Below are 54,160 nucleotides of genomic sequence, written 5' to 3' on the forward strand. Positions count from 1 at the left end.
GAAAATGTATATCGTTGGCAGAAGAAATTATTTAGACCAGTTATCAAAAACTTCATTGATGACTTTATTCTCGATAAAAATCATCTGCTACCACAGAGAATCTATAAATAATAGTGCGTAAGTCCTAAAAGATATCGCTGTTGGAGCAATATTAGTATCAGCTGGGATTTTCCTGTTTCTTTTTGCCACTTTCTGGTGGAGCTTACCCAGTGTTGTGCTATCTGGCGTTTTAGGTGGAATCCTGCTTACCAGAAAAGCGACTTAAATTAGAGCTTCTAATAACAATGAGAAGTAAAAAGTCCCCCTATTAGAGGAGGACTTTTTTTAATGTAGATCAATTCTATGATTTTTTGATTTCTTTCCCATATTGATCGGCCATCACTTCGACCAACTGATCCAGCTTGATGTATTTTTTAATCACGGCATCAATGTCGGCTTTTGTCAGTTGGGCAATCGCCTGATCACGTTTTTCACGGTAAATCAGCTTACGATCTTTTTCCAGTTGAGGAACCAACATACTGTGAATACGGCGATCATCTTCCAGTGCATTGACACGTTTTTTCAAAATGCTGGCTTTGGCCGCTTCCACTTCCTGTTCAGTTACGCCACGTGTTAGCAGCTCATTGAGTACCTGATGCACCGTTTGAGAAACCTGTGCAGATTTACCTGCGGTATAATTGGCACCCAGTGCCAAAGCACCTGAATCGGCCCATTCATTAAACTGAACATGGGCACTAAAACCGTAGACCAGCGCATTTTTTTCACGTAATTCCTGAGCCAAACGGGAAGACAGTTGAGAGTCACCCAGAATATGACGGAAGACTTGTAAAGCAGGTACATCTGCATGGTCTGCCCCCACCGGGAAGGTTAGCAATGCCTGATAACTACCGAACTCACGTTGTTCAGACAAGGCATGAATTTTTTGGGCTGGATAGCTTCGATATTCTGATTTCAGGCGTGCATAAGGCTGTGCCGCTTTCCAGTCTGCGAAACTATTTTTCAGCATTTTCTGTATAGATTTTGGCTGAAATTCCCCAGTCACTGCAATGTGTGCATGATGCGTTTTAAAGAATTGCTGATACAAAGCGACCACTTGCTCACGAGTGGCTGCTTTAAACTGCCTGGTGGCCAGTTCAGGTTCAAAATGGAAACGAATGTCACCGGGCTGATAAACTTCGATGGTTCGCGCCATGGTGAGGCTCGACACTGTATCTGGCTCGGTATAAGGACGATCCAGACTGGATAAGGTCTGACCCTTGATCAAATCAAACTGGCTTTGCTCAAATGCAGGGTTTTTTAGTACATCAACCACATATTGGAAAAACTCTGCAAACTTCTCTTTTTTGGCACTGATCTGTATGTTCAGGCCATTACTCGATGGGCTGGCAGTCGCTGAACCGCCTACTTCGATAATTTTGTCAGCAATCTGCTGCAAGCTCTGGTTTTCCGATGAGCGCAGCATTAAATACGCGGTCAGATCCAGAATCTCGCCTTTATTCATCAGGCTTTGCGCAGTCCCAAAATCCAGAGAAATTGTGGCATACACCTTGTCATCGCGAATATTGGTTGGGAATAGCGCGTATTTAATGCCATTTTTTAACTTACCACGCTGAATCTGCTTGTCCTTGGCAGATAAATACTGCTTGGATTGCGCTACATACTGCTTCACTTCCGCCTGATAAACACTGACATCCTTTAAAGGCTCTTCTGTCTCAGCCTGTTGGTCCAGTGTTTTTTTCGGTGCTTCCGTCTGTGTCACTTCCTGCGCTTTTTTCTGATCTTCCGGTGTTGGCAGGATATTGCCAGAAATACGATATTCAGGTTTTAGAAAGCCTTTATAGACCTGATTAACCTGACTCACATTCAGGTTTTCAATCGCATTCAGATCTTTAAAATACTGGCTCCAGTCACCCGAATAAGCCACGGCATAATCACTTAAACGTGAACCTAAAGCAGTCGCGCTATTTTTAATATTATCAGCCTGATTGCGGGTCAGATTTTTAACTCGGTTTAATTCGGCCTCGGTAAATGGCTGGCTTTGCTCTACGCCTTGAATCAAACTTTGTTCCACAGTTTTTGGCTGATGATTGGGTGCATAGATCGCGCCCATAAACACCAGATTAAAGTCTTTATCTAACCAGGTGCTAGATTGCACCATGGTCGACTTTCCACTTTCCACCATGCTCTGATATAAATGCCCGCTCGGTTGCAAGGTATAGAGCGTCGGTGAAACAGCCAAAGCAGTCTTGATCTTTTCATCCGGGCCATTCAGGTAAATATTGAATTTGGCCAGATCACTGCCCTTTTGCACAGTAAATTCACGCTGTTGAATCTGCTCAGGTTTTAAAGCCGGAACTTTCACTTGCGCCGGTACACTTCGCGATTGAATCGGACTGAAATGGCTATCAATCTGCTTTAATACCTCTGCCTTATCAAACTTGCCTGAAATCACCATAAAGGCATTATTCGGTGCATACCAGCTCCGGTAAAACTGGTTCAATTCCTGCATATTGATGGATTGCAGCTCATTCAGATCACCAATCGGTAAACGGCCCAAATACTGATTGCCATAAACCGACTTAAACACCTGATCCATGAGTACTGAAAATGGCTGATCCAGACGAATTTCGCGTTCGCGCTTTACAATATCAATTTCGGTCGGTACATATTTTTCCTGAAGAACCAGCTGATCCATACGCTCGGCTTCAAGGAAAATTACTTCACTTAGCGCCGTTTTTTCAGGACGAATGACATTGGTATATTTGGTTGAATAATAATCGGTACTGGCATTGGTCATTAAGGTATATTGATCGAGCCGACGCTGAAATTCATCACCTTTGACATTTTTAGTGCCTTTAAAAGCCAAGTGTTCCAGCAGATGCGCCAGACCACCTTTTCCTTTAGGATCATTCAGTGAACCGGTCAAATACACCGTATTCATAAAAATTTTATTTTCTTTATCATTCGGTGCCAGGATAATTCGTAAACCATTATCAAGACGATATTCCTCCACATTCTGTTCAGTTTTCACCAAAACAGGTTGTGCAAAACTCAGCGCACTACAACCCGACAACAAAATCGCCAAGCTTAAATTCTTATAACGTACCAACATTATTCATCCAGATTTTCAATGTAAATTTTTATTCGCGCTCATTTTAGAGAATGATTCTTATTCTGAATAGTCTTTTCTAAATTGAATCATTAAAATAACATGCCGCCTTGCCTGACGACATGCATATCTATGTAATCAGAGATTAAAGATAAAGTTCAGCCTGCATATATAATTTGCCATAACCCGAAATTTCAATTCGTTCCTGATCTTGCAAAGCACAATAAAGTACACCACCGCGCGCTGATGCCTGATAAGCGACCAGTTCATTTTTACCCAGTTTGTCTGCCCAAAGTGGCGCAATTCCGGTGTGAATAGACCCTGTGACCGGGTCTTCATTGATTCCGTTACTCGGTGCAAAATAACGTGAAATACAATCATATTGTGTATCTTGCGAGGTAATCGCGACATCTAAAAAGCTATTCTGAGCAGTAATCGCGGTACGCTTGCCATTTAATTGTTTTAATAATTCAAAATCAGGTGATTCATCTAGCACATCCTGTACTGACTCATATTCGACAATATAACCTTGTGCATTCAGATAAACCTGCTTAAACGGTTTGCTCAATGCCTGTCTTAAGGCCTCAGGATATTCTGTGACGGCTACTGCGCGGCGAATTGGAAAGTTCATTCTGATCTTGCCATCTGTATCCTGATCAACCACAAAGATCCCCAGATCTTTCACATGAAACTGGATCGTTTTTGCCGTACCAAATTGATTGAATAATACAAAGCTGCTGGCCAAGGTTGCATGACCACAAAAATCCACCTCCTTGGTCGGGGTAAACCAGCGAATAGCATAATTTTCTGCATCAATTATTTTCACAAAAGCTGTTTCAGACAGATTATTTTCCAAGGCGATATTTTGCATCAGGCCATCTTCGAGCCAGTCCTCCAGCACAATCACCGCAGCTGGATTTCCTTTAAACAGTTCCGTGGTAAACGCATCGACCTGGTACATTTTCATTTTCTGAAGTCCTCAATATCACAATCTCTAGTTTAAAAGCTTTTTGCAAGAGTGAACTTGAATATGCTAATAATCTAACTAATCTAGCCACTTAAATACACCAATATAGTGAATGATGCGGTATGACCAACCCCCATCTTCAAAGTGTTCTCCTAGAAAAATCCTATCGGCTGGGTAGGCTGAGCCTGCATGATGTACCTGAAAAATTGGCACCATCTGGCCTAAGGTTATTTAAATTCTTTGGTTTTGATATTTCTCTGGGCAAGGCTGTGCTGCATAAATACTCTGCGAGCTGATTCCCGGGCCGCATAACCAGCAAATGCATGATCTGTTTATTGGCAAGCTGATTGCGGCCTATGCCGATGATCAGTCTTCCGCGACAGTCACTGGCATTATCATGTAGTGAGTGAAGAATGGAAAAGTACTCATCATGTGACTGGTGTACAATTTTATAGCATTGGCAAGGCGGTAAGCGTTGATGATTCGGACTTATGATTTTTTAAATGGGACATAAACAAAAATTATCCCGGATGAGCAGATAATATCTGCAAGCCCAGAGCATCTGAAATTATGCTACTTTATTCTCAATCTTCATTTGGTCTGATGCGCTATGATGCCTTTTAAAATTCACTGTATTGATGTCCAGAACTCGCTGCAAAATTATATCTGGTTGCTGGAACATACGGCTTCTCATCAGGTCGTAGTCATTGACCCGACCGAAGCAGGATTGGTGCAAGATTATTGTGCCGAACACGGTTTAATCTTAAGTCAAATCTGGTTAACGCACTGGCATAAAGACCATATTGGCGGTGTGCCCGGCTTAATTCAGGGACAAAATCTGCCTGTTTATGGCCCGCGTGCAGAACTCAGTAAAATTCCGTTTATCACGCATCCACTTGAGCATGAAGAACAGTTCAGCTTTCATGGGGCAGATGTTCAAGTGATCGCAGTACCAGGCCATACATTAGGCCATATCGTTTACTTCATTGATGCGATTGATGTGCTGTTCTGTGGCGATACTTTATTTGCCATGGGCTGTGGCCGGGTTTTTGAAGGTACTTATTCACAGATGTATCATTCACTGTCACGTCTGGCAGCCTTACCGCCGCGTACGCAGGTCTATTGCACGCATGAATATACCCTGTCGAATGCCCAGTTTGCCAAACACGTCGAACCGGACAATCAGGCAATTCTGGAACGCTTCGAGCATATCGAACGCTTGCGTATGTTAGGCCAGTGTACACTGCCAAGTAGCATTGAAGATGAATTACAAACCAATCCTTTCCTGCGTGCGGATAGTGTGGAAGAGTTTCAGCGCTTGAGAACCCTGAAAGATCAGTTCTAGAGTTAAAGATCCATGTTAAAGAATCTGGTGACTTTGCGCATAAGCATCCAGTTCGTCTTGAGTGACGACACGCACTGCCTGCATTTCGTCAACACGTACCAGCAGCAAACCAGCTAAGGCCGGTTGATAACGACGTGCACTACCAAACGGCGTATAGGCTACTTTCGATTGCACTGTAAAATTCAACCAGTCCTCATGTCCCAGCATCACAGCAACCGGATCTAAGCCCTGTTGCTGCATCCATTCAATTTTCTGATTCACATTGTGTTCAATCGTCAGTTCAGTCATGGCAATCGTATTTAATTCAAGAATTACATTTTTGATAGTATAGGGCATGCATCTCAAACGATAGCTCAGAAAACCAGCAGCTGCTAATGATCCGATTAAATAATCAATGCAAGCTTAATATGCCGATGCTTCGGCATTCCCTTATTCTTACATTTTATGGCGTTGATAAAGTTCAAATTTAGATCAATAGCAAAATAAGCCTTTGAAATTAAAGTATAATTAAGTTTATTTACATGCTATAAAAACTTAATATTTAGTTACAACCTATTCAATATGATAAAAATCATTTACTTAAGTCATAAACTGCTTCTTTAGCGAGCATACGATGTTCACTAAACATTCAAATTAGATTAAATTAATTAAATATGGGAATTTGCCCTTTAAAACAAAATTTCTCACCCTTATTTAAGATAGAACAATGATGAAGGAGTGATCTCGTGAAAAAAGTGGTTAAAGCTAAAAATCTGATTGCATTTCGACTATGGTTAGAAAAATTAGGATATTCCGTACGCACCCTGGCTGATGATCGTGGTTTCAGTTTCAGTTTCAAAAAAGAATACGGTCTGGTCACCTGTGATCTGGCCGGCAATGCACTCGCGATCCAGCTGGGTGAGGAATTTGAAGATCATTTAAAAGCCTGATTCAGGTTATTTTCAATCAGAAAAATAAATAAATTATTCCACTGATTCAGCAACTCTATTCTCCAATCTTTAGTCCGTTTCGACGGACTTTTCTTTTTATCTTGATTAAATAAATTTCAGGCAATAAAAAAGCAAGGCATCAGCCTTGCTTTAATATGATGGTGGGGACGGAGAGACTCGAACTCTCACACCTCGCGGCGCTGGAACCTAAATCCAGTGCGTCTACCAATTTCGCCACGTCCCCATCGGGGTACCAACTTAGCGTTGGATTTTTTCAAACTTTGGCAGAGGATCAAGGACTCGAACCTTGACGAACGGTTTTGGAGACCGTCATGCTACCATTACACCAATCCTCTACTCGGCCAGTTTACTCAATTGCTTAAGTAAATTGGTGGGGACGGAGAGACTCGAACTCTCACACCTCGCGGCGCTGGAACCTAAATCCAGTGCGTCTACCAATTTCGCCACGTCCCCAATGGCTGTGTATATTATAGAGATAGACCGTCATTGACAAGCGATTTTACAAGCAATCACATTCTATTCCGCTAGAAATTAAACAGTTAATTATATTTTTTTACTTTTGATAAAATTTATCAAGACAATTTGACTCTTTGAAGACGAAACCACAAATTCAGTATTTTAAAAGGTCTCAGCTTTATTTTGTGTCATAAAAACCAAAATGTATAAAAAACAAACTACAGATCAAGCCTTATATTGTATGGCCTCGGTATTCAAAATAATGCAACCATGCTTTTTATATAACTTCCGTCACACACGTTCTATCAAGCAAAATAAGGATTTAAGAATAAGATCAATGAAAATTGCTGTATAAAATTTCAGGCAATAAAAAAGCAAGGCATTAGCCTTGCTTCAATATAATGGTGGGGATAGAGAGCATATCGCCATTAAACTGAAACCCTTATCCTGTAAGGGTTTTTCTTTTAACCTTTGATTTTTAATAAATTAATGTTGTATTAGAATGTATTGTAATGTGATTTAATACATCATCTAATCATTTGATTTGCACCAATTCTGCACCACAACATTATGAAGATACCAAAGGCCATTCAGCGCGGTGATAGTTGGCGTATTTGCGTCAACCATCAGAACAAGCGCCACACCTCTACCCATGATACAGAAAAAGAAGCATTAGAGTGGGCAGCTCGTAAAATTATCGAACTCAAGGATGCGGCCAAGGCATCAAAAGGCGAATTGCCAAAACACACCTACCAAGAAGCTATTGAGTATTACCTGAAGAATGTCACACCTAAAAAGAAAGGTGCGCGCTGGGAAACTTTACGCTTAAGAAAGTTGATGCGTGACAATCCGCAGTTAGTGTCAAAAAATCTTACAGATCTCAAGTCTTTTGATTTTGTAAAGTATCGTGATGCCAGAATCAAAGATGTAACTGCTACGACTGTTTCAAGGGAAATGGAATTGCTTAGTGCTGTACTGCATTGTTGCATCCGTGAATTGGGTTGGTTGCACTCCTCTCCCCTGACTACAGTATCAAGACCAAAGCTGCCACCACCACGAAATAGACGTGCAGCAGACTATGAAATTGAAGCCATTTTAAATGCTTGTTCTTATGTTGAAGGTGAGCCAGTTAAAACCAAAGGTCAGGAGGTTGCATGGGCAATGTTGTTTGCGCTTGAAACTGCAATGCGGCTTGGTGAAATCACAGCAATGACCTGGAAGAATGTCCATATTGATAAGATGTATGTACACCTACCAGACACTAAAAATGGTCTTACTCGAAATATTCCATTGTCCGAGCGTGCTGAAGAATTGCTGCGACACATGCAAGGTGTAAATGGTCCACGCGTTTTAAGCATTGATTCAGATTCCCTATCCTCTCTATTTAGACGATACCGGGATAAGTGCAAGATTGAGGATTTACGATTCCATGACCTGCGACATGAGGCCACTACTCGCATGGCCCAGATTATCCAAAACCCTGCTGATCTAGCCAAGATTACCGGACATACGGATATTAATATTCTGGTGAATACCTACTACAATCCAACTGCTACCGAGGTTGCACAACGATTAAGAAATGGGCTTAGGGGATAATAATGAAAACATGGGAACAGCATCACATTGAGCATTGCATTAAATTTGCCGAGCCGTGGGGTAAAAGATTTGGCTGGGCTGTCTGGCATAGTTGTTTTGAATATTGGGATGGGTGTGCGAGTGAGTATGCTGTTTTAAGTAAAGTGAGAAGTTGAAGTAATTTTTAAATTACCCCAACACATATCCCCACATTCACATTCGTCGTAATTGAATGTGCTGTGCAGCCCTCACTTGAGGGCTTTTCAACATTAGAATTCTTCCACTGGTAATAAGTCAACTGTCTGACCAGCCAAGCTATGGTTACAATCTGATAAGAATTGAATTCTTCCATCGGTGATGAAAGAGTGACATTGACTTGGATGGCCCTGATTTACCATCAATGACGGTGTGAATGTTGGAGCATCCACATTTCCATTAAAACCCCACCGGATACGATGCTGCTCACCAACATGGATGGGATGTAAGGTTTTACATCCCGGACACTCAATGAAGTAAATGCCTTGTGATTCAAGTAATACTTCGCTTACTTTTTTAAACTCGCTCATTTGCTAGCCTCATAATCAATCAGAACTTTGGCCACAGCCTTAGCAGCCAGCCAGTAACGCGCATTGAATCGAGCAAGTTCATCTTCATTAGAAATAAAGCCAAGCTCCACAATTAAACCGCCAGCATTCACGTACGCCAGTCGACCACGCGCAGATTTAGACTGATCAATCCAGCCATTATCACCACGTAAACGACTGCCTAGTGCATCTGCCACAGCCTTAGATAAATCTTGAGCCAGTTTCTTGTCCTTTGGCAATGCAATCGTTTCAATGCCATTCGCCTGTTTTGATGCTGCTGCATTCATGTGGAATTCGACTGCCACACTTGAACCTTGAATTAATTTTACCGCAGCAGATAATGGGTCATTCTTGGTGCCAGTGCCATCGGTTTTGACTTGTAGCCCTGCCTCACGCAAATAATGAGTCACTGCATTTCGGAAATTGACGACCAGATCTGCTTCTTTGGTTTTGCCGTTTACTGCACCTGGATCGGTATTGCTATGGCCGGCTGTAACTGTGACAAAGCCTAAAGGCTGATTATGTAATTGTGGTTGTGCGATTTTACGACCTAACCAGCTTAGAGCTGGCAAGACTGTACCAATGATAAAAGGTGCATATTGTTCAGGGATAAAATTAAAGTCTAACGCCCACTGAATAACTAAAACTGCAAGCATTAAAAAAGCCCCCAGTAGTGGGAGCTTTACGGATAAATATTTCCAGACGTTTTCGGGGATGAATTTCATTTTAAGGTTTCCTCAAGTCTTGTGACTTTTTCTTTCATTAATGACTGTGTTTGATTAATTTGAATGATTGATGCGCCGACCCAAATGCATGCAGCTATAATGGTTCCCCCACAAAGCCCCAGTAACCCCTTTAAAAAACCAAGTCCGCCATCCTGAATTGCAGACTTGTTCTCAAGGTTTGAGACCTTTAGCTCGAGCGCATCAAGTTCTTTTTGAATTTTGGCAATTGCATTCTCATGGTGTTCGTTAATAAAGGTTTGTCGTGCCACATGCTCCAAAATCAATCGAATGTCTTTATGAATGGAGTCAATTTTCCCCTCCCATCCATTATTGTTGTACGGCCTATTTTCAGGCATACACCCCCCTATAAAGTTGACATTAAAAAAGAGCCCTTCGGCTCTGGTGGTGGGTCATTTGGCATTGCACCCCCTTAATTTAAGAAATAAAAAAAGCACCCCGAAGGGTGGCTATGCGAATGCGAATTGAAAACGATCACGCCGCCAACTCAGCAACGGCTGCTGTTGTGTCTGACATCGCATTAATTCTGCTCTATTCATTATGAAGATATCGATTGCATTTTATGTATATCAACATACTAATCAGTTACTAGCGGTGCTCGCTCTTTATATGGGTGGTCAACAGGAAGTTTGGCAACCAAATCATACTTCCAAGCCGCCCAACCCATTAATTTATCAATATCGCTTGAATCAACAGTCGAATTGAAACCAACAATCATCGCAGCTAAAGACCCGTTAAAACGGAATCCTCCCGTCATATTTGCGCCAAGCCTAATACCTAGTGAGTTTGTGTTATCTAAGTTCTTAACAGTAGCATTGAAATCTGACCTGTCTTCTGAACTTTGACCATTAATCACCATTTTTGCAGTATTCGCAACGAAATCAACTTGTGCAAACATTATAATCCACTCATCAATTCCACCGTGAGATGAAGATAATGAAGCAAGTTCGCCACTGTCTGAGTTTCTGACATATATATTTGGCTTTACAGGTAAAGAAGCTGCACCACCCTGAAACACAACCCTGCCTGTCGCTGTATTTGCTGATACATATAGGATTGATCTTGCACCTGTTGCTGCTGTGTCAAGCTTATAAACAAATAATCCCCAAGTAGCATTTGCGTTATTACTAACACTTAAGTCACTAGAAGATAAGAATGTTCCACTGTCAAATTTTACAGCTTGCTTACCGTTTATTAGTACAGGAGTCGGAGCTAAAGATGTCGATGATTGAGTAAAGTTTCTATTCGCCCCACTTCTATCTTTCCATTGCGTAATTCTACCTCCTGTAATAGTTTTTTCGCTGTCTGTGTCGAGCCAATACGTTTTTTGATTCAGTAAGTTAGATGGATTCCACTTAGCTGCGCCCCATTTAAATTCATGCACAAACTTCTGATAAGACGCCCAATCGTCTCGCACAGAGAATAATTCTAACTTGGCGTTCTCAGGCGCATTAAAACTAGATATTTCAGTTTCATTTAAGTCGATATCATCTTCTGTGTAAAAAAGAGTATTAGTGTCTGTATCGTATACATTTACGGTGTATGTTACGCCACCTTCTAGTGTAACGCTTGGCTCGTACCAACCAAGCGGAGCACCACCAGTCTGCTGTAATCGATTTCGATGTGCCCAAGATAGATTAATGTTTCCGCGCACTAAAGATGGCCAATACTCACCGTTAATTTTCACGTTAGCGGCTGGATATGGACGAATCATCAAGCCATTCAATGTAATTTGATGTTCTGTCGCAGCGTTCAGTGCAAGCGTATCTGAACCTGTATTGGTTAGAGCTTTCACATAAACCGTTTCACTGCTCAAATATTCATTTTGATCAAGCAAAATAAAGTCATCACAAAATAAAATTACAGCGTCTGCTGCATGAGTTTGTGGTGTAGTGCCATTCACTCCGCGCTTTACTGTAATTTCGGTATTTGAGATTGATACCACTGCAATTTTCTCATTACCCAATAACGCCCATTTATTGCTTTCAATTAGCTCAATATCCTGAACATTCTTGATTGCAAAAGTATCCTCCATATAGCCAATCGCACTAACGAGCTCTGCGCTAGGGCAGAATTCAAGTGTGCCTTGACTTACATAGGTAGACAGCTGCCTGGTCATGAGATCCGCATCAAATGCATTCCTCTGCGGCTTGCCCGCAACCACTGCAACACGAGAAAGCAATGGTTCTTCAAGCAGCGCATTATTAACATCGCTTTCCGACTCAAACTGCACTGCATCAAAATAATCCAGCTCAATGACACGCACAGTCGGGTTGTCTTGCGGTGGTAGCATGCCTGGATCAATATAAGGCGGAATATAAGGTGCAACCGAATTCATCGGGGTGCTGAATACATCCTCAATCGCCTCAATTCGTGCTGATTTGTTTTTGGCGTCACCATAGTCAATTGAAGATACGCGCATTACTGCGCCATCTACCCCATGCGCATTCCAATACCACTTGAATGCTGCGCCGGGCTGTAGGCCCTCTACAATGTCAGGATCAACATTGTCGAATGTCGCCACTTTTAGCGGGCTTGATAGCGCTTTAAGATCACGTTCAGCTGCACGATATGCGTTCTTTTCGTTTGTAAAGCCATCATAAGTGATGGATTTATTCACCACACCATGCATGGCAATACGCGCTGGATCGTGCGCGGATGTTGTTGCGTCTTTACCGGTTTCTTTATTCCAGTAAGTTACCGTGACATGATTAATCTGCTCTGCTGCAGTACGGATTTCATAGTTTGAAATAGAACCAACATTTGATTCATTTAATACAATCAAATCAGCTTCAGCATAGTCATCACGAATGAGCTTGAGCGTCCAAAGTCCAGTTTTTGGGTTTACCTGACATACAGCATCGATGTGTTCGCAGATCAGATCGATAATTTTCTGAGCCTGCCCCTCATTATCGAAGACAATACTCATGTACATGTCTTCTTCATTCAAGATGCGCCAAGCAGCCAAAAAGCTTTCTTTATCGCATGCTGACTCAGGCTCACCCAAGCCCCAAAAAGAATCTGTAATACAAAGCCAAAGCATGTCGGCTGGGTTCATGTCTGGCTCACCAGTACGAATACCGAACCAGACTTCCTCATTGATTGCAGCACTACCATCATCGCCGACAAAAAGTGTCGGGCAGACACGGAACTTTTCAAAATCCTCTCCCACACGGACAAACACATTATCTTCTGGTGTGTTATCCATTGCAGTGAGTGCTACGTGGTACGGAAGATCTGCATTGTTTGCATCGGCAATTCTGTTGGTGTAAATGCAGATATGTCTCACATTGCCAAAATTGCTTTGTGCTTGCGCGATATGCCCTGATGTTGTGTCTTGTCCATCAGCGATGATGACAAATGTATTTTTTGCGTCTGTATGGCTGTCAAAAAAAGAATAACCTTCATTCAACATTTCAGAAAAAGATATACCCGATGTTTGTTCTTGCCCTGAGAGAAACTGCCCCATCTCTCCGGCATCATCAACCTGAAAATCAATAAAATCCTTGGTGCGCACCGTGGCATCGAATGCGATCAGGCGGATGTTCATTTTTGTATTGAAGTAGTTCTCTTTAAAGAAAACCAGGGTATTAGCAATCGCATTTAATGAGTTTTGCATCAAAAAAAAGTCTGCTGCAGACAATGACATCGAGCAGTCAAATGCAATCACAAAATTACTTGGTGCTGTAGTTACATTTGAGTTAATGCCACTTACATGAGAAACGCGATACTTCCAGTCCTTCATATAAGCCTGGTTACCGACCCAGCCCTTGCCCCATACAAATGATGAAACGCCACGATATGCAGGAACATTGCCAACACCAAGTTGCGACTCTAGATATGGATCTGGAGATTGATTTTTATCCCCGATGTAATAATGAAACTCTCCCGCAATACCGCCGCCGCCGCCAACATCATTTCCACCGAAAAGTTTTGGCTTGGATATACGACTTAACTCAGTCCCTACACCACCATACCAGGCTTCTTTTTCTTCAATCCAGATCCGGCGAAGGTAACAGCCAGCTTGTGCTAGCACCGTGTGAAATCCGGCAAAATACTTATGCCCTGTTGTCTGCTTCTTGCTGCCGCTCATATTCTTCTCTCGCTAAATCAACAATGGCCTGTGCACGTGGATCTCTTGTATGAAGCAGTAGCTCGGCTTCTAATCCGTTTTGAATAAAATCTTGCCAGTCCCAATTTCGGGCATCAAAAAAGGGCTTCACGCCCTCTTTTCTGCAATACCCCAAAGCACGAAAGTGCCGCATATAAACTTTCATTTCTTGATCGCCTGTTTTGAAGTATCACCAAACCAAACATAAATTGGCTTCACATCCCGCGTGCCAAGCACAATCTTGACTGGTGTCCCGTAGTCAACACTGGGGGCTTCCATGTCCTGCGCAACTGTGCGGTTTTGTTGCCCACGGCCCATCAGCAGTGATACAGCAACCGACACAACAACCGATACCACCATCCATATAAACTGTGGCCACATTATGCAATCTCCTTCGCTAACGGGTTATCTGTTGGTAAGAATGGGAATCCACCATAATTTGGCATGTTGCCAAAAGCTTTACAGGCAGTTGGTGTGCGCATACATCCTGGTGATAGCGTGACGTATGGCACCGCATCTTGCGATTCTTGAAGCTCTGCCTGCGCCGCCTCTAGTGCAGTCTGAGCATCCGTAGCCGCAGTTTCAGCCGTCAATTTCTCAACCTGCGCCTGTGTAAGCGCATCGAGTAAATCCTGATACCCCGGATCTTCAGGAAGTGCTGCGTCCACAGCAGCCTGAGCATCAGCTTCAGCCTGCGTTTTGGTTGCCAAATCCAACTCAGTCGACTCTAGTGTGAACGTTGCGCCATCCACAATCAGTTGCTCTGCAGCAATGTCATTCATCAGCGCTGTGTATTGCGCATCGGTTAGCGCAAGATCAGAAAAGGAATCATAGCGACGTTTAAGAATCAGGTTATTACCAACACTTGTATCAATTGTGATCAGCACACCATCTGGGTGCTCGATCATGCCAATTGCAAAGTAATTCTCGGTATAAGATTCAAGACCACGTAATACCAGGTTTAATTTATCAATAGATTTAATTGTGGTCCTGACTGCGTAATCATCTTTATTGAGCTGGCAGTCCCGATCAAATAGCCGGTATGGGCATGAAGCCTGAATCTTTCGTGTGACTGCATTCCGGCCCACTTTGGTGAAAGAGGTTTCAAACTGCAATTTGATGCCGTCACTATGCGGTTTAACTTTGGTGAGCCGGCCGTTCCAGAAAGGTTTAAACGTATCATGCTTAAAACTAAACATTTCAACTGTGACCAAGCCCTCAAGTTCGGACCGGGATAAATTCTGGGCAAATTCAGACTGCAGCGAAAATTCAATCTCCATAGTTTCTTTTTCAAGATCGCGGCCACGCTTGTGACTTTGACGTTCAATCACATGCGGCTCATAAGAACGACCGGCATATTCGATAAAGGCATCACCATTGGTATAACAGCGTTCCGAGTTTCCGAATCTAAATAAATACAGTTCACGGTCAGCAATGGTCATCTGGCCATTACCTAAAATCCTGCTAAAAAACTTCATGGTGCAATTTCCAGAATAGAAACACTTGATTCAGTGATATGCGCGCCCTTGTATTGGATATCGATCTGATCGTTATTAAGGCGATGCAGCCCCAAATAACTAATCATTTCAATATTGGCTGCAGGCTTGGATAGCGCCGGGCTGATTGTTAGTCGAACATTGGTTCCACTTGTCACTGCACTGGTGATGGTGTGCGCGGTCCAGTTGCCAGCCTTGTCTTTAATTGCAATGTGCTTTCGGCCACTTGCATATTCCAGATATTGATTCGACTCCACCTCAACCACGGTGTTCACTGTGCCTGTGCTTTTGACATGAAAATTTCGCTCAAAAGTCGGTAGCCAGAATTCACGGTATTGTCCCAGGCGCCGAAACAGGAACTGCTTATACCCAAACAATTCTTGCTGTGTTTTCATTACAGAACGCATTGGCTTGCCGTAACGTGCATGCAGCCAATTGGTATGCTGATCGATTGGTCCAAAACCAAAATCAACAATCGTCTGATGCTGGACCAGGCTGACATTTAGAGAATCACCTTCAAGTAAAAGACGTTTGAAATAAATATCCTTTCCAAGAAACTGGCTTGGTGCTGGTGCATTCAGATAAGGCGCATCCATAACCTGAAACTGAATACTTGGCTGACCAAAAACCGCATTGATCGGTGCAGAAACATCACCCAAAATAAAACCCACACGAAGTGGGCATAATTTGGATACTGGAACATCTACTGGATCGTAGAGTTTTAAGCCATCTGGCCTGACTTCCAGAATCTCAACAACCGTATGACCATCTGCATGCTTAAGCACGGCTAACGAATCACTACGAAAGTCGAAAACTGAAGTATCACAAGGAATAAAATCCCCTGATACTGCCTCGACATTCTGCCATTCATAATCCACAGGTATAGCCCAGAGCTTACGCATGCCACCATACAGCACGTTGAAATTCTGCGCCATGGCTTTACGGATGGTCACATAATCGATGTTGAGTACCTGGGATGCGGTCTCACGCAATGCCTTGCGCTTTTCAGTGCCATTGTGCGAGGTGTTAATGAAAGTCTGAAAGCCTAGACTCTCAGACGATCCAACCAGTGTGCATTCTGTCAGCAAAACAAGTTCGCCAAAAAGCGAAGTCTGGATCTTCATATTTCCCTCGAAATTTTGGCAATAAAAAACCGCCTTTTAAGGCGGTTCTTGGTAGATAGTTATTTAGCAATGTGAATGCTTGGTATCAAATGTTTTCTTAGCCTCATGCACCACTTTGTTTAGATAAGCAGTTCTGCTGTTTAGATTTTTTTGAAATAAAGCAGGCTCAATTTGCTTTTGAACATTTTCATCTAATGTCTCAAACACGTGTATAAACACATCTTCTCCATCCACAACAACTAAATTCTTTTTTGGATAAATCTCAAGAATATGCTGCTCTTTATCTCTTTTGATAATGTGCTCAACAAACTCTTTATTTTTAAGCAACGATTCAATATATAAAGCCTCAGCACGCTTTCTGCTTTTATACATTTTTCTAGTAGTCATTAGCGATACAATTGCTAGACCAATCATTAAACCTGTTAGCACAGACATAATAGTGCTAAGTAGATCAGAATTTTGAGCGATATAGAGTATTAAATTTTCCATAAATCCCCCCTCACTTTTGACCTAGAATCTTAAACGGCTGTAAATCCACAACATGTCTATTATATCTTTCAATAATATGTGGAATAACAATTACCGCTAAGGCAATTTTTGATATCAACATCGTATCAACTTGGAACTGATAAGTGTTTTGGATTAATGTTACACCGTAAAGCATTGAGAAGACGATACCAACTACAATACAAATAATAGCAATAATTGAGTTTGTTGAGGATGCGCCTATAGTCATTGCATAAATAGCAATGGTAATAGTAAGAGAACTCTTGGTTAACACTCCGGTTATTAGCCACTCCACGACTAAAGGAAGTAATGGTAATGACATATGTACTATTAAGCATAGCAAAAATGCCGTCCAAGCATCATTAATTCCAGGAAATCTCTTAGCCATTTAAATAATATAAGCAAAATTGTCGGCGAATGATACACACATCTGCTTATTCTTTAAATAGTTACCAGAAAAATAAAAGCCCACCGAAGTGGACTTAAACCCCCAATGCTCGCTTAAATTCACTTGGATTTGCTTTGATAAGATTCAGGACAATCTGACCGCCAGCAGCACCGCGCATATAATTACCCACAATATCATCCTGCTCGATTTGATTGATGATGGTGAATTGTGGGGATTGGGATTGTTGGCCCGCTCCACCAGCCTTCACATTCGCTTGTGCCTGCTTCTCAGCTTGGATGTTTCCACCGTTATTGATGGCGTTCATAGCACCCATACCAACACGGTGAGTATCTGCTACCAATCCACCCGTCGCATAACCCCGACGAATCGACTTTCGCAAATCCTCGAAGCCTTGAGGGCCGCCTAGAGCTTTAACTTCTTCCTGGGTTAAAACACCTTCACCTTTATGGACGATGCCGGCAGGATCGTATTTACCACCGTGGCCGGTGTAGCCACCGTTGGCATAACCTTCACCACCTGGGCCCATAAAAGCCTGAGCTGCAATAATGCCTGCCGATGCATAGCCGGTTGCCCGGATAACACCTGCATATAGCATTTTTTGAGCCATGGTTAAGGCGGTCGGATCCGACATAACTTGAGTTGCTGCCAATTCGGTGCTTACGACCGCCTGAGCAAGAGCAGCAGCCTTTTGAAAGGCAAACATCGTCTTGTATGTTTTTGTGTTCTCGTCCTTATACTGAGAGACAATACCCATTAATTCACCAAAGACACCTCCGGTCATGGAAATCATGCTGTTATACATGCTGAGCTGATTCTCATAGTCCATTCTACGGGCATCTTGGGCTTTGAAATAATACTCATCCTCCAGTTGTTGCTTGGCATCCCTAAACACCCTTTCGGCTTCTAGTCTTTCTTCATGGCTGGCATTCTCGGCCTCTTTTACAGCGCTTAAATTGTCTTTAAGCTTCTGTAAAACCATTGCATTTTCTTCATCCAATCGCTGAACATTAGTCTTTGCAACAGGTGAATACTGTACAGACTGTAGGAACTGGCTACTTTGATCATCTGGGTCAGAGAAATTTTTACCTACCCCGCCACGAATTGTATTTTCATTAAGAGCGTTTAGTCTGCGTGTACGCTCCTCCACATCAAGATTGGCGGTTTTGATAATCTCCTCGCGTTCAAGCTGGTAGCGCTTCTGAACGCGCTGAATCTCCGTCATCATGGCTTGCTCGGCCTGGAAGATGCGGGTTTCTCGCGCCAGCATCAACAGCGCCTGCTCCTGCTTCAATTGCTCATCAAGCAAGGCAACCGCTTTATCACGCTGATCCTTGGTTAGCTCTAAATCACGTGCAGCATAGAATTTTCGCTCATTAAAACTATCTTCCAGTAATTGAGATTCAGTCTTTTTAAATGCACTGTAATCATCAAGCTTGGTTTTAAGAGCTTGTTGCGCGATTGCAATATCGTTGTCAGCTCGGGTTTGGTATTCGGCTTTAAGCTCTTTAGCGCGTTCAGGTGAATAGCCAGCCTTATCGATATCCTCCAAATCTTCTGCAAGTCGTGAACGAATCTGTTTAACTTCGCTGGCGATATTAAACTCTAGGTTTTTACGAAGTTCAGCCTGCTCTTCAAGTAGGCGCGTGACTTCTTCAAGTTGCTTCTCCCACTCTTTAGAGCCTACATCACCACCAGTAAAACCATTCACACCAGCCGTATAGCCTTTGAATTTGCTCCAGTAATCATTGTTGTACTTGCCAATATTCTTGCCTTTCTGGACATTGCCTTCCCCTGCATGATAGGCGCGTACAGCCTTCTCCAAATCTCCTTTAAAGAGTTTTAAAAGGTATGACATGTACTTCGCAGCACCTTCAGCAGACTGGGCTAAATCCGTTCGGTCGTTGACGCCATACTGTTTGGCTGTGCCAGAAAGGAACTGAAAGCCACCAGTAGCACCAGACTGCTTATTCACCTGATTGGTTTTACCGGTATTTCCAGTCTCAATCGCATGAATGGCTGATAAAGTGCCACTTGGCAATCCATACTTTGATTCAAGTCCAGAAAAGTTATATTTAGCAGCATTGGCTTGAACTTTTGCACTGGCCTCTAACACCTTTTGCTGTTTTTCTTTCTCTTTTGTGATTTCCCTTTCAGCTTCATTACGTTTATCGGTTGCGCTGTTAGCCCTCATGATTGCGTCATATTCAGCCTTAAGCATTTTTTGCAGATCATCCCTGAGAACTTTTTTACCTTTCTCATTCTCAACAATAGCACCCTCCACCGCTAAATATTTTTTAGCAAGGTTGATCATGGTGTCGTTATAGCCACGACTTGCTAGCGCTTCAGTGATTCGGGAGTCAGTGATATTGTCGCTAGAGGATTTTAGAAGTTTTTTAATCTCCTCACTAAGATTTGCAACCTCTACAGCTTGCTCCTTGGCCTTATCGGTCGTCTTTTTCATCGACTTTTCTAAGGCACCTTGTGCTTGCTCCGCTGCCTTTAACTCTTTCTTTTGCTCAACATAACCACCAATCAGGTTACTAACTTTTGCCAACTGATCATCGGTAAGAATATTTACATTCTTAATCGCTTCATAGTATTCGTTGCTGTCAATTCTGCCTTGAGATAGCTCACTGTTAAGCTTTTTGAAGGTGTTGATTTTCTCATCTGCTATCGGCAAGCCTTCCATGAATGCAAATAGATCCGATGTAGCAACACGGTACTTAAGGCTTAGGTCTTCAACTTGCTGAGCAAGTGCTCTGGTTTCATTATCGCGCTGAAGTGTGTTTAGTTCTTGGTACTTTTCAATTAGATCACCAACTGATTGACCTTGAGTATCAATGGATGCGGTGGCTTTCTCTGCCTTATCCCGCATTAATAAATAACCAGCAGTAACGGTTGCCAGGGTTACACCCAGCCCCACCGGGCCGCCCATTGCTAAATATAAAGATCTGGCTGAGGCGGTCGCTATATTCATAGCGCCAGCTTGGGCCATTGTTGATGCAGTCATGCGAATTGATGCGGCATTTGCAGCCACATAAGCTGAAACAAGACGGCCGGTAAAAACTGCTGCGGTTACACCGGCGACTTTAACAACTGTATCAAGGTTCTCTGCCAGCACGCCAAGTCCACCCGCAAGCACCCCTGTGGCACCAGTGGATTCATTCAACTTACCTAGATAGACAGTTGCAGCATTAGTTAGTTGCGTAAAACCATCTGCAACACTGTTTTCCATGTTGTTAGCAAGTTGTTCATTCTGTTCACGAGTCGCAATAAGTGTTTTTATCAAATCTTCAAGTGCAATTTTACCCTTGGCGCCCATTTCCCTAATTTGCTTTTCATTATATTCCGTGTTGTTAGCCATATCGGTAATAACATTGTCCGCACCTGTGACAATTGAGATCCAAGCTTCGCCATCAACCTTGCCCTTAGCCATAGATTTACTCAATGCATCCATTGCTGATTGTGCTTGATCAACACGGGTCGCGTTATGAGTAAAGCTAAATGATAGCGAGTCAACCAAATCAAGCGTCTGCGTGGTTTGATAACCGAGTGACTTCATGCCACCCGCCATGCTTAGGTAGACTTCCTGTGCCTCACCTAATTGACGGTAGGTGGTATTTGCAGTTGCAAGCACGCGATCCTGCACCATGGCATATTCTTCAGCACTTGCAGTTGCGTTACGAATACGTGCAGCCATTTGTGTATAACCATCAGCCATAGAAATAGCCTTATTAATGGCAACTAGACCACCCATATAACCTACAAGGCTTTTAATAGATGCTGACATGGCATTCATTTGTGTGTCAGCCTGATCACCTTTTTTGGTTAGGTTTTCTAGCCCGGCAGCCACCTCATTTGTAGTCTTTAGGGCATTTTTTGAGTCAATTACGATTACTAATTTGCTTTCTTGAACAGCCATCTCACTTTCCTTTAGGCAATAAAAAAGCCCGCAGGATGCGAGCTATGGGTTTGGGTATTAAAAAACCCGCCGGAGCGGGTTTTTTAATATTGATTTTTTGTTAATTGCAAATACTTTCCCAAATTTTCTGAAAGTCCTGCGATGGTAAATCACCTTCCATAACAATCATGTTTTGATCTGCTGCAACAAAGCGCTTAAACCCTGTGTATGCCCCAAAACCATTCTTGGCATTCACCTCACCGCAGAAGCCCTTTTGATTTCTAAATTTCGCTGAATCCGAATCTTTTAGGGATGCCTGAACAAATTCTTTTGCCATACGGTTGTATCGTATTTCCTTCATTTCTGCATCGTACTTGGCTTTTTCTGCCTCTGATTTCCCACACCCCGCCAAACCCACCAACAAAGCTAATAAAATGATTTTTTTCATATCTAGTCCAAGTGTTGTTTTGGACAAGATACTAATTTTACCCACAAAAAACCACCCAAATTTCAAGTGATACTTTTAGCTTTCTCAACAATCCAACTAGCCAGATTCATGTCAGGATCACTATGCATTAGTAACTCAAAAGCATTCTCAAGCGAATAAGGTGTCTCTCCTTCCACCTCGCCAGCAGATGTTATGAATGCAAGATTCTCCCAATCCTGAATCACATGCTTTGCAATAACCTTCATATATTCCTGAGCAAATTTAAACTCACTCATTTTAAAGATGGTTTTCTTTACAACTAAGTCTCTAAATGCGGCGGTACATGCGGGACTGTTATATGGCTTGATTCTGAAACAGCCAAATTCCTGTCCGTTTTCAAGTTTGTATACAAACCATTTTGATTTATCGGTCATGATTGGTTCCTATGGATATAAGAAAACCGCCCCAAAGGCGGTTCTTAGCTTACTAAATCACTGACATACAAGATAAATAATAGTAGAAATAATTATTACGGCTAGGATGGAGATAAATATTTCTATTTTAGTCATCGCAAAGTACTCTGTCTTATTATTGGCAGGTACATTTTATATAACCAAAATAGTCAAAACCAAGGGGGAAAAGTTCCAAATTTTTGGGTTAAAAAACCACTCCGGGGAGTGGTCTTGGCTTATTAAGTTAATTTTTCAATTGAATCAAATATTCTAGTTGAGAGCTGTATTGATAACTCTGCCTCACCTTTGCATACAGCTTTGTTTAACTCGTAATCTGATACCCGTCTAAGGCCTCTTAAGCGCTTAAAATCATTGATTACGGTCTCTAAGCTCTCAAAATCAATATGATCTAATCTTAAAGTATCTTGCTTATTTATGCAGGCATCTAAATATGCCTTATGCACACTAGATTTTTTGGTATTAGGATCAACTGGATAAAACAGTCGATTTTCAACCTCGCTCGCTAATTGGTTAAAAGAAGCATAGTAAGACTGATGCATTACACTTCTATAAGTTGCTTCATTCTGTTCGCATTTACCAAGAATATCTTTAGCGCTTAGCAGCCTGTCAAATGGTTTAAACTTCACTACATATACTCTTAACAAACAGTAAGCGGCATTAAAACAATAGTAACCTTACGAGCTATATGTCTCAAACCTAGGTCATTAGCAAGCTTGTCAAACTCATCCATAATTTCCATGGATTCGGCTGCCGTTCCAACAAAATCGTAATAAACAAATAAATCGCCATCTTCTATTATCCAGCTGATAGACGGAACGACGCCAAATCTCACTTTCTTTTGGTACATAAGGTTATTGAAAAGAGATATATAACCTTTTACATCCTCAAGGCTTAAATCGAGATCTTTTAATGACTGCTCAATATTATTTGCATACGGGATATTTATTTCTTTTAGCACATCAAGCTCAAGCGTTGAGACTAGTGCTCGAAAAAATGCATGTAGCTGGGTAGACCCCTCAATAGCCATTTGAGGGTCAAGCATCCCTATCATTTCCTTAAAACGACCAAAATTACCCAGAGAAACGATAAAATTAGCTTTAATTAACTCGTCACTTGGAGCTAGTCGCATTGCTATTTTAAAACTCTCATACATTTTATCGAAGTCGTTTGAAAGAGCATAAACAATAGCTTTACACATGTACCCTTCAGCTGGGTCTACACGAATAGCTTTGTCGCATTCAAACAGATATCTACGCTGCTTAAATTCTGACAAAAGAATACTTTGATCAAAGCCACTAAGCTCATCAAGCAATTCTGTAGTTAAGGGTTGTGCTTTCATAAGTTAGATACCGTATATCACCATGAGCAACTTATCATTAAAATTTGCTATTCAATCCATTATATCAATTACATATTCTTTTGTATTGTAAATTTGTGGCATATGGTCAAGGGCAAGAAACCAACTCACGCTGATTTCTTGCTCATCTTCTTATAGGCCTTGTCTAGAAACAAGTTATCCAGATCAAAGATGACTGCGTTGAAAATATAACGTTCCACTGGCAACTCATACTGCTCACAATAGGCATTCAAATCAGCAATGCTTAATGCAAGCGGTGTGCCTTGCTCATATCGGCGTGATCGGGCAATCGTGTTGTAAGCTTCGATCAAGGCATTGGCTGTGTACGAGTATGGGGGTGGATCTGGCAACTTAATACCCAGTGCTTCACGCTGTTTTATTTCGTGCTCGCTGAGTCCGGCGTATCGGTTGAGATAGGTGTAGAGTTCTCGGACTTTCCCAATACTTCATCTCGATAGCTGTTTGCTTCGGCTTGGATCTGGTCAGACTGTGCTTTCACAAATGCCCAAATCGCTACACCAATGTCACCCATGTTGAAAAGCTTGGTTGCGTTTTCAGGTGAGCATTCAGGCTCAACCTCTCTACCATCTTCAACAAAGACCACGCCTTTCCAATCAGCCACCAGATGACATGCAGCAGCCTCAAGCAATAGTTCATGATAAAGCTTATCATCACTACCCGCAGTCGCCACATCATAGCCTTTCGATGATAACTGATTTTGTGCGCGTTCAACCGCTACCCGGTAGGCCTTGTAATCAGATCCACGAATCTTAAACTCAGCCAATACATTCCCTTCGCCATCTTTATATTCTTTCCAAAGAGCGACTTCTTTATTTTGTTGGATTGCTACTTTTAAAGCCATGTTTGATCTTCCAGAAGAAAACCGCCCGAAGGCGGTCTGATGTTAAGGTGCGATAATGCGCGTGATGGTTGGTGATACATTGATATGGTTAAAACTCACATCAAGCATAATCGTGTCTTCACCGCCGCCATCCGGGTGATTAGCTTCGGACACTTCTAGTTCAGGGAATTCAAACGCATAGCCATTACCTTTGCCATCCTCGATAGAAAATTCCAGCGGCATGGTGTCGCGCGATTTCACATAATCCACATATTCCGCAGCTTGAGCACCAAAAATGAACTGACTGCTTAGAGTGATATCCACCATCTTTTCCAGATAGGTTTGCGCTGAAAGCTTTTGATTACCGATACAGCGGATTGCTTCCAGATTGTTAGAGATATTAAGTTCAAGTGACTGCATACAGGCAGTGCCAATAATGCCTTGTCCATTTACGGTCAAATCACCAACATTCAATGCAGATACCATTACAGCCTCTGGAATAGGGGCTGGAGCAACAACGGGATTTACAGTAGTACGCTCAAAGTCAGTACCAACAAGGCCAAAGGTCGCTGTAATTTTATTGGTGGTCGCGATAGACATTGATGCTTCACCAATGCGTACACCGCGGTAAATGAAGACCTGACCAACATCAGAGTGAAACTTCACAAAGGTGAATGTTTTGCGAACATCACCACCAAATTGAAGAACATCACCTGTCCATTCATTCATGGCCACAGCCGACCAGAAGTCATCAAATAGACCAACAGATAATTCAACTTCAAGTGAACCGGTAATTTCCGCTTCAGTCGCCATACCACCTTGACGGAAGCGAGTATCTGAAACACTGGCTGATGTTTCTGTGGTTACTGATTCCGATAATCCATCACTTACCCGGCGAACTGTTTTCCAGACTGGTACAGCTGGTAATACTTCCGGCGTTTCCTCTGCTGCATAGTAGAGGCGAATTTTTGCACCACTCGACATGGCTTAATACTCCTAATTTTTAGGCATAAAAAAACCACCTTTCGGTGGCATTGGTTTGGAAATAATTAACCCCGCACTTGGTGGGGTTTAATGTTTATTGGAATCTATGGTTTCACCTTGCATGCCTCTGCATAATTTCGAGACGCTTTCGGCATGCAGCGTGATGTGTCGATGGTTTGGCTTGGTTCGCTCAATATCAATAGCTATTAGCATTGCTGCGCGCAGGTTTTCTGCCGGCTCTACACTTTCAAAAATGTAGGTGTCGTTATGAATAACAATATCGGCATAACCATCTTCTTCTGTGCTTAGTCTGCACTCCGCCACAATGTAAGCAGGAATATTACTTGTCATCATCTTCATCCTGATCAAAATCTAAAGATGGTTGCGCCTCTTTAATCAGTTCATCCAATTCTTTTAGTAATGCTGGCTTGGTTTGCTTACCCTCTACAGACAAAAACCGCCCTGCTTCAGACAGGCACTGTGTAATTAGTTCAACTTGTGCTGAAAGCTTACCAATGCGTACTTGTAACCCATCTTTAAGCTGACGAGCTAGTTCTTCTTGCTCGATATAATACAGACGCACCTCGCGCCCACGATCAGTACACTCGACCATGGATAGCTCTTTGGCCATATCCACTGTCAGCAAATATTCTGTCTTATGTTTTGCGCCACTCGCACCCTGCTCCACCACTTGATGGATCAGGTAGTCAATATTTTCCTGAAATTTATACTTGGCAATTCGGCGTTTTATCCATGTTGAAAAGTCCTGCTTACTCTCAAGCCAGTAATGCATATCCCGAGCATTCACGCCGAGTTGAACTTTTCCATTCAATTCAACTTCGATAAATGGAGTTTGGTTTTCAATTTTTACGATTGCATTCATTGATCTGCTCCGACTACTCATTAAAAAAGAAACACTGGCAAGAAGATGCAATGAATAGTCGAAACGACCATCTTCTTTTCGAACCGTCGCTCTAGCCAGTGGTTTGCCTGAAAGCAGGCATAAAAAAAGCCCTGCATCGCTGCAAGGCTTATTTTCTCAGTTGAAAAATTGGCTAATTGTCCAATTTTCCTGTTTTGAATTTGGCAAATTTCGGTCAATAAAAAACCCCGCTTATTGCGAGGTTTGTTTTAGGGTTAGAAAAATCCAACTCTAGACCTAAAATACCATAAACGGCATTTACAAGCACGTGGAATGCAATTTTAAGGCTTGAAATCTATATCTACTGAAGCGCCTGTCACCTCATATTGCTTAGGCTCACCAATTGTATGAATTTGGGTTAAATCAATATAAATACTCTGAACTGGTAACTTATTTTCCTGCTGCCATTGAGATATTTCAGCCTGAACCGCTGCTGCAATTCGTTGTTCTAATCCTTGCTTCTTTTCTTCGATCTCATGAAGCATCTTTTGGTATTCGTTCATATCAATTCACTCGGTAAGACACATTCACATTATACTGATAAAAGCTCATGGCCGAAGGATCGCCAATCGCTGATGAATGCCCAGCATCGAGAATATCAGCCTGAAGCATCTCCAAATCACCTACCTTATAGAACTGCATGTGTTCAGCCCACTTATCAGCAAGCTTGGATAGTTCGAGTGTTCCAGAGTGAAGCGGTGCAAATAACTGGATAAAAACGATACCCGGTGTACGAGTACAGGGCTGATCACCAATACTGGCAATAAATGTTCCGGCATTTTTCACTGTGACTTTCGCCCAAATCTCTTTTTTAGGTGGCTGAAATGGTTTGCCACCAGCTTGCGGATTGTTTGCAATTTGAACATTCGCTTTAGGCATGCCAGTGAATGTGCCAACACGCGCAAGGATCGCTTGTAAGGCTTGGGTATTGGTCATCATTTGTATTTCTCACTGATGTATCTAAAGGTGAGTGCATACACCCCCTTGGGTGCCTGATCGGAATGACCATTTTCCAGAGCCAAGGCATAGCTGATGTTATTTTGGATGTAGACACACGAGCCGAGTTTTGCTTTTAAAATTTCCTTAGCCCCATCATTGAATGTCAATTGATCCAGTGAGCCTTTTGGAGATCTATTCCCTGTACCTTCTACCGTTTCGCTAGTCGGGGTATCTATGGTCACTCGGTGATTTGATCGGAATGGACTGTCCATAACTGGACTAGCCATAATCACGCCTTGCAGCATTTCAGCACTAATTTTCTTAACAAGGTCACCACCCGTTTTATTTACTTCAGCGGCAAAATTACTTGGTTTTTTTTTCCAGGCCATCAGTTTCACTCTCCTGAAACATTGCAAAAAGATCCTGAGCTATGCGCTGTATTGAATAAGCTTCAAATTCAGTGCTGGGCTTCTTCTCGCCCATCAGCTTTTTAATTCGCTGCCAGATATGAACAGCTTCATGCAACAAAAGCCCATGCACTTCAATCAGTGTTCTTTCACTGCAATCACCCAATTGAACAATGCAATGCTTGCCACCATCGTAATAATCGACCTGAGCACCCGCACCTGAATGCATAAACTCTTGTGTGTCGCTCATATCATCAAATAACAAATCAAATTGATCTTGATTGCGGACTAGAGTGTATTTTGAATGCTCAAAGGGTGAGATATGCCATTCGGGCACATAGTTGTTGCTGATCATAAATTCCACCCATTAAAAAACCCACCGAAGTGGGCTTTAAATTAAATAGGCTCGATGGGTATTAGCTCAAGCCTCCAATCCCCTTCAAACCTCTTATTTAAGAAATTTGCGATTTGATGTTCACGGCTCTTGAATTCAGAACAGGTTAAGATAATTGCGTTTCTTCCACTCGATACGCCATATCTTGTATACCCCTCATTAGCTCGTCTCGCTGAAGTGTTGTTTGATAAGAAAAGTTTAGCCTTTCCTTCTTTTATTAAGTATTTTCGGCCTCTTACTTTGGGGCACTTATTAGCTGGTATTTCTACCTGAATTGTGAAGCAGCTCATTACAAATACAAGTAAATTATAAAGTTAAGTAATCTTATAACTCGCCTGCCGACCTATTCCAATGGTCTAAAATTTCCTTAACTGTATAGAATATGTAGCTGCTACTGGATCAGCCCCAATATTCACCACTTTAAAATCACCTTTACTGGTTGCCCAAACATCACCAATCTGCGGAATGCCTGTAACTTCATTTTGCAGTACGATAGCCTTAGAGTCTGTCACCTGATAATCACTCGGCTTGACCATATCTTTTAAATACGAGCCAAACAGAACGCCACGCCCTGAATAGGACTCATCACCCACAATCGGGTAGGTTTGCGTTTCAAAATCAAACTCACCGGAGTAAATCAGTTTTTCGCAGGTGAAGGAGTCGACGGCATCGGCAAGCTTTTTATCAAAGGCTTTGGCAACCTTGAATTGGATTTTGTTTTTAATCATGCTCGATACACCTCAAAACCAAAGCCTTTCGGCTTTAAATCTAATGAAGCAATGTAAGCCCGCGCAATTTGCTCAAACTCGGACACTTCCACACTACCTTCTGCAAATGTTTCAGTCACTTGCACTGTGTCAGCCTTAACGCTTTCACTTGTAGCTTGACGAGCAATACCGGTATAAATCACACCTGCAATAATGCCTTTAATGATTTCACATGCAGCATCAAGCAAAATTGGATCAATTGGATCTGGAACATAGCCAACCTCGTTCCGCATCCAAGTGTTTGCTAATTTAATGAGGCGAGCTTTATCACCAGCCGGTGCAAAGTCAACACCTAGAATCTGCTCAGCCTGTTCTTGGGTAATAAAGCTCATGGGTCATTCCTTTGGTTGTTCTGTTTTTGCTTCGGCGGCTTTTGCAGCCTTTGCTTCAGCAGCAGTCTGTTTCTTGAGTTTGGATTCAAGGTCTTTTACTTGAGTCAATAAAGCATCTTTTTCAGCGGTTAGCTTTTTAACAGCTTCACGTTCTTTATTGAGCTGATCTTCAGTTTCTGTAAGTTTTTGAGCTACTGCATCGAATTGTTCCGCTGGAATCAACCCACTTAGGTCTGCTGGTTCACCCGGAGTAAGATCAGCTTTTAAAGTTTCAATCTGCTCTTTCAGCTCAACATTTTCAGCAACCACCTTTTCACATTCGGTTTTTGCATCATCAATAACCTTTTGCAGTTCGGGAGTAATACCCACCTGCACATTCGCGGTAATGATATTGGCTTTAGTGCGTGCAATCAGGTCAAGATATGCCTGCGGTACATCACCAGCTACTTCTGCACACGCTTCCAATGTGTCAGATTCATGATATGCACTTGCCTTGCGTAAGGTATAACCTTGAGCTTGTAGGTCTGCCACATTTGCAGGCGAAAAATCATCAGTGAAATACAGTCGCTTATTTGATTCTTTTTTCATGTTGTCTATTTCCTATCAGACAAAGAAAAGCCCCTTTCGGGGCAGTTCAATTAGGCAGATTTGATTAATACACCAGCGGTATCTTTTACGCTTGCAGCGATTAGATCCCAGTTGGTTGGTGTACCAATTGCTGCATCAGTTGGGGATTTCCCGCCTGCTGCTGTATCCCATGCATAACCTTTAACGCCGGCACCGAACGTCCATTCAGCTTGATAGGTGTATTTGATGTTTTCACCACCAGTACTCGGTACAAGCTCAGCATTAAAGTCGTTGTTATCGTTTACAACTACAGCACCCTCAACCAAACCAAGCGTGTTGTAGAAAGCTGTACCAGTATTATCACCAACCAGTGCAGGCGCATCAGTTACCACAAATACACGACCAAACGGATCTCGCACAACGTTTACACCGTCATAGCGGAAAAGGTTTTCAGAGTTGGCCAACGCATTATCAAAAAGGTTATGCATTGTGGTGGAGTGGACGATCCATGCACGAATTGCGCTTGAACGGTCGCCAAGTTTCGCAGCACCCTTGTTAAGCAAGCGGAATGATGCAGCATCAGTACCATCACCGTGCACGGCATTCACATTACCTGAAATCGCAGAAGATGCTCCCAAAATACCCGCATTCAGCATATCCGCTAGACGAGCTTTCGCCAGCTGCTCACCAATGGTCAAAGCTGCAAGCTCTGGATTTTGAAGAATCCAGGAATACTGCTGCTTTTCATACTCGATTGGAGGTGTGCCTGCTGCAACCTTAACTGCTACATCAAGCATTTGTTCCAAGCGTTTTGCAGCCACGGTTCCGGTGCCGTACGCATTACGACGACGAACAATACCTGCAATTGCTTTGAATGATGCTTCGATATTAAAGTCACCACCGAAAGGCTCATTAATCAATTGAATGGCACCCTGAGATGCTTCATTGAATTTTTCAATATCCTGTGCCACTGTTTCAGTCATTGCAGCATAGGTTTGCTTATTAAAAACCTGTAAATCAAAAGGCATGAGCCTCTCCTTAAATTAATTTATGCTTGTTCGCCCACTTGCTTCATGTAAGCAATTTTCTCTTCTTTGGTTTTGCATTCAGCCAAAGATTTAGGGCCTGATTTATTTCCACTACCGCCCTGGAATCCGCCACCTTGCGATTGACTACCTTTTAAAATCGAATCTTTGTATTGGTATCCACCAACCAGAGTTTCCAAAGCTTCATCAAAGTCTGCGATTTCACCCGGGCGAGTGCGTGAATAGATTTTTTGACCATCGGCACCAACCGCCACGACTTTGCCGTTTTCAATCTGGAAGTTTTTCCCAAATGTGGCTTGGATCATGTCTACTGGTACAGCGATGTTGTCTTGAATAAACTTAGAACGAGCAAACCCGCCACCGATAAGTTCGTTATGCAGCTGAGATTGAAAAGCATCACGCTCTTGAACTACAGGTGCATATTTATCTTCAATGGCCTTGATTGCTTCAGCTTTTACTTTTTCGATTTCACCAGCATCCACCAGTTTTTTGTCATCGAAGTTTTTCAAGGTTTCTAAAGCTTTTTTGGCTGCAGCTGGATCTTCAATGCCTTCAAATGCTTTTAGTGTGGACTCGGCTTTTTCTTTTGCTTCACGATGGGTTTTTGCTTCCGCATTTAGAGTGCTGATCTTTTGCATTGCTGAACCAGCATCAAAGCCAACCTCTTTCCCATCATCATGCACATAGACTGGAAGCCCTTGAGTGTCTACTTCTGCATATGTTTTATTGTCAATGACTTGTGTTTTAAGTTTCATAGGTTTCCACCATGTTGAATGAGCATCCGCTCGTTACGCTGTCCGCATCCACTTTCAGCAGGCAATAAAAAAGCACCCGGTTGGGTGCTATATTTAGATTTGGTTTATTTAGCTAATGAAATTGGTCTTTAAACATGAACTCAACTCTGCCTTGAACTTTCTCAGTCTGGATTTCATCTCTTGCTTCAGTTAAAGCAAAACTTCCATCTGAATTTTGCTTGTGCTTCACGATATAACACTGCTCTTGGTCAGCCACAATTACATAATCATACTGCACACCATTCACAAGAACTCGCACACCTTCAAACTTGCGCTGGAGCTCAGGATTATCTGTTAGATCGTCAACTGTTACTCTCACAATCCCACCTCCTTGAACGTCTTCTCATCCAATATCTTCAGCTCAGCCAGTGTATATTCTCGACCCACTGGATCGGTAAACTTATCTAGACTATACCCGCCATCTTTGTACAGCTTGTAACGCGATGGCCCGAGCCACTCTTTCTGGAAAAACTCATCTGTCTGATCAAAGAAGTCTTTAAATGAAGTATTGGCATCAAGCTGGCCTATTAGATCCTTACGCTCATCTTTGGGGATATCTTTAACTTTGCGCTCATCCATTACAAATGGGCGTTGTCCAGGCAATTCACCATCAGCATCTACACCAACCAATACAGATCGGCAATTCGGATGCAAAGGCGGTCGTCTAATACCTGAATCACCAACCTTCCATACAGTCTGGTCTAAACTTCCGCATGTTTTGGAGGTTCTGCCATCCAGTGTTGCAATGAATTTAAGATGCGTAAAACCCAAAGCCTTGTAGGTTTCTTCGTAAGCGACATTCGCCACATGGCTTCTCACAGTCCTTACTTGCCGCTCAATCGATTCACGCGACGATTTAAATAATCCATCTTTATAATCTAGAGATTTCTTGCCTTTGATCCGCTGAACAATCTGCTGATTGGTCTGACCTTGTGAAATACCATCACGGATGACGTACTCTACTTTTTTACGCAATGAATCGGCAATATCAGCAAACAGGTAGTCAACCAGTTGACCGCCAGCAAAAGGCGTTTTTCTTGCTGCCTTATAAATCTCAGCACCAGCGACCACCACAGCAGCATCACCAGCAAGTTTTGCTGTGTATGCAGCTTCATATATCGCCAAATCCAAAGCAGACTTGTGAAACTTTTCAGACAAGTCCACATCAATCGAAGTGAACCACTCATCAAGAATGGTTTTGATTTCTTCAATGAGTTTAGATGTCTTTGCTTTACTACCAAAATTAAACGATTTAAGCGCATTTCGTTCTGAATCGGTTAATTCTTCAAGCAGTTCTGATAATCGCTGTAATTGAGTATTTGAGAGCGAATTAAAGCGCTTGATTAGCTCATTAACTGATTGTGATGACGCTCGGTACAGATATGCCTGATGCTGAGTCAGCGCATCAAGTAAGGCTTTTTGCGCTGATGTGTTCATGCTTATGCATCCATAGTGCCATCATTCCGCTGCTCAATTTTCTTTACGATGTCTTCCCATTTATCTTCTGGGAATGTACCTGTTTGCTCATAGTGATACCAAACATACATTGGCAATTCACCAGCAAGGCAGGCTTCGTAAATCAATTTAGAGCGAATTGGATCATATTTAGGTTTATTGAAATCCTGAGCAATTGTATAGCTCAGCTCATCCACTTTCAGTTCATGGTTAGATAAGGCAAATTTCGCACACCAACGCAAAGCGATAGTCATTGCTTCAGAAATATTGGCCGCTACAAGCGACAAGACTGAATGCTGAATGGAGTTTTCATTCCCAGCCTGCTCAGCAGTCTTGTTTGCAGATCCAACTTCAATCAAGCGAGCGCCCAGCTCTTTCATCTGGTCCCACTTATCTTGCATACGCTCATAAGCCAAACCATTCTTTTCAGCCTGGATAAACTTACCATCTGTTGGAATGCCTGTACGACTACCCACACCAGCACCCGATTCTTTTACCATGGCGTACTGCTCTTGGGTGATGTTTGGGAAGCATAATGTGGGCTGCCCCACAATAAATGCTGATTCCTCCACATCTGCAGAACTTCGATAATATGAGAGTTCAATTTCAGCCAGCTCATACAAAGGCGCTGTACCCACCTCATCCGAGTTATCTACAGCTCCACAGAAAGTGAATGGAATGTAATCCCATGTATCGCCGTGATAATCAGTCGGAGTGGATGTTTGATCTAAATACCATTCACCCCTCTCATTCTTTTTGTAGACTTCCACCACATAAACAAATCGGCCCTCAATGAACCTTAGCCAAAGCAAACGATATTGCTCGGTCGCAACCAAACTAAACCCTTCACGCTCTTTAATAGTTTCATGAATTTTGACGTAGCTGAGCTTTTTCTGATTACCAACAATGATATGGTCCCAATCCTCAACCGCTGCTGCCTTAATGATATGAATCATCGGATAAGCGCCTTTGGTCTTATCTTCAGCACGATTCCGGCTCGGGTTTACGCTTGGGTAGTCTACATAAACACCACAGCGATAATTGCGACTGATTAACCGCATTGCACGCTGTGATACCTGGTAAATAGAACGTCCCGCACCATCAGCATTACGATCCAGATATTCCAAATCATTAGGCCGATTAAATACCGGTGTTTTTCCGAAAGCCAAGCCAATATGACTTGCTAAAGTTCGACTGGTTACACCAGGAAAGATTGCCCGAAGCAAGTATTCCTTATATCGCTCCTTACCATCAGGATCACTCTTTGAAGTGAATAGCGCAGGCTTTGGCAAGTGAGTCTCGCCTTTAGCTTTAATAACTTCCTGACCACCACAAACATCATCCAACTTTTCCCAAGTCTTAATATGCTTTTCGTAGTCAGCGTGTTTGCTTGTAATGCTCATATTTAGTATCCAAACATTGGTATATCGATGCGAGTGATCTGCTCGTTAATCGGGAATAGATAAGCGATCGGATAAGTGCCAGCATCATTCATGTGGTCAAATCCTGCTTTTTTATCTGGCTGCCCATGAACATCATAAATCTGACGTTCCTGACATTTCGCAAAGTGTGGACACTTATTAGCATTCACATATAAGCGTCTCTCACCAAAGGTATTGCACAGCATCCCATTCATTGAGTTGATCCGGTCTTTTACTGCAGGGTTCCTAGAATTCACAAAAACCTTAAATCCAGCTTTCCGAAGTAGTGCAATATCCGTTTCGCTTGCGTTTGCTGACTTACGGTTATCACCCGAAGCATCGGGATAGATACCAACTTCATAACCTGGATAACGCTCTTTGATTGCCTCGATCATTGCAGGCGTATCAAACAGATTCACAAACTCATCCACTGCATGCATGGTGTCACCGCGACGCACATAAACCACTGCGGCCATTTTGGTAACGTTAAAGTCCATGCCGATATGAAGCGTGTCACCTTGCTTGACTGTTTCATCTGAGCTATTTAAAACCCGGTTAAAGCAGTAATAAATAACACCTTGATAGCTTTCAAAGCTGGCTTCATATTCCTGACTGAATGTTTTTGGGTCCATCTTGCGCTTGGCAACAATGATTTCCGATTCAGGAATATTTCCACCCTGCAGCGAGGTATAGGAAAAGCTACGACAATCCGGTTCATGTCCTGGCTGACCATCCATGAAAGTGTCATAGCAATGGTTAAAGCCTTTTGGTGTACCAATCCTTAAGACATGGCCACCAACACGCTGCTCGCCATTTACGATGTACTTGCAGGTTGAAAGCATTGGACGCAGTACTTCTTCCCATGCAGCCCACTTGCAGTCCGCCCATTCATCAATGATCAGGAAAAATAAACCAGATCCACGCAGGTCATCATAGTTGTCCAGACCAACCACACGCATGACATGACCGCTTTTTAAAGTGATCGTGCATTCAGTTTCGTTGGGTTTGCCTGCACGCCATGAAGGTGGAATCGCTTGTTTTAATCGTTTCCAGAAGACACGTTTAGCCTGTTTGAATGTAGGCGCTGCATACCATATCTCATCCTCAACCGACACATTCCATTTCGCTGCCAGTCGTGCAGCTCGACGCATTTCAGCCTTGGCCAAGAATGTCTTACCAAAACGTCGGCCACATACAGCATCACGAAAACGCGCTTCTTTCTGCCAGCCCCATAAATAGATATTGGCCTGTTTGGGTGTAAGAGTTACCGCACCTTCTGGTGGTTCAAAGAATTGGCTCATGTGGAATTTCCTCATCAGGGTTCAGGCTGATTTTGTAATCTTCCTCAGGAGGTCGAGTTGCAGGAGGTCTTACTTCTTTTTGAAGCTTCTCAAGCTCTAAGCGCTTAATATCAATTTCAATCTGTTCTTTCTCAGATAGGCCACTTGGACCAGCACTTTTACCTGACTGCAGTAATCCTTGTGCCTGTTTAAGCACGTTCTGACGCATGACCTTGTTCTTACCCCAATCGTCATACATCTTTTGGAGTTCTTTAAAGTGAAAGGCTTTATTGGCAATCGGAATGTCTTCGATGTTTTCTTTAAAATCCTTTCGAGTTCTCTCAAAAAGGTCTTTTAATTTTTTACTTAGATTTCTACCAGCCTGTTTGGTTGGATCATAAAGCTGTACTTGCTTTCTATTGATTTCAATCCCAAATTCCTGCTTGACAGTATCAGCTACCTGTTGAGGGGTTTCAAAGCAAGCAAGAGACTGAACTATAAAGATTTTTACAGGCTCTTTAAGTGCCGCCATACCTACCTCTTTGTCTAGCTACGTCTAGCAAAGCAGGCAAAAAAATTAAGCCAACTTCAATAAACACGTACCGCATGCATGAGCAATATTAGCCCGAGATATAGTTGGACCATCATTTGCAAGCTCTACCATTTTTTGGACATCTGGTGATGCACCGTAACGCTGGACTACGCCATGGAATTCTTCAACGTCGTGACCACGTAAGAACAGTCTAGGCTCACCCATTGATGTATATTCAAGCTCACCATGCTTATCTTTCTTATGCCCAATATGGTAAAGCTCGTGTTCTACCAATGCGCAGAAATCCACATCACTCATCACCTGGCATACACGCGCATCCAATGTGATGATGTATTTAGGCACATCACCAAACCAGTCAATCAATTGAAGCTCTTGCCGGTCTTTACGCCAGCCGCCCACATTAATCATTACTCGTTCAGTCTGACCCAATACACGACGGTCTTTAGCTTCACACTTGGTATAGGCCCAAAGGAATGAAATCTCAGGAGGTTGAAAACTTAATAGATGCTCATGGTCTGGATTGTGGAGCTTTCCCCATGACTCAAGAAATGTCTCTCTAATCCACGGCCATAAATCATTATTGGCAGGCTCGAAGTGAAGTAGACCACCAGTTTCAATAAATTCTTCATCCTCGACATCTGTATTTTGATTATCTTGGATTGGCGGGTATGGTCTTTTCATAATCTTCAGCCATTAAAAAAGCCACCTTGCGGCAGCTCCATTTTTAACCCCTGGCCTCTCGACCAAGCTCATCTTCAGGAACTCTATAACGCCAATATCGATCAGGCTTAACCCACACAACATTGTCTTCAGTCTTCTTTTTAAAGCCGCTATTGACGCTTAATTTAAGCACTAAATTACCATCTGCATTTTCCTTTAAAAAATCCATTTGGTTTTGCTTAACTAAAAAATCGACTACGTCTTCTTGATAGAGGCAGCCATCTTTTTCAAGATTGATCAGCATCCATTGGATTACTTGATCAAGCATCTTGGCTGGGCCTGGGTGTTGGCTCAGTTTGTTCTGAGATATCAACAAGACTTTCTTCAGGGAAATTGCCACTATCTAATTTTTTCCCCGCAAACCACAGGCAACTGTACTTCCCGCTAAAATACTCACGCCCACTATCGTATTCTTTTGACATGAGGATTCGATCAATCGACATATCAGGGCCACCAACGTTCAGTTTAACCTTATCGCCAATCCGGTATTTAGGTTTACGCTCTTCGCTCATATTTTTCTCTTAAAGTTTCATTTGAATTAGAACCTTAAGATGAAGAATATTTACACAAGAGTCAATCCTGATAACACCACTTCAAATCATCTGGCACAGTCAAATGCACACCCAACTTCACCACAGCAAAGTCATGCACATAACCCAAATATTCAGTCATCTGCTTAACGCTTAATTTGGTTGTGCTGCAAAGTCTTATCACTTGCTCTGCAATCACCCGGTATTCTTCACACTCATTCTGCTTGAGCATTGCAATCGCATTACAGGTCTCAGCAAACTCTTGATCATCACGACGGTAGATATAAATCAGAAAGCGCTTCTTAAACTCGTAATGCAGCGAATCTTTATCCTGACCAGTCTTTCTTTCAATCTGACCCAACCACATCCACATGAGTCTATTCTGCGCTGTGGATCTATCATCCTGCTTCTGATCAATCACCACCCTTAACGGCTTACCCTCATTAATCGCCTGAGTGTAATTGGTATGCATGAAGTTAATGGCTTTGGTGATGTCGGCATGGGAGTTGATAGGAAACACGGCTTTTTGCATTTCCTACTCCTTGGGTGACACATCCTGCTCTACCAGCTTGTAAACTTTTCCACGGATGGTGATTGGTTCGTTCTTATCGGCACGCTCATACCAGTAAGACATGCTGTAAGCAAACCCAAAAATAAAGCAGATACCACAGAGTAGAATCACTAAAAAGCCATTCATCAAAACACCTCTCTATCTTCCATCACCAACATCCGATTCACTCTCACCAACCACTGATCAAACATTGCTTCACTCTCGGCCCGATTACCCAATTGGAAGGTATCGAACTGGTGATGACAGGAATGGCATAGCGGCACTGTAAACTCATCACTGGCCTTAATCGATCTGCCCTTACCATGCTTGGCACTATTTGAATGAGCAGCCTGGCTATGTGGATTACCGCATCGGATGCATGGCAGCTTTCTGATTGCAGCTAATCGCTTTGCATCACGCATACAGCGCTTCACGCAAATTCTTAATGCGCTCTTTCAACTTAATCATGATGCCGTCAATTGCCAGCAGCTCATTTCGCGTTAATCCGGCCCGACTGAGATTCTGATACTTAGACAGCTCAGTACTGCAAAATTCTAAGTCTTGTTTAGCTTGTACTTTGTCTGTCACAACAAATTTCCCTTAAAAATCAAAAATTAGAATAAATACATGATATAAATTATTTTTATCTATCAAATAAAAGGAGTTATAAATGCCAATTCATCTTGGATATGAAAATGCAGATAGCGATGAAATACGAGTTAATGGCTATATTCTTCATCCTCACAATCTTTTAGAAACATGGATTGTCTTAACCAATCCCACTCTAATTAGTAGCTATGATGAGGAAGAACAAGACTTTGATATTACTCAAGTCGATTTAAAAGAAATCTTAGAAGAGATCTACAATCAATACTTGCCTGGTCTACGTGTACTTAGCACTAAAATCTTTTTTCTTGATTCAGAAGGAAGTGATTGCAATATCGGTATTGAATATAAAGGGCAAGGAATTATAAATACCCAAAATATTACAATTACTGATTACACTTTAAGTGCTGCAAATTCTGATGACTATAGAATTCATCAGGCTCGTGAATTGGTTAAAAAATTAAGTTAAGAAAGAAAAACCCCTCAACATTTCTGCGAGGGGTTTTGTTTGCCGTAATACGTCCGGCTAATTTTAGTCAAAAAAATACCCACACCATTGGGGTCGATGTGGGCGAAACTTTAAATTCAAAATGTGGAGTCTTTGAACAAGTGGTAAATTAATAGAGAATTAATATAACGTCCAACTTATTTTCAAAATAAATTATTAATTAATAAGTGAATTTATCGATTAGTTTATTATGGATTACTCAATTTCTTTCAAACAATCCCGACAGATTTTGATTTCTTCATCATCAATCGTGTAATCGATTTCAGTTGCACCATGAAGACCAAATAAACACATCAATAAACGGAGCATGACTTTTCTCCTGACAATAAAAAGCCCGCTTAATTGGGGAATTAGGCGGGCCAATATTTGCTTTACCATTTAGTTATTTTTACTGCTTTAACTTCTTGGAGTAGTAAAAATATAGCACCTGAATTTCGATAACAAAGTATAAGGAATGTGTAGAAACTGTTTTCAACCGTCCACTTTGAGTTATTTTTCTTTTCACGGTATGGCAATATTTTGGGAATTAAAAGCCCGATCAATTGACCGAGCTTTCGTTGCTATATCTGGGTGGCGGCATCCGATTTCAAACCACTAGAAATTAATGAGACCGCCATAATGCAAAAAGCCCACCATTTGGCGAGCTTTTCTTGATGGTCTTTTAACTATGCAGTTCGACCACTGTACAAAAATAATAGCTTAGAGACGTTTAGGTGTCAATCTCTTAATTTTTTACGATATTCATCCACATAAAAATCAATTTCCTCATGAAATCCCTCAAGGATATTTTCAACCATAAACGATAGATACTTGTGTCGCTTTGCAAACCCATCGGCATTTACTTCCGTAATACCAAAGAAGTTTAGCTGCCCTTGAAGTGTTCTTTCTTCCTTCAACTTTGGTCGCAAATTATAGAAGACACCCATCTTTGCAACCTTGAAGCAAAACAACTGCAAATCAAATTTTTGACGATTCACCTTTTCGCCTGCTGCGGAATACAGGATTTTTGCAATGTACTTACAAACCTCAGCAAAGGCCTGTGTGTTGTCTCGGTAGTCACCCCATACCAGCAGTTCACAATAAGCTTTGCATGCAGGGCATTCAATTGAAGCAATAGCGCCACATCGATCTTCCCATGATGGGCCCTTCTCACCCGTCCCCTTTGGATCTTCACTGTACTCAATGGCCTTGAGTCCAATCTGGTTAAGCCATTCCAAATTTGTCATCTTTTCAGCTACCATCGCATTCATCCCCATTCCCTCTTAATCTTTAAAGCCTTGCTTAATTTCTTTGCGTGTTGCCAATCTCACATCGTCATATGAATAAGCAACTTTGTAATTCCATTCTTTTGTGTAAATTCGACCATGTGCGACTAGGGCAACATTTTGAATATCGGTGATAGGGTCATCGTCAACCGTTACCACTTTTGAGCCTTTCCGAATAAATAACCACTTAAGAAATCTATCCATCCCATCCACCCTTAAACCCTTAACTTTTCAACTTGAATAATCAGCTTCCCGCCTTTTTCTGATGGCAACCGCTTCACGAGCAATTCATCCACCTGAGAATCATCCAGAATCAACCCACCTTTCGACAAAGCGTCAAAGCATGGTTTTACGATGTTATCGATGTCGCGTATTTTCGCATCAGGTGGCGCGTATTCGATCTTTACGCGAACTCTGCCCTGATACCCTGTCGGCTCGATAAAACGCTTCATAACGTCAATAAAGTGGATTGCGCGCTTACTTAATCGATTGGTCTTGTTAGCCCCACGAATCCAGTAGTGATTCACCGAAGGAGGTGTGATTAAAACTTCACACCAGAGCAATTCATCATTCATCACACCAAACCCCTTTCCTTCGACCAGATGGGCCGGAACCTTTGGCATTGGATCTGGATTAGATTTCTTTTTCCCCGACTTGGCTGTCACACCAAATCGAGGACCAATACCGGCTTTTCGTGCCTGGGCTGCGGTGATACGGAGATTAGTCATTGACACCTCGTAGGGCTTCTAAATTCTCAATTTGAGCTTCGATAACATCCGCAAATTCACTATCGTCAGACCACAAATCAAATTCATTTCTTATGCTGGTGGTAAGTTTCTTGTATTCATCAATCCGTTTTTGAAGTTCAATATTTTTACCGAGCAACTTCTGTTTATTTTTGGAGTTCTTCCGCAAGCCAGCCTCTAGGCTAATATTGGTTTTTTGCAACTCCTCAACCTCCTTCTTCTTCTCGATATAACAAGCCTCCATGTTGTTGAGCTGGGCTTTCAAACTCTCAATCTGCTTCTCATACTTTCGCAAATCAGCGTCTTGAAGCTTGATGACTTCGGTGTGCTCGTCGATGATGGCTTGTTGGTGGTTCCATGCTTCTTCTGAAATCCTGCCCTCTTGGCCAAGAAAATAAGTAACTCGGCCATTTTCATTTAAGGATTTAAACCACTTTTCAAAATCACTCATCTTTCACATCCCCTAACTTCGTAAATATCACCAACATCATGAAAGTTATATTTTTGAGCTAGACGGCCAATCACCTGTTTTCTGGTTAGTGGTTTTTCAGTTTTAATATCCACCGTGTACCACACCAAACCCAATCTAACGCGAGCCTCGTATTTGCATGAGGCATTCGCCTGGATGGATACCATTAATAAAAATGCGATTAAAATAATTTTCATCGCTCAATCACCTTTGTATTCGGGCTAATGTGGTTTTTGATATCAGTGCATGTATCAATACGGTCGTGATCAGCTAGAGCGGCGCGTAATTCACCATGTGTAAAACCAACCGAGCTTCTTTGCCACATTCCATTGATTACAGCGATTTTCCAACTCTCAGGCACACCATGCTTTTGAAGCATCCCATCAAGTGCTTTTGCGTTTTCCAATCCCAATTTTTCGATTAAGCTCATGCCCATTCCATACACTCCTTGCAGTCACAACCGCTTCTGAATTTTGTGATAGTTCCGTGTTGAGCCAGTTTTAGAATTTCTTTCTTCACCTCAACTGGTGATGCCTTCCGAGCCGGTTTTTTAGTTCTTACTTTTGGCACCACAACCTCGATTGAACTCTTGCGCCCAAGGAAAGGTATTTTTCTTAATACTGCTGCTTTCAATGGGTGATCCGTGTTGTTATCAAAACTCGCCAAAACCTCTCTGACGGTCAGCGGCTCGTAATGTGGTCGACCTAATGCCTCGGCAATTTCAATCAGTGCTGTTCTGATCTGTTCTTTGGTGTCTAGCATGGCCCACCCCCCCGAATAATTGCTTGGCTTTAGGTGTAAGGAAGTAGCGATATTCATCATTACCACCCCCAACAAATCCAATAAGACCGACTTGCACCAAGGTTTTTAAGTAGCGCTGTACCGATCTAATCGTCATGTATGGCAGCGCTTGATCTTTGATTTCCTTGGTTGTGGCGATTGGTGTGTTTTTAATAACAAGTAAAACGTCAATGCCACGATTTAATGAGGCTGCCTTGTTGTGCTGATACGTTCTTTCGTTCACACCCCACCCCCTACACGCCGATCCATCCAATTGCACTCAACCACAGCCAATCCGTCATGCTGGAACCGGGACCATAGTCGATCACCCAAATCAGTCGCCAAATCATCCTTGGTCATATTTGAAATCAGCATGGTCGGCTTACCTGCGTCATAACGCGCATATAAAACCTTGTGAACCAGTTGCAGGCGGTTTTCATGGCGATCATGCAACCCATATTCATCCAGAATCAGAAGGTCATAATCGGTATAGCGCCAGATTGCGTTGGCTTCGTTGTCATCGGCTTTTTTCCAAGCGTTGGCAATCTCATTAGCCATATCTTCAGAAGTGACGTAGCGGGCGTATTTACGCGCCTCCAGAACGTTGCGAGCGACTGCGCATGCCAAATGGGTTTTTCCAGTACCAGTACGACCCACCATAATCAGATTGCGAGTGATGCCTTCCAGAAAGTCTTTAGTGAATTTCACACACTGAGCTTTGGCATGTTTCTGGCCGTCGTTAGTGGTGATGTATTCCTTAAAACCACTGTTTGCATGACGACCTGGTAACTTCGCGCCTTCAAAATGCTTTTCACGAACCATCTGATTGACAGAGGCTGCATGATCCTGATGGGCCTGATTTAAGATTTCAGATGCACACTGTTTGCAAATCGACTGGTTACCCAGTTGAACTTTTTGCATCTGGTGGCGGTCACAGTATTCAGAGCTGATCTGAATTTTTGATCCAAGTAGAGCTGCTGCATTCATACCAAGCCCTCCAAGTCGATATCATCGGTTGCGGGTGCGTAGTTTTGAACTTGGCCCCAGTTTTGATTTACGTTGCGGTTGTTTTGGGCGGGTGCTGCAGAGTGTGAATTTTGTTTTTGAGTGAACTTGCGTTTGATCCACTTCACGAAGTTTGAATACATTTGGGTGTCTGTGATCAAGCCTGCGTTCAAACGTGGTTCGTAGTGAGCATTCACTTCAAGTAAAATCTGATTCACCAGTTCTTGGGTCATCGGGGTTTCACCTGATCGCTGTAACCAAGAATTCAGAGAATGCAAATCTGGCGTCCAAAGTTTTAGAACCTGATCAACTGAATTTTCTTGCGTGTTTTTCTCTTTAAAGTTTTCTTTAAATGTTTCTTTAAGTGTTTCTTTAATAGGGTCCCGTTCAACGGGACTAGTCCCGTCACCTTTCGCGGTACTAGTCCCGTCCCGTTTGGTGGTACTAGTCCCATCACCTTTAAGGGTACTACCCTCATTTGGTACTAGTCCCTTTTCGCGGTACTGGTCAGGAGTGAATAAATATTCATTCAAACAGCCTGTTGTTCTTTCAACTTTGATTAAGCCAAGCTCTTCCAGATCACGAATACATGACATAACTGTGTCGCGTTTTTTAATACCGCAATATTTCTGAAATTGAGTGATAGCAATTGGGTGAGATACGCGGTCAAATCCAATGGTTTGACGCATGACAAACATTAAACACTTAAACGCCTTATCGTTTAACTGGGCCATGATCTGACCGTCAATTAAGCCATTTGGCATCTTGGTGTAGCGCTCTTCTTTATTCGACATAGCTTTGCGCTCATTTTTTGGAAAATGAACTACTTGCCCTTGAGGTATTGGTGGTTCATGTGCTAAATTTGATTTCATATTTAAAATTCTCTCCAAGTGTTTTGAATATCAAAAGCCTGATCTCGCAAATCAGGCTTTTTCTCGTTGTAGAGCCGATAAATACTTCGCACACTCGCCTTTCATGGCCTTACGCAAAGACTGAATTTTCTGTTCGATTTCTTCGAGGATGCGATCCGTCTCATCCATTTCGGCAGGTGTTACTACACCATCTTCCAGAGCAGATAAAACCTGTTTATTTGCTGCGCCATTGCCAACATTCATGCCAAGCAGCGATTCAAGAACACCTAGTTCATGATCCTTGCCTTGAGCTTGATCTACCGGAACCAATACAAAACCTAATTTGTGCGCCCATACTTTTAATGGTGCTGGGTTTTGCGTATAGGTCAGCATTGCTTCAAATGCCTTTAGGCTCGGTAAATGGTTTTCCATGTTTGGATTGGCATAGTTCAAAATCGTGTTATGAGACACGCCAACAAGATCAGCTATCTCTTTTGGAGTAATGCCGTTCGACTGGTGCACCATCTTGTGCAAAGCGGTTTTGGTCTCTTTCGATATATCCATGTGAACACCTTGTTTACTTTCACGTTTATTAAAAGCGCTAAGTTGTTGATAATTGATTTAAGCAGCAACGGTATGATGTTTGGGGTTGGCTTTATCCATAAGCCAATCCGTGGTAATAAGGCCGTTACTGTTGCTAGCTAATGTTTGTGCATAGTTTGTTTCGCCTGTGTAGTCTGTTCGAGGAAGCGATCCTTTTGCTTCCATTTTTCGAACCGCTACATAGGAAATGCCTAATAGGCTTGCTGCGATTGTTCGCCCACCTACAGCATTAATTGCTTTTTGCATAGGGTTCATGATTTAAACCTTAATTAAACCAGATGTACTTTTTTAATTAAACCACCAGTTACATAATAATGCAACCTATGGTTGATTCCTTTAGACCGATTTTTACTTGATAATTTAACCAAAGGTTAAAGTGTGTAGATATGGAAACTCTTGTTGATCGTTTACAGAAGGCGTTAAGTGCCAAAAAACTCTCATGGTCGAAAGCATCAACCATGATTGGTCTTAGCCCTCAAGCGCCATCAAAGTGGAAGAAAGGTCAGATAAGTAAAGAGACCCTAGAGAAATTAGCTGGAATTCTTGAGGTTGATGTTGGGTGGCTTATAACTGGGGGTGAGCCTGTATCGGCTCAAGCAGAAAATACCCAACCTGTAGTTGCTCATGAATATGGAAATGTAAAGCCAACAGGGAAAAGGCTAAGGGAGATTCCAGTGCTGGATTTTGTTCAAGCAGGCTTATGGAGAGATGTGGTTTATGATGGGCTTCACCCCAAAGGAAAGACTCATACAACCTATGAAGGTGTAGACCCCAAGGCGGTATTTTCATTAACTATTGACGGTATGAGTATGGCACCAGAATTCATGCCAGGTGATGAAGTTGTTGTGGATGCAGCAAAAGCACCAGTACCAGGGTCACTAGTTATTGCTCAAGAAATTCAGCACGGTCTAGCTTTAACAACTTTCAAAAAATATCGTGTTATTGGGGTCAATGAGCATGGGGTGGATGTTATTGAATTAGTTCCACTCAATCCCGACTTCCCTACTTACAACTCTTTGCAAATAGAAATCTCCATCATTGGTGTGGTTGTTCAGCACCACAGAGAGTTTAAATATTAATAAAAAAAGCCACTATATGCGGCTTAGATTTTATCAAGATGTTGAATATGGTAGCTCCCCAAAAAAGAAGGAAAGCATAATGATCGCAACACTTAATAAATCCAAAACTGCGCTAACAATTAATCGTCAAGAATTTAAATTGGCATTAGGTAAAATTGGTGAAGGGATTGATAAACAAATAGCCTCGCTTAAAAAAGCCAAACAAAGCTATGACGCTGCTGAAATAGCACGCGAGGTCATTAGTGAGGCAAATATCTTTGAAGCTATTATTGAAGGCTTTAACGAAGCAGAAGAGACGAATTTAAAGCTGACGGATATAACTAATCTTGAGGTGGCACAAGGGTGGATAGATGAATTTTTAGAAAAGTATTCTGGGGTATAAACAATCAATTTTGTTGGTCGTTTAGAGCTAGCTTTAGTAAAGCCATAAAATTTAAAGTAAACACCGTTAGAGGCAAAAGATGTCAGATTTACAAAATCAAATTGATACAGCAAGAATGCAGGTACATACAGATTCTTACCCCATGTCAATTGGAGAATTAATTAATCTGTATGATGATGGAGAATTAGATATTCACCCTGAATTTCAGAGAATTTATCGTTGGACAGATGAACAAAAAAGCAAGTTAATTGAATCTATCTTATTAGGTATACCTTTACCATCAATTTTTGTAGCGCAACGACAAGATGGCATTTGGGATGTGGTAGATGGCTTACAACGCATCTCAACTATTTTATCTTTTTTAGGTAAACTAAAAGATGAAAATAATGCTGTGCAAATTCCTTTAAAATTGCAAGCTACTAAGTATTTGCCTTTATTACAAGATAAAGTTTGGGAAGATAGACACAATCCTGAAAATGAAATTGACATCGAGGTAAAACGTATTTTTAAACGAGAAAAAATCGATATTAAAATCATTAAACGTGAAAGTGATAATGATACTAAATTTGAATTATTCCAAAGACTAAATACTGGTGGAACAAGACTTTCTGATCAAGAAGTTCGAAATTGCATGTTATTAATGCACAACAAAAATGCATTTATATGGCTTAAAGAGTTGTCAAAATGTGAAAGCTTTATTAATTCCCTTCCCATACCAGAAAAAGCGATGCATGAATCTTATGATGCAGAACTAGCTTTAAGATTCTTTATCTATAGACACCACCACAATAATATTATGAGTGAACATAGTGATGTAGCACCATATTTAAATGCTGAGATGTTAGAGATATTTAGACCACATAATAATTTTGACTATGATAGAGAAAAGCAAATTTTTGAAAAAACATTTACAATTGCTTATAACGCTTTGGAAGACGATGCTTTTAAAAAATTTAATCATACTAAGAACAAATATGAAGGTGCTATATCGTTACCTGTCTACGAAGCTGCTAGTTTTGCGATTTCAGAATTAGTGGCAAATAATGAACATGATGATGAAGCTCTTAAAAACATATTTATTAATAAAACCAAAATACTCACAAATGATGAAGAGTTTTTAGAAGTGCTTAGATCTAGAACTAGGCCAATTGACCGCATGAAATACATGTTTAGCATTGGAGCGAGAGTTTTTGCATGAAAATTCGCACAACTCTAGAACTACAGGATAGCTTACAAAAAGATTTATCTTGGAGAAAAAGAGAGTTTTCAACACTTTCTTTACTGATCAAAGGTAATCACCCTCGATCACATGAGAAGAAAGTTTTACTTAGGGCAGCCATTGTGCTGCTCTATTCTCATTGGGAAGGACATATTAAACATTGCGCTCTAGCATATTTAAACTTCCTTAACAATAAAGGTGTGCCATTTAATCGGTTAAAACCTAATTTTCATTTACTAACAGTATCCGACAAATTTAGAAAAGGATTTTCTTTTAATAAATTTGACTCCTTAATTGAATTAAAGAGTTATTTAGAGAATATCCCTAATATTAATTTTAAAGTAGATGAAAATTTAGTAATAGATACAGATTCTAATTTAAAATCTAATATATTATTAAATATCTTAAAACAATTAGGCTTTGATACTAACGGCTATGAACTGAAAGCGCACTTTATTGATTCCACATTAGTTAGATGTAGAAATTCAATCGCACATGGAGAAATTTTATCTAACACAGATATTGAAGACACTTATAATGAAATTGAAAAAGAGCTACTGGGGATGATAACTCAATTTCAAAATCTCATTTTAAATGCGACTACAACTAAAGACTATCTATGTAGTAACGTAGTAAACTAAAACTGTACCATTAGAGGAAGTGCAAACCCATCTTCAATCTAATGGTATTTCTTTAACTACTGTAACAGTTAAATGCCGCATACGAATTCTTTTGTTCAGAAACTCATTCGTTTGATCCAATTTAAGCTTTTGAAATAAAGCTTTACAATCTTGTAGTGATCCATTCTTAGGTTTAATTACAATCAAGTGATTCTCTACAGCAATAGGCTCCTGTAAATCAATAATAGTAGCTGTCGCTCTATATTTATCACCTGGACTAGATGTTCTTTTTACCAATATACATGGTGGTTGAATGACGCGCCCCTTAAAATTTCGCTTCTCTACTGCAGTATTTAATACTTCCCATGCAATAGTATTTTTCGAGTGAAAATAGGCATACTCATTGCCAATTAAAGGGTCTCTATATGCAACTAACGGGCCTACTGATACGTCAAAAAAGTCTGATAACACCCCTTTATGGTTATCATTATTTTCTTGCCACTTGATAGAAATATCATCTACTTGAGCTTTTAACTTGCCTATCAACAGAAAAACATCAACATCTGTTTTCTTATTAAATCGCCCCCAAATACTACACTGTGCCTCATATTGAGATGAACAATACTGTCTAAAATTGTCATAACGACTACCAGATCTAAGGACATCAGGTAAAATAGCAGAGATTAAACAGCCCTTGGGTAGGTTTCTTAGATAATGATCCATGATTAAACCTGCAGCATTAACTTTTCCTTTTTTCCAATAATGTACCTGAGGGGATATCCAGCTTGAAAAAGGTGGATTTAATACGACGTGAGTAACTCCCTTTAACTCCTCAGCACATACCAGCAGTGTATCCTTTACCTGGATATGGGTAAAATATAATAATGCTTGCTCAACACTGCAGTCTTTTTTCACGCCTCGATTAAGCGCCTCAATAACCAATCTTAGTTTGGTAGCTTCTACAAAAGAAGAATGTAAATCATACCCTTGTAAAACTTTTCCCCATGACTTCAGAGTGCAACTTAGATTTTTATGTACACCTAACATTCGAGAACACTCGATTAACAAATTTCCTGCACCACATGTAGGATCTAACACCACTGAATCTAAAGTAATTGCTTCATTAAATGACTTAATTAATTTAGTTGCTAAATTTTGACCTGTAAAAAAACTGCCCGCCTCCCTCATTTCCTCCAATGAAAGGCATTCCCTTAGAACTAAATCAATAGAATCTAAGTCAACAGCGCTTCTGAGCACTTCTATATGGCCGTTTTCAATAATATCTTTTAAATCATTATTGTGTTGAAACAATTGGTTCATTGAAGGTTATTACTGCAGGATAATTTATACTAATATAGCAAAAAATCTATCAAAATAGCATTAAAAAAAATATAAACTATTGTTATTTAATTAATTTTAAAAAAATAAACTGCAGAAATAGATTGGATGTAAACAACCCATCCCTGTGATGGGTTTTCTTTTGTCTATTAAAACATATTTAAACCTAAATTTAACTATTTTTCACCTATGGTTTAATTTTCGCTTGCTTTATGTTTATACCTTTGGTTTAATAATTTCATCGAAACAAAGAAAAGCCCCAGCGTTGCGGTAACAACCTGAGGCATGACCCACCGTACAGTGAGTGAAATTATTATGAATACAAAAGTTGATGAAGGCAAGTTGATTAGCGGGAAAGAGGCGCTAACCAAAGTAACTGAAGGCATTGTTCAGCACAAATGCGATGAAGATCCCGTTGCGGATCGCTGGACCACTATCACTGATCATTTTTGGGATCAATATAACCTCGGTGTTTTCTTGAATGAGAATACAACTTGGAAGTTCCGCCTCAAGCCTTGCACCATCTCAATCAATGGAATTGAAGTGCCTGCGCCTTTTAAGCCTAAAGATGGCGACAAAACCTATTACCTGAATGACGGGATGCGTAATGGGTATAGAGAGAGTGAGCATTTAGAGCATTTCAAATACCACTTCGGAGCATGGCGCACCGAAGAAGAAGTCAAGCAAGTTGTTTCTGCCCTTCGCCAGGTATTTGGAGGCAGCCATGACAACTAAATCCAATATTCTCAAGTCTGCATTCATTGCAGCATCAATTAGCGCGGGGATAGCAGTAGCTTACGCTTTCCAGCCTGCCAAAGTTGCTGATGATAATCCTCAAGTGGTTATCACCGCTCAAAAATATGAAGTGCTTAAACGTACTTGCCATGAAACCTGTGTTGCTACTGTCAAAGCTAATGATTACAGCATTTATGTTGAATATGCCTTAGACGATGCCTCAGTCGAGTTTCTGGACATTCTTAATGTGGTGCATTTTGACAAGACTGTGAATGCGGATATCGACCGTTATGAAATTGAAAAGATTAATGCTGCGATTACTGGGGGTGTGAAGTGAGTATTAAAAAATATCAAGTGCGTATTCGCAAAACCTTAACTAATGAGCAAGCAGTAGAAGCATTCGGTGAAGAATTAGCAAAGCTTGGTTCAGCCACTCAAATTAGAACAATCACTAATAAGTTGGATGTTGAACTCATTGAGTTGATTGAAAAAATACAGAATTCAATTCCTGATTGGGAAATTATCTCTGTGATTCTAGTTGATACAGACAACTCTGATCAGCTTGGCGAAGACTTTGAATGGGATGAGGTGGAATCATGAACACTTACGCTCAATTCTGTGGATGTGGTGCGGCTATGCGACCTATCCACCATATCGGCAATCAGTCTTTACTCCTATGCCGTGACGGTCATAGCACCAAGGTAATTGACTGCAAGGTGAATGAAGATTTCACCCGTGATTTGTACTTTTCAGACCTACCAAGTTTCAAGGTTGATTCTGATATTTCGATTGAAGATAACGTGCTGACGTTTGGTTTGTATCGCCAGATCGGTGAAAACCTGTGGGCAACGGCTGATTGTTCAATGCCTGTGTTGCCTCACACGATTACCGAAATGCGTAGTCAGAATGGCGACATGCGATATGCCGAGCCAGTGGATATTGATTCTTGGTTAGTTGTGAAAGATACGCCTGTGACTTTGCTGGATGTTTGGAACTTTGAAGCTGAGGAAGGTCAGACATTTACGCTGAATGATGAGCAGATTAAAGAATTACAGCGTCTTGGGAATGAGTACGCGGAACAACTATTTGAAGAGGTGGTTTGAGATGGAAAAATTTGAATTAGAAATTGCAGACCAAAATGTTGTTGTTGCTGCATTCCGCAAGCCAGGCGGCACCGCTGAATTATTCGAGCGTATTGCTCAGGAGGCGCGTTCACACGTTCCAGATGTAACCACTAAAAAAGGCCGCGATCAGATTGGTTCACTGGCAATGAAGGTGAGTAAATCTAAAACCTTTATCGAGAAGTGTGGCAAGGAATTGGTTGCTGATCAAAAGGCTCAAATCAAGCTTATTGATGATGACCGCATTGCAACTGTTAAAAAGTTTGATGAACTTCGGAATGAAATTTTGGCACCGCGTGATGCTTGGGATCAGGCAGAAAAGGATCGTGTGGCGAAGCATGAAGAAGCCATCAAGTTCATTAAAAACCATGCGCCTACAGCTGATGCTGCGGCATTGAAGTTAAAAGGTGATATCGAGTTTTTAGAAAACTTGAGCATTGGTCCTCAGTATGAGGAGTACGAAGAACAAGCCAAACTCGCCAAATTTGAAACATTGGAAGTGTTGCGAAAAGCATTAGAAGCGCGCGAAAAATACGAAGCTGAGCAGGCTGAACTGGAACGCCTTCGCATTGCCGAGCAACAACGCATTCAACAAGAACGTGAAGCACAGATTGCCCGTGAAGCTGCTGAAAAAGCGACCCGTGAAGCAGAGGAAAAAGCACGTTTTGAAGCTGAGCGCGTTCAACGCGAAAAGCTTGAATCGGAGCAGCGCGAAGCTCGATTAAAGGCGGAAAAAGAGGCTGCTGAATTGCGTGCTGTACAGGCTGCTGAAAATGAACGCAAGCGTATTGAAGCTGAACGGGTTGCTAAAGCTGAGGCTGAACGTAAAGCAGCTGAAGCGCGTGAAGCTGACCAAACTCATAAAAAACTAATTTGCAGTGAAGCGCTTAAAGGCCTGACTGATCTAGGTGTGAGTGTTGATCAGGGTAAAGCCATTCTGAATGCAATCAATAAAGGCTTAGTGCCGCACGTTTCGATCAAATTTTAAGGAATAAGAATATGAATGCAGTAGCTCAAGTTGAAAGCCAATTAGGCTTATCAATCAAAGATTATGACCTTGATGAGTCGATGTGGTCTGCCCTTACATCTTCGATCTTTCCAGGTGCAAAACCTGAGTCGATCATCATGGCGGTTGAGTATGCGAAAGCACGTAATCTCGACATCATGAAGAAGCCTTGCCATATCGTACCAATGAGTGTGAAGGACTCTAAAACGGGTCAATCACAATGGCGTGATGTGATTATGCCGTCTATCACTGAGCATCGAATTACCGCAACACGTACCAACCAGTATGCAGGTCAAGATGCACCAGTATTTGGCCCGATGGTTGATATTAAGTTTGGCAATGTTGTGCACACGGTTCCAGAGTCATGCACCGTGACTGTGTACCGGATCATCCATGGTGACAAGGTTCCGTTCTGCCACACCGAATATTTTGAAGAAGCATGCGCCACCGTTAAGGATGGCGGTCTGAACTCAATGTGGACTAAGCGCAAACGCGGCCAATTAGCTAAATGCGCTGAAGCTGGTGCTTTGCGCAAAGCCTTTCCAGAGGAGATTGGAAACGAATACACAGTCGAAGAAATGCAAGGCAAGGAAATTACGGTCGGTGGATCTGAACTGTTTACTGACACTCAAAAAGCAATTGGGAGTTCAATACCCGCTGACTATCAAGAATTTGAGGATGAGTTTTTATCTCATCTTCAAAATGAGGCTCAATACGGGTCAAGTCGACTTCAGGAGGCTTATATCGCCCTACCTAAAGGTGATTGCAAAAAGCATTTCTGGACCACTCACTCGGTAGACCTAAAGAAAGTCGCTGAACTTGCAGACCAAGCCTTAGCACGCCAACAAGGAGAAACCTATGACCATTCTCCAGCGTAGTGAAGATTGGCATGCGGATCGATGCGGCAAAGTGACTGCCAGCCGCATTAAGGATGTGGATGCAAAGCCAATTAAAGGCAAAGCACACAATGCCTTAACCCTAACAATTCTGACTGAGCGCCTTACCGGCGTTCAGGAGGAAACCAAAACCAACAGCCTGATGCAATGGGGTATCGATCAAGAGCCTTATGCAGTTGCAGCCTATGAAAATGAAACCGGTAATTTTGTAGTTGGCACAGGTCTGATTAATCACCCGGTTATCAAAATGAGCGGTGCCAGTCCTGATGGTCTGGTTGATCAAGATGGGCAACTGGAAGTGAAGTGCCCGAGTTCGCAGACTCACTTGAATACCATTTTAACTCAAGAAGTGCCGAGCGAATATGTACCGCAGATCACCTGGCAGCTGGCTTGCACTCGTCGCAAGTGGTGTGACTTTGTGAGTTATGACCCTCGCCTGCCTGGGCATTTGCAACTTGTGATTATCCGGGTGTTTGCAGAGGATTTGGATATCGCAGGTATTGAGCAGTCAGTGATTAAGTTCAATCAAAAAATTGACCAGATCATTTGTGAGTTAAATCCAAAGGAGGCTGCAGCATGAAAATTAAAGAAGGTGGTGGGATGGATGTTCAAGATAAAGCGTTTAGGGAGTGGTTTGCTCAATATGAAAACAATATTGAGTATGCGTCAGAAAAGATTGCATGGGATGCATGGCAAGCAGCCAAAGCCCAAGCCGATCAAAAAATTAAGTTGCTACTCTGTGATGAGCACTTAAAAAAATGCGAATCACCTACTGGTGTTTTTAATAGTCAGTATTCAGATGAAGAGCCCTGTTTGATTTGCTTGGCGAAGCAAGCCAAAGCCCAAGCGGTGCCGGAAGGGTTTGGTGATATTCAATCTTGGATTGCAGTTAATT

72 protein-coding genes, 3 tRNA genes and 2 pseudogenes (1 of these 77 cut by a window edge) are annotated in these 54,160 nt (G+C 41.8%); 18 read left to right on the plus strand and 59 right to left on the minus strand.

The window, feature by feature from the left end; all coding sequences use genetic code 11:
* Positions 1-111, plus strand: a pseudogene (locus tag FTU40_RS00005) (IS701 family transposase); the annotation flags it as partial.
* A gap of 229 nt (positions 112-340) precedes the next feature.
* On the opposite strand, the gene FTU40_RS00010 reads toward FTU40_RS00005, so the two are convergent.
* Positions 341-3,112, minus strand: a complete 2,772-nt coding sequence (locus FTU40_RS00010; RefSeq protein WP_180039298.1) for a pitrilysin family protein — start codon at positions 3,110-3,112, stop codon at positions 341-343.
* A gap of 142 nt (positions 3,113-3,254) precedes the next feature.
* Entirely contained in the window at positions 3,255-4,076 is an 822-nt protein-coding gene (locus FTU40_RS00015; protein WP_100329731.1) for a PhzF family phenazine biosynthesis protein, read from the minus strand.
* Positions 4,077-4,228: 152 nt separating this feature from the next.
* Here FTU40_RS00015 and FTU40_RS15160 point away from each other — a divergent pair.
* Positions 4,229-4,571, plus strand: a pseudogene (locus FTU40_RS15160) (flavin reductase); the annotation flags it as partial.
* 115 nt (positions 4,572-4,686) lie between these two features.
* Positions 4,687-5,421, plus strand: a complete 735-nt coding sequence (gloB, locus tag FTU40_RS00020) for a hydroxyacylglutathione hydrolase (RefSeq protein WP_100329732.1) — start codon at positions 4,687-4,689, stop codon at positions 5,419-5,421.
* 15 nt (positions 5,422-5,436) lie between these two features.
* Here gloB and FTU40_RS00025 read toward each other — a convergent pair whose 3' ends face one another.
* A complete protein-coding gene (locus FTU40_RS00025; protein ID WP_074383176.1) occupies positions 5,437-5,709 on the minus strand; it encodes a hypothetical protein in 273 nt (90 codons plus the stop codon).
* A 437-nt stretch (positions 5,710-6,146) separates the two neighbouring features.
* Between FTU40_RS00025 and FTU40_RS00030 the strand changes: the two genes are divergently transcribed.
* A complete protein-coding gene (locus FTU40_RS00030; RefSeq protein WP_005096596.1) occupies positions 6,147-6,350 on the plus strand; it encodes a hypothetical protein in 204 nt (67 codons plus the stop codon).
* 159 nt (positions 6,351-6,509) lie between these two features.
* Here the strand turns inward: FTU40_RS00030 and FTU40_RS00035 are convergent.
* From FTU40_RS00035 to FTU40_RS00045, 3 genes are all read right to left on the minus strand, one after another.
* Positions 6,510-6,594, minus strand: a tRNA-Leu gene (locus FTU40_RS00035).
* 38 nt (positions 6,595-6,632) lie between these two features.
* Positions 6,633-6,706: transfer RNA gene (locus FTU40_RS00040), tRNA-Trp, on the minus strand.
* Positions 6,707-6,739: 33 nt separating this feature from the next.
* Positions 6,740-6,824: transfer RNA gene (locus FTU40_RS00045), tRNA-Leu, on the minus strand.
* A gap of 573 nt (positions 6,825-7,397) precedes the next feature.
* On the opposite strand from FTU40_RS00045, the gene FTU40_RS00050 reads away from it, so the two are divergent.
* Entirely contained in the window at positions 7,398-8,423 is a 1,026-nt protein-coding gene (locus FTU40_RS00050; protein ID WP_180039299.1) for a site-specific integrase, read from the plus strand.
* 248 nt (positions 8,424-8,671) lie between these two features.
* Here the strand turns inward: FTU40_RS00050 and FTU40_RS00055 are convergent, their stop codons facing one another.
* From FTU40_RS00055 to FTU40_RS00245, 40 genes are all read right to left on the minus strand, one after another.
* Positions 8,672-8,968, minus strand: coding sequence for a DUF6527 family protein (locus FTU40_RS00055; protein WP_180039300.1), 297 nt, complete (start codon positions 8,966-8,968; stop codon positions 8,672-8,674).
* Complete coding sequence (locus FTU40_RS00060; RefSeq protein WP_180039301.1) at positions 8,965-9,711, minus strand: N-acetylmuramoyl-L-alanine amidase; 747 nt, start codon at positions 9,709-9,711, stop codon at positions 8,965-8,967. Before FTU40_RS00060 ends, FTU40_RS00055 begins: the two co-directional genes overlap by 4 nt.
* Positions 9,708-10,067: a hypothetical protein gene (locus FTU40_RS00065; protein WP_180039302.1), complete on the minus strand. Its 360-nt coding sequence runs from the start codon at positions 10,065-10,067 to the stop codon at positions 9,708-9,710. The genes FTU40_RS00060 and FTU40_RS00065 overlap by 4 nt, the downstream gene beginning before the upstream one ends.
* A gap of 239 nt (positions 10,068-10,306) precedes the next feature.
* Complete coding sequence (locus tag FTU40_RS00070) at positions 10,307-13,822, minus strand: phage tail protein (protein ID WP_180039303.1); 3,516 nt, start codon at positions 13,820-13,822, stop codon at positions 10,307-10,309.
* Positions 13,788-14,006, minus strand: coding sequence for a hypothetical protein (locus FTU40_RS00075; protein WP_180039304.1), 219 nt, complete (start codon positions 14,004-14,006; stop codon positions 13,788-13,790). Before FTU40_RS00075 ends, FTU40_RS00070 begins: the two co-directional genes overlap by 35 nt.
* Positions 14,003-14,221 carry a hypothetical protein gene (locus FTU40_RS00080; protein ID WP_180039305.1) on the minus strand — a complete coding sequence of 73 codons (219 nt, stop codon included), beginning with the start codon at positions 14,219-14,221 and terminating at the stop codon, positions 14,003-14,005. The genes FTU40_RS00075 and FTU40_RS00080 overlap by 4 nt, the downstream gene beginning before the upstream one ends.
* The gene (locus FTU40_RS00085; RefSeq protein ID WP_180039306.1) at positions 14,221-15,318 is read right to left on the minus strand and encodes a phage BR0599 family protein; all 1,098 of its coding nucleotides are present in this window, start codon (positions 15,316-15,318) and stop codon (positions 14,221-14,223) included. The genes FTU40_RS00080 and FTU40_RS00085 overlap by 1 nt, the downstream gene beginning before the upstream one ends.
* Positions 15,315-16,460 (minus strand): hypothetical protein, encoded by a 1,146-nt coding sequence (locus tag FTU40_RS00090; protein ID WP_180039307.1) that lies wholly within the window; start codon positions 16,458-16,460, stop codon positions 15,315-15,317. Before FTU40_RS00090 ends, FTU40_RS00085 begins: the two co-directional genes overlap by 4 nt.
* Positions 16,461-16,523: 63 nt before the next feature.
* Positions 16,524-16,949, minus strand: coding sequence for a hypothetical protein (locus FTU40_RS00095; protein ID WP_180039308.1), 426 nt, complete (start codon positions 16,947-16,949; stop codon positions 16,524-16,526).
* A gap of 10 nt (positions 16,950-16,959) precedes the next feature.
* The gene (locus tag FTU40_RS00100) at positions 16,960-17,289 is read right to left on the minus strand and encodes a hypothetical protein (RefSeq protein ID WP_257223500.1); all 330 of its coding nucleotides are present in this window, start codon (positions 17,287-17,289) and stop codon (positions 16,960-16,962) included.
* 160 nt (positions 17,290-17,449) lie between these two features.
* Positions 17,450-21,298 (minus strand): tape measure protein, encoded by a 3,849-nt coding sequence (locus FTU40_RS00105; protein WP_180039310.1) that lies wholly within the window; start codon positions 21,296-21,298, stop codon positions 17,450-17,452.
* A gap of 100 nt (positions 21,299-21,398) precedes the next feature.
* Complete coding sequence (locus FTU40_RS00110; protein ID WP_180039311.1) at positions 21,399-21,725, minus strand: hypothetical protein; 327 nt, start codon at positions 21,723-21,725, stop codon at positions 21,399-21,401.
* Between the two features lie 62 nt (positions 21,726-21,787).
* Positions 21,788-22,138, minus strand: coding sequence for a hypothetical protein (locus tag FTU40_RS00115; RefSeq protein WP_180039312.1), 351 nt, complete (start codon positions 22,136-22,138; stop codon positions 21,788-21,790).
* Between the two features lie 257 nt (positions 22,139-22,395).
* Positions 22,396-22,803: a hypothetical protein gene (locus FTU40_RS00120; RefSeq protein ID WP_180039313.1), complete on the minus strand. Its 408-nt coding sequence runs from the start codon at positions 22,801-22,803 to the stop codon at positions 22,396-22,398.
* Between the two features lie 11 nt (positions 22,804-22,814).
* Positions 22,815-23,516 carry a tetratricopeptide repeat protein gene (locus FTU40_RS00125; RefSeq protein ID WP_180039314.1) on the minus strand — a complete coding sequence of 234 codons (702 nt, stop codon included), beginning with the start codon at positions 23,514-23,516 and terminating at the stop codon, positions 22,815-22,817.
* Between the two features lie 125 nt (positions 23,517-23,641).
* Entirely contained in the window at positions 23,642-23,884 is a 243-nt protein-coding gene (locus FTU40_RS00130) for a hypothetical protein (protein WP_257223501.1), read from the minus strand.
* 26 nt (positions 23,885-23,910) lie between these two features.
* Positions 23,911-24,396, minus strand: a complete 486-nt coding sequence (locus tag FTU40_RS00135; protein ID WP_180039315.1) for a hypothetical protein — start codon at positions 24,394-24,396, stop codon at positions 23,911-23,913.
* 42 nt (positions 24,397-24,438) lie between these two features.
* Positions 24,439-25,359 carry a phage tail tube protein gene (locus tag FTU40_RS00140; RefSeq protein WP_180039316.1) on the minus strand — a complete coding sequence of 307 codons (921 nt, stop codon included), beginning with the start codon at positions 25,357-25,359 and terminating at the stop codon, positions 24,439-24,441.
* A gap of 87 nt (positions 25,360-25,446) precedes the next feature.
* On the minus strand, positions 25,447-25,710 hold the full coding sequence (locus tag FTU40_RS00145; protein WP_180039317.1) for a hypothetical protein: 264 nt from the start codon (positions 25,708-25,710) through the stop codon (positions 25,447-25,449).
* Positions 25,700-26,242, minus strand: a complete 543-nt coding sequence (locus tag FTU40_RS00150) for an antA/AntB antirepressor family protein (protein ID WP_180039318.1) — start codon at positions 26,240-26,242, stop codon at positions 25,700-25,702. The genes FTU40_RS00145 and FTU40_RS00150 overlap by 11 nt, the downstream gene beginning before the upstream one ends.
* A gap of 320 nt (positions 26,243-26,562) precedes the next feature.
* Positions 26,563-26,784 (minus strand): hypothetical protein, encoded by a 222-nt coding sequence (locus tag FTU40_RS00155; RefSeq protein WP_180039319.1) that lies wholly within the window; start codon positions 26,782-26,784, stop codon positions 26,563-26,565.
* Between the two features lies 1 nt (position 26,785).
* Complete coding sequence (locus tag FTU40_RS00160; RefSeq protein ID WP_180039320.1) at positions 26,786-27,220, minus strand: phage tail terminator-like protein; 435 nt, start codon at positions 27,218-27,220, stop codon at positions 26,786-26,788.
* Positions 27,217-27,609 carry a hypothetical protein gene (locus FTU40_RS00165; RefSeq protein ID WP_180039321.1) on the minus strand — a complete coding sequence of 131 codons (393 nt, stop codon included), beginning with the start codon at positions 27,607-27,609 and terminating at the stop codon, positions 27,217-27,219. The genes FTU40_RS00160 and FTU40_RS00165 overlap by 4 nt, the downstream gene beginning before the upstream one ends.
* Entirely contained in the window at positions 27,584-27,982 is a 399-nt protein-coding gene (locus FTU40_RS00170) for a hypothetical protein (protein WP_180039322.1), read from the minus strand. The genes FTU40_RS00165 and FTU40_RS00170 overlap by 26 nt, the downstream gene beginning before the upstream one ends.
* A 395-nt stretch (positions 27,983-28,377) precedes the next feature.
* Positions 28,378-28,746, minus strand: coding sequence for a glutamate 5-kinase (locus FTU40_RS00175; protein WP_180039547.1), 369 nt, complete (start codon positions 28,744-28,746; stop codon positions 28,378-28,380).
* Positions 28,746-29,120, minus strand: a complete 375-nt coding sequence (locus FTU40_RS00180) for a hypothetical protein (RefSeq protein ID WP_164542926.1) — start codon at positions 29,118-29,120, stop codon at positions 28,746-28,748. Before FTU40_RS00180 ends, FTU40_RS00175 begins: the two co-directional genes overlap by 1 nt.
* A gap of 3 nt (positions 29,121-29,123) precedes the next feature.
* A complete protein-coding gene (locus FTU40_RS00185; protein ID WP_180039323.1) occupies positions 29,124-29,708 on the minus strand; it encodes a HeH/LEM domain protein in 585 nt (194 codons plus the stop codon).
* Between the two features lie 50 nt (positions 29,709-29,758).
* Complete coding sequence (locus tag FTU40_RS00190) at positions 29,759-30,715, minus strand: major capsid protein (RefSeq protein WP_180039324.1); 957 nt, start codon at positions 30,713-30,715, stop codon at positions 29,759-29,761.
* 20 nt (positions 30,716-30,735) lie between these two features.
* A complete protein-coding gene (locus tag FTU40_RS00195; RefSeq protein WP_180039325.1) occupies positions 30,736-31,488 on the minus strand; it encodes a DUF6651 domain-containing protein in 753 nt (250 codons plus the stop codon).
* A gap of 112 nt (positions 31,489-31,600) precedes the next feature.
* The gene (locus tag FTU40_RS00200; protein ID WP_180039326.1) at positions 31,601-31,846 is read right to left on the minus strand and encodes a hypothetical protein; all 246 of its coding nucleotides are present in this window, start codon (positions 31,844-31,846) and stop codon (positions 31,601-31,603) included.
* A complete protein-coding gene (locus tag FTU40_RS00205) occupies positions 31,843-32,964 on the minus strand; it encodes a minor capsid protein (RefSeq protein ID WP_180039327.1) in 1,122 nt (373 codons plus the stop codon). The genes FTU40_RS00200 and FTU40_RS00205 overlap by 4 nt, the downstream gene beginning before the upstream one ends.
* Before the next feature lie 2 nt (positions 32,965-32,966).
* Positions 32,967-34,385 carry a DUF4055 domain-containing protein gene (locus FTU40_RS00210; protein WP_180039328.1) on the minus strand — a complete coding sequence of 473 codons (1,419 nt, stop codon included), beginning with the start codon at positions 34,383-34,385 and terminating at the stop codon, positions 32,967-32,969.
* A 2-nt stretch (positions 34,386-34,387) separates the two neighbouring features.
* Positions 34,388-35,704, minus strand: a complete 1,317-nt coding sequence (locus FTU40_RS00215) for a terminase (RefSeq protein ID WP_180039329.1) — start codon at positions 35,702-35,704, stop codon at positions 34,388-34,390.
* Positions 35,688-36,215, minus strand: coding sequence for a DUF2280 domain-containing protein (locus FTU40_RS00220; RefSeq protein ID WP_180039330.1), 528 nt, complete (start codon positions 36,213-36,215; stop codon positions 35,688-35,690). Before FTU40_RS00220 ends, FTU40_RS00215 begins: the two co-directional genes overlap by 17 nt.
* A gap of 45 nt (positions 36,216-36,260) precedes the next feature.
* Complete coding sequence (locus tag FTU40_RS00225) at positions 36,261-36,917, minus strand: putative metallopeptidase (RefSeq protein WP_180039331.1); 657 nt, start codon at positions 36,915-36,917, stop codon at positions 36,261-36,263.
* Positions 36,918-36,960: 43 nt separating this feature from the next.
* Positions 36,961-37,224, minus strand: coding sequence for a hypothetical protein (locus FTU40_RS00230; protein ID WP_180039332.1), 264 nt, complete (start codon positions 37,222-37,224; stop codon positions 36,961-36,963).
* A complete protein-coding gene (locus FTU40_RS00235; protein ID WP_180039333.1) occupies positions 37,217-37,468 on the minus strand; it encodes a YodC family protein in 252 nt (83 codons plus the stop codon). The genes FTU40_RS00230 and FTU40_RS00235 overlap by 8 nt, the downstream gene beginning before the upstream one ends.
* A gap of 61 nt (positions 37,469-37,529) precedes the next feature.
* Complete coding sequence (locus FTU40_RS00240; protein ID WP_180039334.1) at positions 37,530-38,018, minus strand: recombination protein NinB; 489 nt, start codon at positions 38,016-38,018, stop codon at positions 37,530-37,532.
* A gap of 164 nt (positions 38,019-38,182) precedes the next feature.
* Positions 38,183-38,458, minus strand: a complete 276-nt coding sequence (locus tag FTU40_RS15165; protein WP_257223502.1) for a hypothetical protein — start codon at positions 38,456-38,458, stop codon at positions 38,183-38,185.
* Complete coding sequence (locus tag FTU40_RS00245; protein ID WP_180039335.1) at positions 38,451-38,624, minus strand: hypothetical protein; 174 nt, start codon at positions 38,622-38,624, stop codon at positions 38,451-38,453. Before FTU40_RS00245 ends, FTU40_RS15165 begins: the two co-directional genes overlap by 8 nt.
* 82 nt (positions 38,625-38,706) lie before the next feature.
* Here FTU40_RS00245 and FTU40_RS00250 point away from each other — a divergent pair, with 82 nt between their 5' ends.
* Positions 38,707-39,111, plus strand: coding sequence for a hypothetical protein (locus FTU40_RS00250; protein WP_180039336.1), 405 nt, complete (start codon positions 38,707-38,709; stop codon positions 39,109-39,111).
* A 755-nt stretch (positions 39,112-39,866) separates the two neighbouring features.
* Here FTU40_RS00250 and FTU40_RS00255 read toward each other — a convergent pair.
* From FTU40_RS00255 to FTU40_RS00310, 12 genes are read right to left on the minus strand one after another with little or no spacing between them, the layout of a single operon-like run.
* Entirely contained in the window at positions 39,867-40,400 is a 534-nt protein-coding gene (locus tag FTU40_RS00255; protein WP_180039337.1) for a hypothetical protein, read from the minus strand.
* A gap of 12 nt (positions 40,401-40,412) precedes the next feature.
* Positions 40,413-40,619: a hypothetical protein gene (locus tag FTU40_RS00260; RefSeq protein ID WP_180039338.1), complete on the minus strand. Its 207-nt coding sequence runs from the start codon at positions 40,617-40,619 to the stop codon at positions 40,413-40,415.
* Positions 40,620-40,630: 11 nt separating this feature from the next.
* Positions 40,631-41,143 (minus strand): RusA family crossover junction endodeoxyribonuclease, encoded by a 513-nt coding sequence (locus tag FTU40_RS00265; RefSeq protein ID WP_180039339.1) that lies wholly within the window; start codon positions 41,141-41,143, stop codon positions 40,631-40,633.
* A complete protein-coding gene (locus FTU40_RS15170) occupies positions 41,136-41,612 on the minus strand; it encodes a hypothetical protein (RefSeq protein WP_257223503.1) in 477 nt (158 codons plus the stop codon). The genes FTU40_RS00265 and FTU40_RS15170 overlap by 8 nt, the downstream gene beginning before the upstream one ends.
* Positions 41,609-41,827, minus strand: coding sequence for a hypothetical protein (locus tag FTU40_RS00275; protein WP_180039340.1), 219 nt, complete (start codon positions 41,825-41,827; stop codon positions 41,609-41,611). Before FTU40_RS00275 ends, FTU40_RS15170 begins: the two co-directional genes overlap by 4 nt.
* Positions 41,824-42,060, minus strand: coding sequence for a hypothetical protein (locus FTU40_RS00280; protein WP_180039297.1), 237 nt, complete (start codon positions 42,058-42,060; stop codon positions 41,824-41,826). The genes FTU40_RS00275 and FTU40_RS00280 overlap by 4 nt, the downstream gene beginning before the upstream one ends.
* The gene (locus tag FTU40_RS00285) at positions 42,057-42,392 is read right to left on the minus strand and encodes a hypothetical protein (protein WP_180039341.1); all 336 of its coding nucleotides are present in this window, start codon (positions 42,390-42,392) and stop codon (positions 42,057-42,059) included. The genes FTU40_RS00280 and FTU40_RS00285 overlap by 4 nt, the downstream gene beginning before the upstream one ends.
* Positions 42,352-42,654: a hypothetical protein gene (locus tag FTU40_RS00290; protein ID WP_180039342.1), complete on the minus strand. Its 303-nt coding sequence runs from the start codon at positions 42,652-42,654 to the stop codon at positions 42,352-42,354. The genes FTU40_RS00285 and FTU40_RS00290 overlap by 41 nt, the downstream gene beginning before the upstream one ends.
* A complete protein-coding gene (locus FTU40_RS00295; RefSeq protein WP_005262240.1) occupies positions 42,651-43,397 on the minus strand; it encodes an ATP-binding protein in 747 nt (248 codons plus the stop codon). Before FTU40_RS00295 ends, FTU40_RS00290 begins: the two co-directional genes overlap by 4 nt.
* The gene (locus FTU40_RS00300; RefSeq protein WP_180039343.1) at positions 43,394-44,287 is read right to left on the minus strand and encodes a replication protein; all 894 of its coding nucleotides are present in this window, start codon (positions 44,285-44,287) and stop codon (positions 43,394-43,396) included. The genes FTU40_RS00295 and FTU40_RS00300 overlap by 4 nt, the downstream gene beginning before the upstream one ends.
* 51 nt (positions 44,288-44,338) lie before the next feature.
* The gene (locus FTU40_RS00305; RefSeq protein ID WP_004731383.1) at positions 44,339-44,830 is read right to left on the minus strand and encodes a phage regulatory CII family protein; all 492 of its coding nucleotides are present in this window, start codon (positions 44,828-44,830) and stop codon (positions 44,339-44,341) included.
* 57 nt (positions 44,831-44,887) lie between these two features.
* The gene (locus FTU40_RS00310) at positions 44,888-45,124 is read right to left on the minus strand and encodes a hypothetical protein (RefSeq protein ID WP_180039344.1); all 237 of its coding nucleotides are present in this window, start codon (positions 45,122-45,124) and stop codon (positions 44,888-44,890) included.
* A gap of 131 nt (positions 45,125-45,255) precedes the next feature.
* On the opposite strand from FTU40_RS00310, the gene FTU40_RS00315 reads away from it, so the two are divergent.
* The 4 genes from FTU40_RS00315 (at position 45,256) to FTU40_RS00330 (ending at position 48,190) form a co-directional block, all read left to right on the plus strand.
* Positions 45,256-45,948 carry a LexA family transcriptional regulator gene (locus FTU40_RS00315; protein WP_180039345.1) on the plus strand — a complete coding sequence of 231 codons (693 nt, stop codon included), beginning with the start codon at positions 45,256-45,258 and terminating at the stop codon, positions 45,946-45,948.
* A gap of 79 nt (positions 45,949-46,027) precedes the next feature.
* Positions 46,028-46,330 (plus strand): hypothetical protein, encoded by a 303-nt coding sequence (locus FTU40_RS00320; RefSeq protein ID WP_180039346.1) that lies wholly within the window; start codon positions 46,028-46,030, stop codon positions 46,328-46,330.
* 79 nt (positions 46,331-46,409) lie between these two features.
* Positions 46,410-47,528 (plus strand): DUF262 domain-containing protein, encoded by a 1,119-nt coding sequence (locus tag FTU40_RS00325; RefSeq protein WP_180039347.1) that lies wholly within the window; start codon positions 46,410-46,412, stop codon positions 47,526-47,528.
* The gene (locus FTU40_RS00330; RefSeq protein WP_180039348.1) at positions 47,525-48,190 is read left to right on the plus strand and encodes an MAE_28990/MAE_18760 family HEPN-like nuclease; all 666 of its coding nucleotides are present in this window, start codon (positions 47,525-47,527) and stop codon (positions 48,188-48,190) included. The genes FTU40_RS00325 and FTU40_RS00330 overlap by 4 nt, the downstream gene beginning before the upstream one ends.
* 33 nt (positions 48,191-48,223) lie before the next feature.
* Here the strand turns inward: FTU40_RS00330 and FTU40_RS00335 are convergent, their stop codons facing one another.
* Positions 48,224-49,489: an N-6 DNA methylase gene (locus FTU40_RS00335; protein ID WP_180039349.1), complete on the minus strand. Its 1,266-nt coding sequence runs from the start codon at positions 49,487-49,489 to the stop codon at positions 48,224-48,226.
* A gap of 333 nt (positions 49,490-49,822) precedes the next feature.
* Here FTU40_RS00335 and FTU40_RS00340 point away from each other — a divergent pair, with 333 nt between their 5' ends.
* The 8 genes in view from FTU40_RS00340 to FTU40_RS00375 are tightly spaced (at most 11 nt apart) and all read left to right on the plus strand, a layout consistent with a single transcriptional unit that may run on beyond the window.
* Complete coding sequence (locus FTU40_RS00340) at positions 49,823-50,242, plus strand: hypothetical protein (protein WP_180039350.1); 420 nt, start codon at positions 49,823-49,825, stop codon at positions 50,240-50,242.
* Complete coding sequence (locus FTU40_RS00345; protein WP_180039351.1) at positions 50,232-50,579, plus strand: hypothetical protein; 348 nt, start codon at positions 50,232-50,234, stop codon at positions 50,577-50,579. Before FTU40_RS00340 ends, FTU40_RS00345 begins: the two co-directional genes overlap by 11 nt.
* The gene (locus FTU40_RS00350; RefSeq protein ID WP_180039352.1) at positions 50,576-50,842 is read left to right on the plus strand and encodes a hypothetical protein; all 267 of its coding nucleotides are present in this window, start codon (positions 50,576-50,578) and stop codon (positions 50,840-50,842) included. The genes FTU40_RS00345 and FTU40_RS00350 overlap by 4 nt, the downstream gene beginning before the upstream one ends.
* Positions 50,839-51,345 carry a hypothetical protein gene (locus tag FTU40_RS00355; RefSeq protein WP_180039354.1) on the plus strand — a complete coding sequence of 169 codons (507 nt, stop codon included), beginning with the start codon at positions 50,839-50,841 and terminating at the stop codon, positions 51,343-51,345. The genes FTU40_RS00350 and FTU40_RS00355 overlap by 4 nt, the downstream gene beginning before the upstream one ends.
* A gap of 1 nt (position 51,346) precedes the next feature.
* Positions 51,347-52,351: a hypothetical protein gene (locus tag FTU40_RS00360; RefSeq protein WP_180039356.1), complete on the plus strand. Its 1,005-nt coding sequence runs from the start codon at positions 51,347-51,349 to the stop codon at positions 52,349-52,351.
* A gap of 11 nt (positions 52,352-52,362) precedes the next feature.
* A complete protein-coding gene (bet, locus tag FTU40_RS00365) occupies positions 52,363-53,247 on the plus strand; it encodes a phage recombination protein Bet (RefSeq protein WP_180039358.1) in 885 nt (294 codons plus the stop codon).
* The gene (locus FTU40_RS00370; RefSeq protein ID WP_180039360.1) at positions 53,228-53,845 is read left to right on the plus strand and encodes a lambda exonuclease family protein; all 618 of its coding nucleotides are present in this window, start codon (positions 53,228-53,230) and stop codon (positions 53,843-53,845) included. Before bet ends, FTU40_RS00370 begins: the two co-directional genes overlap by 20 nt.
* Positions 53,842-54,160: the 5' portion of a hypothetical protein gene (locus tag FTU40_RS00375; RefSeq protein WP_180039362.1), read on the plus strand. The gene runs 110 nt beyond the window's last position; only the first 319 of its 429 coding nucleotides appear in the window; it begins with the start codon at positions 53,842-53,844; its stop codon lies beyond the right edge, outside the window. The genes FTU40_RS00370 and FTU40_RS00375 overlap by 4 nt, the downstream gene beginning before the upstream one ends.

The organism is Acinetobacter sp. YH12100, assembly GCF_013419135.1.
GTDB lineage: Bacteria > Pseudomonadota > Gammaproteobacteria > Pseudomonadales > Moraxellaceae > Acinetobacter > Acinetobacter pseudolwoffii.

Bases quoted from the DNA above. Each gene is read 5' to 3' on its own strand.
- FTU40_RS00010 (WP_180039298.1), bottom strand. From the start codon at position 3,112: ATGTTGGTACGTTATAAGAATTTAAGCTTGGCGATTTTGTTGTCGGGT.
- FTU40_RS00015 (WP_100329731.1), bottom strand. From the start codon at position 4,076: ATGAAAATGTACCAGGTCGATGCGTTTACCACGGAACTGTTTAAAGGA.
- gloB (WP_100329732.1), top strand. From the start codon at position 4,687: ATGATGCCTTTTAAAATTCACTGTATTGATGTCCAGAACTCGCTGCAA.
- FTU40_RS00025 (WP_074383176.1), bottom strand. From the start codon at position 5,709: ATGACTGAACTGACGATTGAACACAATGTGAATCAGAAAATTGAATGG.
- FTU40_RS00050 (WP_180039299.1), top strand. From the start codon at position 7,398: ATGAAGATACCAAAGGCCATTCAGCGCGGTGATAGTTGGCGTATTTGC.
- FTU40_RS00055 (WP_180039300.1), bottom strand. From the start codon at position 8,968: ATGAGCGAGTTTAAAAAAGTAAGCGAAGTATTACTTGAATCACAAGGC.
- FTU40_RS00060 (WP_180039301.1), bottom strand. From the start codon at position 9,711: ATGAAATTCATCCCCGAAAACGTCTGGAAATATTTATCCGTAAAGCTC.
- FTU40_RS00065 (WP_180039302.1), bottom strand. From the start codon at position 10,067: ATGCCTGAAAATAGGCCGTACAACAATAATGGATGGGAGGGGAAAATT.
- FTU40_RS00070 (WP_180039303.1), bottom strand. From the start codon at position 13,822: ATGAGCGGCAGCAAGAAGCAGACAACAGGGCATAAGTATTTTGCCGGA.
- FTU40_RS00075 (WP_180039304.1), bottom strand. From the start codon at position 14,006: ATGAAAGTTTATATGCGGCACTTTCGTGCTTTGGGGTATTGCAGAAAA.
- FTU40_RS00080 (WP_180039305.1), bottom strand. From the start codon at position 14,221: ATGTGGCCACAGTTTATATGGATGGTGGTATCGGTTGTTGTGTCGGTT.
- FTU40_RS00085 (WP_180039306.1), bottom strand. From the start codon at position 15,318: ATGAAGTTTTTTAGCAGGATTTTAGGTAATGGCCAGATGACCATTGCT.
- FTU40_RS00090 (WP_180039307.1), bottom strand. From the start codon at position 16,460: ATGAAGATCCAGACTTCGCTTTTTGGCGAACTTGTTTTGCTGACAGAA.
- FTU40_RS00095 (WP_180039308.1), bottom strand. From the start codon at position 16,949: ATGGAAAATTTAATACTCTATATCGCTCAAAATTCTGATCTACTTAGC.
- FTU40_RS00100 (WP_257223500.1), bottom strand. From the start codon at position 17,289: ATGTCATTACCATTACTTCCTTTAGTCGTGGAGTGGCTAATAACCGGA.
- FTU40_RS00105 (WP_180039310.1), bottom strand. From the start codon at position 21,298: ATGGCTGTTCAAGAAAGCAAATTAGTAATCGTAATTGACTCAAAAAAT.
- FTU40_RS00110 (WP_180039311.1), bottom strand. From the start codon at position 21,725: ATGAAAAAAATCATTTTATTAGCTTTGTTGGTGGGTTTGGCGGGGTGT.
- FTU40_RS00115 (WP_180039312.1), bottom strand. From the start codon at position 22,138: ATGACCGATAAATCAAAATGGTTTGTATACAAACTTGAAAACGGACAG.
- FTU40_RS00125 (WP_180039314.1), bottom strand. From the start codon at position 23,516: ATGAAAGCACAACCCTTAACTACAGAATTGCTTGATGAGCTTAGTGGC.
- FTU40_RS00135 (WP_180039315.1), bottom strand. From the start codon at position 24,396: ATGGCTTTAAAAGTAGCAATCCAACAAAATAAAGAAGTCGCTCTTTGG.
- FTU40_RS00140 (WP_180039316.1), bottom strand. From the start codon at position 25,359: ATGTCGAGTGGTGCAAAAATTCGCCTCTACTATGCAGCAGAGGAAACG.
- FTU40_RS00145 (WP_180039317.1), bottom strand. From the start codon at position 25,710: ATGACAAGTAATATTCCTGCTTACATTGTGGCGGAGTGCAGACTAAGC.
- FTU40_RS00150 (WP_180039318.1), bottom strand. From the start codon at position 26,242: ATGAATGCAATCGTAAAAATTGAAAACCAAACTCCATTTATCGAAGTT.
- FTU40_RS00155 (WP_180039319.1), bottom strand. From the start codon at position 26,784: ATGAACGAATACCAAAAGATGCTTCATGAGATCGAAGAAAAGAAGCAA.
- FTU40_RS00160 (WP_180039320.1), bottom strand. From the start codon at position 27,220: ATGATGACCAATACCCAAGCCTTACAAGCGATCCTTGCGCGTGTTGGC.
- FTU40_RS00165 (WP_180039321.1), bottom strand. From the start codon at position 27,609: ATGGCCTGGAAAAAAAAACCAAGTAATTTTGCCGCTGAAGTAAATAAA.
- FTU40_RS00170 (WP_180039322.1), bottom strand. From the start codon at position 27,982: ATGATCAGCAACAACTATGTGCCCGAATGGCATATCTCACCCTTTGAG.
- FTU40_RS00180 (WP_164542926.1), bottom strand. From the start codon at position 29,120: ATGAGCTTTATTACCCAAGAACAGGCTGAGCAGATTCTAGGTGTTGAC.
- FTU40_RS00185 (WP_180039323.1), bottom strand. From the start codon at position 29,708: ATGAAAAAAGAATCAAATAAGCGACTGTATTTCACTGATGATTTTTCG.
- FTU40_RS00190 (WP_180039324.1), bottom strand. From the start codon at position 30,715: ATGCCTTTTGATTTACAGGTTTTTAATAAGCAAACCTATGCTGCAATG.
- FTU40_RS00195 (WP_180039325.1), bottom strand. From the start codon at position 31,488: ATGAAACTTAAAACACAAGTCATTGACAATAAAACATATGCAGAAGTA.
- FTU40_RS00205 (WP_180039327.1), bottom strand. From the start codon at position 32,964: ATGAACACATCAGCGCAAAAAGCCTTACTTGATGCGCTGACTCAGCAT.
- FTU40_RS00210 (WP_180039328.1), bottom strand. From the start codon at position 34,385: ATGAGCATTACAAGCAAACACGCTGACTACGAAAAGCATATTAAGACT.
- FTU40_RS00215 (WP_180039329.1), bottom strand. From the start codon at position 35,704: ATGAGCCAATTCTTTGAACCACCAGAAGGTGCGGTAACTCTTACACCC.
- FTU40_RS00220 (WP_180039330.1), bottom strand. From the start codon at position 36,215: ATGGCGGCACTTAAAGAGCCTGTAAAAATCTTTATAGTTCAGTCTCTT.
- FTU40_RS00225 (WP_180039331.1), bottom strand. From the start codon at position 36,917: ATGAAAAGACCATACCCGCCAATCCAAGATAATCAAAATACAGATGTC.
- FTU40_RS00230 (WP_180039332.1), bottom strand. From the start codon at position 37,224: ATGCTTGATCAAGTAATCCAATGGATGCTGATCAATCTTGAAAAAGAT.
- FTU40_RS00235 (WP_180039333.1), bottom strand. From the start codon at position 37,468: ATGAGCGAAGAGCGTAAACCTAAATACCGGATTGGCGATAAGGTTAAA.
- FTU40_RS00240 (WP_180039334.1), bottom strand. From the start codon at position 38,018: ATGCAAAAAGCCGTGTTTCCTATCAACTCCCATGCCGACATCACCAAA.
- FTU40_RS15165 (WP_257223502.1), bottom strand. From the start codon at position 38,458: ATGCGTGATGCAAAGCGATTAGCTGCAATCAGAAAGCTGCCATGCATC.
- FTU40_RS00250 (WP_180039336.1), top strand. From the start codon at position 38,707: ATGCCAATTCATCTTGGATATGAAAATGCAGATAGCGATGAAATACGA.
- FTU40_RS00255 (WP_180039337.1), bottom strand. From the start codon at position 40,400: ATGAATGCGATGGTAGCTGAAAAGATGACAAATTTGGAATGGCTTAAC.
- FTU40_RS00260 (WP_180039338.1), bottom strand. From the start codon at position 40,619: ATGGATAGATTTCTTAAGTGGTTATTTATTCGGAAAGGCTCAAAAGTG.
- FTU40_RS00265 (WP_180039339.1), bottom strand. From the start codon at position 41,143: ATGACTAATCTCCGTATCACCGCAGCCCAGGCACGAAAAGCCGGTATT.
- FTU40_RS15170 (WP_257223503.1), bottom strand. From the start codon at position 41,612: ATGAGTGATTTTGAAAAGTGGTTTAAATCCTTAAATGAAAATGGCCGA.
- FTU40_RS00275 (WP_180039340.1), bottom strand. From the start codon at position 41,827: ATGAAAATTATTTTAATCGCATTTTTATTAATGGTATCCATCCAGGCG.
- FTU40_RS00280 (WP_180039297.1), bottom strand. From the start codon at position 42,060: ATGAGCTTAATCGAAAAATTGGGATTGGAAAACGCAAAAGCACTTGAT.
- FTU40_RS00285 (WP_180039341.1), bottom strand. From the start codon at position 42,392: ATGCTAGACACCAAAGAACAGATCAGAACAGCACTGATTGAAATTGCC.
- FTU40_RS00295 (WP_005262240.1), bottom strand. From the start codon at position 43,397: ATGAATGCAGCAGCTCTACTTGGATCAAAAATTCAGATCAGCTCTGAA.
- FTU40_RS00300 (WP_180039343.1), bottom strand. From the start codon at position 44,287: ATGAAATCAAATTTAGCACATGAACCACCAATACCTCAAGGGCAAGTA.
- FTU40_RS00305 (WP_004731383.1), bottom strand. From the start codon at position 44,830: ATGGATATATCGAAAGAGACCAAAACCGCTTTGCACAAGATGGTGCAC.
- FTU40_RS00310 (WP_180039344.1), bottom strand. From the start codon at position 45,124: ATGAACCCTATGCAAAAAGCAATTAATGCTGTAGGTGGGCGAACAATC.
- FTU40_RS00315 (WP_180039345.1), top strand. From the start codon at position 45,256: ATGGAAACTCTTGTTGATCGTTTACAGAAGGCGTTAAGTGCCAAAAAA.
- FTU40_RS00320 (WP_180039346.1), top strand. From the start codon at position 46,028: ATGATCGCAACACTTAATAAATCCAAAACTGCGCTAACAATTAATCGT.
- FTU40_RS00325 (WP_180039347.1), top strand. From the start codon at position 46,410: ATGTCAGATTTACAAAATCAAATTGATACAGCAAGAATGCAGGTACAT.
- FTU40_RS00330 (WP_180039348.1), top strand. From the start codon at position 47,525: ATGAAAATTCGCACAACTCTAGAACTACAGGATAGCTTACAAAAAGAT.
- FTU40_RS00335 (WP_180039349.1), bottom strand. From the start codon at position 49,489: ATGAACCAATTGTTTCAACACAATAATGATTTAAAAGATATTATTGAA.
- FTU40_RS00340 (WP_180039350.1), top strand. From the start codon at position 49,823: ATGAATACAAAAGTTGATGAAGGCAAGTTGATTAGCGGGAAAGAGGCG.
- FTU40_RS00345 (WP_180039351.1), top strand. From the start codon at position 50,232: ATGACAACTAAATCCAATATTCTCAAGTCTGCATTCATTGCAGCATCA.
- FTU40_RS00355 (WP_180039354.1), top strand. From the start codon at position 50,839: ATGAACACTTACGCTCAATTCTGTGGATGTGGTGCGGCTATGCGACCT.
- FTU40_RS00360 (WP_180039356.1), top strand. From the start codon at position 51,347: ATGGAAAAATTTGAATTAGAAATTGCAGACCAAAATGTTGTTGTTGCT.
- bet (WP_180039358.1), top strand. From the start codon at position 52,363: ATGAATGCAGTAGCTCAAGTTGAAAGCCAATTAGGCTTATCAATCAAA.
- FTU40_RS00370 (WP_180039360.1), top strand. From the start codon at position 53,228: ATGACCATTCTCCAGCGTAGTGAAGATTGGCATGCGGATCGATGCGGC.